We start from the raw sequence: 57,671 nt of genomic DNA on the forward strand, positions 1-57,671 counted from the left end.
ACCAGAGCCGATGGTACTGCGGTAACACGTGGGAGAGTAGGTCGGTGCCAGATCTTAAAGAGAAGCCCTTCAGCAGTAATGTTGAAGGGCTTTCTTGTTTTAAGAGCAGAGGGCATAGGGCACAGCGGTTTCCCGGCACTAAGGGGTTAAGCAGCTAAGCTTTGTTTCCCGCAGATTACACCGATCTCCGCAGATAGCATTCCGCCATCCATTTTAGATTCTTCCGTCTTTTACAATTTAAACGGCCTGTGAACTTTTCCGGACCATTAAAGGGTTAAGCAGCTAAGCTTCGTTTCCCGCAGATTACACCGATCTCCGCAGAGACCATTCCATCATCCATTTTACATCTTCCATTATATCGCAGGTTAATTAGCCCTGATGGGAGCGGCATCCCTTTTGGCTAAGAAAAATTGTTAAAAAAATAAGTTTTCCAAAAGGATAGAGCGCACAGCAGGACGGGACCCAACCTACAAGCACAGGAAACTGCGCTCCAAAAAAATCAGATGCTCTTCCCTAATCAGGAATCAGGAAAAGTTAAGTTTTGTTCCCGCAGATTGCACGGATTTCGCAGAAAGCATTCCATCATCCATTTTACATCTTCCATATTTCACGTTATGTTCCTGATTAAACAGCCCCGATGGGTGCGGCATACCTTTTGGGCTGGAGATTAAAATTATTTCTCTTAAGGTTGCCAATTGTGGTTAAATTTAAAACTGATTAATACTAAATATGTTTAATATCACAAGGTTTGCCGCAATATTTGGTTATCTTTGTTTTTATTAAAAATATAATCATAAATAATGAGTTTTTTTGCAGATAAAAGAAGGGAAGTAATGGTGCATATCGAAACGTATATGCTCGAGATGATGGATACCTATCTTAAACCAATTGATACGAACTGGCAACCGTCTGATTTCCTTCCTGACTCTACGAGCGAAACATTTTATCAAGATATCAGAATTTTACGGGATAATGCAAAGGACCTTTCTTACGATCTTGTAGCGGTATTGATTGGCGATACGATTACTGAAGAAGCTTTGCCTACTTACGAATCGTGGTTATCAATGGTGCAGGGGCCGAGTATGAAAGAAGATGGTGGCTGGATGAAATGGAACAGACACTGGACTGCTGAAGAGAACCGCCATGGTGATTTATTGAATAAATATTTATACTTGTCTGGTCGCGTAGATATGCGCCAGATGGAAATCTCTACACAATACCTGATTGCCGATGGTTTCGATATTGGTACTGGTCATGACCCTTATCGCAACTTTATTTATACCTCTTTTCAGGAGATGGCAACCAATATTTCTCACCGAAGGGTAGCTTCTTTAGCCAAAAAAGATGGTGATACTTTATTATCGAGAATGTGTGGCGTAATCGCTTCTGATGAGGCGAGGCACGCCAAAGCTTATAAGGATTTTATGAACCGTATTTTCGAGGTTGATCCTAATGAAGCCATGCTGGCTTTTGAAGACATGATGCGTAAAAAAATTGTCATGCCTGCACATTTCTTACGTGAGGTAGGTTTAAAAATAGGTCAAACATTTGGCCACTTTACAGATGCTGCGCAACGTTTAGGTGTTTACACGGCGATTGATTATGTTGAAATCATGCAGCAGTTAATCGAGGATTGGAAAATTGAAGGCATGCGTGATTTAAATGAAGCAGGTGAAAAAGCACGTGATTACATTATGGCATTGCCTTCGCGTTTATTACGTGTTGCAGAACGTATGAAAAATCCAACGATTGATTATAAATTTAGCTGGATTGCCGGATAGTCGGTTGAAAAAAATATGTGGAGTCCCCCGATGCAAATCGAGGGATTTTTTTTGGCTTATTCCCTTACATATTTCTTCTGTATTGGCCACCCACTTCGTAAAGGGCATTGCTAATCTGGCCTAATGAGCATATTTTACACACTTCCATAAGTTGCTCAAAAATATTATCACCTGCTATGGATGATTTTTGAAGCTGTTTTAACAAATCCGCTGAACGGCCTTCATTACGGTTGTGAAATTGTTGTAATGCAGCAATCTGGTATTGTTTTTCATCCTCCGTTGCACGAATTACCTCTCCCGGAACAATGGTAGGCGAACCATTTTTATTGAGAAAGGTATTTACACCCACTATCGGGTATTCACCTGTATGTTTGAGCGTTTCGTAATACAAACTTTCTTCCTGGATTTTTCCACGTTGATACATTGTCTCCATTGCGCCCAAAACACCACCACGATCATTGATTCGTTTAAATTCGGATAGAACAGCTTCTTCAACCAGATCAGTCAATTCTTCAATAATGAAAGCGCCTTGTAGTGGATTTTCATTTTTAGCCAGACCCAATTCTCTGTTAATGATCAACTGGATGGCCATGGCTCTCCTTACCGATTCTTCCGTTGGGGTGGTGATGGCTTCGTCGTAGGCATTAGTATGAAGGGAATTGCAATTGTCGTAGATGGCGTAAAGTGCCTGTAGCGTAGTTCTGATGTCGTTAAAATCGATTTCCTGAGCATGTAATGAACGGCCGGAAGTTTGAATGTGGTATTTAAGCTTTTGCGAACGGTCGTTTCCTTTGTATTTGTTTTTGATGGCTTTAGCCCAGATTCTTCTGGCTACGCGGCCTATAACGGCGTACTCAGGATCGATACCATTGGAGAAGAAGAAAGACAGGTTAGGCGCAAAGTCATCAATATGCATGCCCCTGCTTAAATAATATTCAACAAAAGTAAATCCATTACTTAAGGTAAATGCCAGCTGAGAAATCGGATTGGCACCCGCTTCTGCAATGTGATAGCCGGAAATAGATACCGAGTAGAAATTTCTCACTTTCTCATCGATAAAGTATTTCTGAATGTCGCCCATCATCCTTAAAGCAAACTCTGTAGAAAAGATACAGGTATTTTGCGCCTGATCTTCTTTTAAAATATCGGCCTGAACCGTTCCCCGTACCGAACTGATGGCTTTAGCTTTAATAGTGGCATAAACATCGGCAGGAAGAACCTGATCGCCAGTAACACCCAAAAGCATTAAACCTAAGCCGTTATTTCCTTCAGGTAATGCGCCATTGTAAGATGGTCTTTCTATATTTTTGGCTTTATATATTGAAACAATTTTAGCCTCTACTTCTTCTGTCAGACCATTTTCAATAATGTATTTTTCGCATTGCTGATCAATCGCCGCATTCATGAAAAAACCTAATAACATTGGTGCCGGGCCATTAATAGTCATTGAAACTGATGTGGAAGGTGCACATAGGTCAAAACCGGAATATAGTTTTTTGGCATCATCCAAAGTAGCAATGCTTACACCGGAATTACCGATTTTACCGTAAATATCGGGGCGGATATGCGGATCTTCTCCATAGAGTGTAACGGAATCAAAAGCGGTAGATAAGCGATGTGCCGGTTGACCTAACGATACATAATGAAAACGTTTATTTGTTCGTTCAGGGCCGCCTTCTCCGGCAAACATTCTGGTAGGGTCTTCACCGTCTCTTTTTAAAGGAAAAACGCCTGCCGCATAGGGGAATTCACCCGGAAGGTTTTCGGTTAACAACCATCTTAAAATATCGCCCCAGTCTTCATATCTTGGCAGAGATACCTTTGGGATATTTAGTTTTGAAAGTGATTCGTAAAATAAAGGCTGTTTAATTTCTTTATCGCGGACTTTATAAATGAAAAACTCCTTTTTGTATGCTTTTTTGGTTTCTGGCCATTGGCGCAATAGGCGTTTGCATTCGCCATCTAATTGCTCTTCGAAGAATTCATAGCTTGCCTTTAGGTTTTTTGATATCTCATTCTGAGAATCTTTTTCTAAAGATAGTGGATTAGTCTCTCCCAATAAGTCTATTACCCCTTTAAGCTGGTACATTTTACGTGCGATGGTAACCTGTTTCTCTACCCAATCATTGTATGTTTGGCTTGCCTCTGCAATTTCTGCTAAATACCTGATCCGATCTGGAGGAATAATGTAAATTTTCTCTGACTGATCGGAGGTTAATTCCATTTTGGCCTTAAAATCAGTTCCGGTTTTTAATTTAATCTGATCCATCAAAGCGACGAACAGGTTATTCATTCCCGGATCATTAAATTGGGAAGCCATGGTACCATACACTGGAATTTCATTGTCTTTAGCATCGAAAATGTTATGGTTGCGCTTATATTGTTTACGCACATCCCTTAGTGCATCCAAAGCCCCTCGTTTATCAAATTTGTTAATCGCTACCAGATCAGCAAAATCTAGCATATCGATTTTTTCGAGTTGTGTAGCTGCCCCAAATTCAGGCGTCATCACATACAATGAAACATCACAGTGTTCGGTAATTTCGGTGTCCGACTGGCCAATGCCAGAGGTTTCTACAATAATCAGATCATAACCTGCAGCCTTACAGATGTCGATACTTTCCTGTACGTTTTTTGATAAAGCCAGGTTGGCCTGTCGGGTTGCCAATGAGCGCATGTAAACTCTTGAATTATTAATCGCATTCATACGGATGCGGTCGCCAAGTAAGGCACCTCCTGTTTTTCTCTTTGAAGGATCGACCGAAATGATAGCCAGGGTTTTATCTTTTACTTCAACCAGGAATCGACGGACCAATTCATCAACCAAGGATGATTTTCCTGCACCACCGGTTCCGGTAATACCTACAACAGGAGCATTGTTATTCTGGGATAAACGCTTTAATTCGTCAACAAATTTTTGAGCAGCTTCAGGATCATTTTCTGCAACAGTAATGGCACCAGCTATAGCTTTGATATCTTCCGTGGAGATGCTTTTGAGATCATTGCCAATGTCTGTTTTGGTTACAAAATCAGTTTGTATCAGCATATCATTAATCATGCCTTGCAGACCCATTTTACGTCCATCATCAGGAGAGTAGATTCTGGTAATTCCGTAGGCTTGTAATTCTTCAATCTCTGAAGGTAGAATCACGCCGCCGCCACCTGCAAATATCTTAATATGACCCGATCCTCTTTCCTGTAAAAGATCATACATATATTTAAAATATTCAATATGTCCGCCCTGATAGGAGGTCATCGCAATACCCTGTACATCTTCCTGAATGGCACAGTTCACCACCTCATCAACCGAACGGTTGTGGCCAAGATGGATAACCTCAGCTCCTGATGACTGCAGGATACGGCGCATGATGTTAATGGTGGCATCGTGTCCGTCGAAAAGGGACGCAGCGGTTACAAAACGGATTTTATTTTTAGGTTTATAGATTTCTACTGGTTGCATACTATGGGATTTAAAGGACTGGCATGCTCGGGTAACCAATCCTTGTTTCCAAATATATTTGGTATGCAAATGTACTAAATTATGCTGCTTAAAGCACGAATACCCTATACCGTTATGGCTTTTGGTTCAGCTATAAATTTTGTCCAAACTGAAGTAAATAACCATTATTGTCATAAATAGCAAACTCTCTCATACCGTAGTCGAAATCTTCCGGCGGATAACAGATTTCACAATGATCTTTTAAACTTTCCCAAAGAACAGTTACTTCATTTGTTTTGATGTAAAGCGAACCGCTCATGATGGATTTATGAATATTGCGATGTTTGTTAGGGGTGCAAAACATGACTTCTATTTCATCTTTTTTCAGGCTTAACCAGCTCAGATCATCAAGTTTTGCTGTACAGTTAAACTTTAAAATTTCTGTATAGAATTTTAATGTCGCAGGCATATCATGCGATTCGAGCATAGGTGTTAGTTTGATAGCGGTGTACGTTGCCATAATCAAAAATAATAAAAAATGCAATTTTTACCATATGAGACCATATAAGCTTTAGTTCGATTGATAGTTATTTATAATGATCAATTTTTGCTTCTTGCCCAAAGCTATCGTCATGCTGAATTTATTTCAGCATCTTTCCTTAATGAGACCCTGAAATGAATTCAGGGTGACGACGCTAGTTTAAATAAATACCGTTAGAACAAAAAAACTATGCTGGTGGGCATAGTTTTTAAGTATTATTTATTGGTGATTTCATTGATCGGTTCACCTACTGTTCCATTCGGGGTTTGGATATGCAGTAGAGCCGCTAATGTTGGTGCAATATCTGTCATGTAATGCATTTGGTTTGTTGCGCCCGGCTTAATTCCCCATCCCATAAATACCAAAGGAATGTGCGAGTCGTAAGGATTCCAGTTACCATGTGTGGTTCCCGTGCTGCCACCATTAAACCAGTTTGGTTGTAAAACATAATAAATATCGCCACTTCTACGGGCATTGTATCCGTTGGTAATCATTTTCTTCTGGATCTCCTGAAGTGTTGCCTGCGATACTTTCGCAATATCTACCGCATTCTGAAAACCATCCTGTCTTTTTAAGAATTCAACCGAGGCGGATTTAATCACATCGAAGCTGATATCTGCTTTGTCTGTCTTGTCATGATCGAAGATGATCTGGTTATTCATCGATTTTAATACGACATTGTCTAACTTAAATTTATCGTTTAAATAGGTATTTAATTTACTTGCAATTTCTCTGTCGCTCGCCACACCGGCAGGTAGCTTATTCTCTTGCATAAAGCCAGGTACATGTGCAGCGCCATGGTCGGCCGTTAGAAATACAGTATAATTTCCTTTACCTACCTTTTTATCCAGATAGTTGAAAAACTCTTCGAAATCTTTATCCAAACGTAAGTAAGTATCTTCAGCTTCAATAGAGTTTGGTCCGTAAGCATGACCAATATAGTCGGTAGAAGAACAGCTTACTGCTAAAAAGTCGGTGATGTTGTCTTGCCCCAGGTCTTCGGAAAGAATAGCGAGTTTGGCTAAATCTAAAGTGATGGTATTGCCATAAGGTGTACTTCTGATGGCATCGAAATTTTTATCAATGTTTTGTGTTAGCTGGTGTGGAAATGTACTTGATTTACCTTCATATGCATTCTCATCTTTTGTGCTGTTTACATAGGTATTGATCGGATATAGCGTTTCCCAGTTTTTTGCATAAAACTTGTTCGCGAGTTTCAGTTTGTTATAATCGGCAATCCAGCCCGGAACCTCTTTCATATAATAGGTACTGGTAATCCAGTTTCCGGTACTACCCTGGTACCAATACGCTGCATTTGCGGCGTGACCAGCCGGAAGGATGGAACCTCTGTCTTTCAAAGAAATACCGATTACTTTCCCTTTAAAGTTTGTAGCCAGTCTCAACTCATCAGTAATGGTTGTGGTGAGCATATTTTTTGGCGACATATTGCCTTCTGATGAAGGTGTACTGCCCACTGTAGAAACCGAAGAATCTTCTGTGCAGTAAACATTTTTTCTGGTTTCAGGATCGTACCAATCATTACCGATAATACCATTAACAGCTGGAACTGAACCCGTGTAGATGCAAGTGTGACCACATGCAGTATATGTCGGTGTATAGGGAATAAAGGTGTTTTCAACAGAAAAACCTTCGTTGATCAGCCTTTTAAAACCACCATTAGTGTAGCGGTTATAATAGCGGTATAAATAATCCCAGCGCATTTGGTCGACCACCAGACCTACCACCAATTTTGGACGTGCAACCTCCGCAGGAAATGCTTTGGCAGATGTTGTGCTTGTTTTTTTGGTTTGGGCGGATGAAAATGAGATCGAAAAAATAGAAACGGTAAAGATTAAACGGAATATTTTATTCATTATGCTTTAGTTAAAGGGCTAAAGTAATGAATTTAGATAAAGCTACTTTGAAGTTAATGTAAAGATTTTATATCGCTTCGGCCACTACAAACGTGCTTCCACCAATAAAAACCAGATCTTTAGGGCTTGCCGATTGAATAGCAGTTGCTTTTGCTTCAAGAACTGATGTAAAACTTTTTCCTGTTAAGCCAAATGCAGCAGCCTGTTCTTTTAAGCGATCTGCATCTAAACCGCGTTCTAAAGCGGGTTTGCAGAAATAATAAGTTGCATTTTTTGGCATTAACAACAATACTTTCGAAATGTCTTTATCGTTAACCATGCCGAAAACAATGTGCAGGTTCTGGTAGGGCGTTTGGGCAATATTTTTAACCACCTCAGTAATGCCAGCTTCGTTGTGCCCCGTATCGCAGATTACCAAAGGGGTTCTGCTTAAAGTTTGCCAACGTCCCTGTAAACCAGTTTGCTTTTTAACCTGGCTGATGCCGCTGTAAACACTTTGCTGATCGGTTTTAATTTCGGTTTTCTCGTTCAGCACAGTCAAGGTTTGGAGAACGGATAATATATTTTTATGCTGATAAATTCCGGTAAGATCACTTTGAAGATCTTTATATTTGATTTCTCTTCCCTGATAAACGGATACGGAAAGTTTATTGTTTTTGACTTTAAGATCCTGTGTGGTTAGTACCTGGTCGGCAAAAACAATCGGCGCGTGTTCAGTGTTGGCTTTTTTAATGAAAACTGGCGCAGATTCTTCTTGCGTTTCGCCAATCACCACTGGGATACTCTTTTTGATGATGCCTGCTTTTTCTTGTGCAATTTCTGCAAGGGTATTCCCGAGCATATTCATATGATCGAGGCTGATATTGGTGATGACTGAAATTTCCGGGGTGATGATATTAGTAGAATCCAGCCTCCCGCCCAAACCCACTTCAATTACCGCTACATCTACCTGATGTTTTGCAAAATGATCGAACGCCATAGCAACAGTTACTTCAAAAAAGGAAGGTTCGGTTTTTTCGATGAGTTTTTGCTGTTCTTTTACGAATGATACCACTTCAGTTTTGCTGATCATTTTTCCGTTGATGCGAATGCGCTCACGGAAATCTTTCAGATGGGGTGAAGTATACAATCCCGTTTTATATCCCTGGGCCTGTAATACGGAGGCGAGCATGTGGGATGTTGAACCCTTCCCGTTTGTTCCGGCCACATGGATGCTTTTAAATTTATATTGAGGATTATCCAGCGCTTCGCAAAGGATGATGGTATTCGTTAAATCTTTTTTAAATGCTGCTGCGCCAACGCGGGTAAACATCGGAAGTTTACTGTATAAAAAATTAAGCGTTTGTTGGTAGTTCATAATATACGTCAAATATAGGTTGACTGGCGTAATTATGAAATGAAATGAGAAAGATTTTATTGAAGCAATTTCAAACGTTTAAGAGGATTGTGTATTGGATAAACTTAGGGTTCAGCTCTTATATACCGACAATAAACAATACTTTATTTTATAATCTCTTATATTCGCCTATTATTTTAATGGTCTCAATAGTGATTAATAAATTTAGTCTATTTCTTTTAGTGCTCTTAGCCTGTAGTTTCAATCTTGCTGCACAAACATTTTATGTTAGTTCTTATAACTATAATAAAGGTGGAAGCGATATTTATAAAGTAGATATTACTGCCGAAGGGGTAAAATCCACGAAAATGATAGATTGTTCACCTCGCGATCAGTATTTTTCGATCGCCATGAATAAAAACAAATTATTTTGGTTAAATGGTTCTCAAATCTATGTTGCCGACGTGAAAGAAAATAGTATTGAAAATTGCAAGCTCCTATTTTCAGGTATGTCTGGTTCAAATTCGCTGACACTCGGGGCTGATAATAAGTTATATTATTGCTCTAGTTACTTGTTCAGTACCGACATTAATACAGGGAAATCAGAAGCTTTGGTTTACTCAATTACTTTGCCAGCGGAGATGTCTGTTTTTATAAAAAAGACCTTTACATGGCCGCGTACCAGGGCATAGTAAAAATTGATATTAAAGAGCCGAATAAAAGTGTGCTCCATATTCCGCTACCTCCAAATATATCTCTTTACGGAATCGTTAGTGTTTCAACTGGTGTTCGAAAAAATACGGTTTATGGATTAACAAATGTGGGTGCAGAAACTAATATTATCGAATTCGATATGGAAAACCGAAAAATGGTTGGCGTTGTAGGAACCCTTCCTTATAACATTCTCGATGCTGCCAGTATGGTTGAAGATGGTAGTATTATAGGGATAGAATTAGATCGGCTAGATATCAATCAAGATTGTGCTTCGGGAAATACTGCAAATGTGGATGTAATAACAGCTCCGCATCTAGAGGATTTTACCTATACCTTAAATGGAGTTACCAATTCAACAGGCAAATTTGTTGGCTTATCTAAAGGTCAATATACACTTTCCATCAGTTCCGCATCTGATTCATATACCACAACTGTTGATGTCCCGGAGGTTAATCTGATAAAACCTATTTACAATTGGCAGATCAAGAATCAGCTTTGTGAAACGCCGGGTGAGATCACTTTTAGTTCCTCTGAACAAAACAGCAACTATCAGATCAAATACGATGGAAAGTTATATCCGATAAATAGTACCATCACCAATTTATCAGGTGGGAGACCATATCACTTTGAAATCGTAAACAAGTATGGTTGTAAAGTTGATGAACAGGATATTGTTGTTGGACGGGATAAATGTAAAATCAAATTTGATAAGGTTAATATAGTGCAACAGTGTGACGCTTTTCATCAGGGTATTATCAGCGTTTCAACAAAACCACATAGCGCGGCTTATACCTATACATTAAACAATACAACTAGTAATTCGACCGGTATATTTAAGAGTTTAGCTACTGGTTCTTACATGGTCAAAATTACTTCTGATGAAGATGTGTTTGAAACTACTGTAAATGTACCAGATTATAAACAGTTGCAACCAGACTTTTCTTTTACAAAGATTAATCCTGCCTGTACCAATAAGGGAGCTATTCAATTTAACGATTTCTCTGGCAGTGATAATTATAAGATCAAATTCAAAAATGATATTTTTCCCTATGATTATAATTTTCCTAATCTGGAAGTAGGAAATTACAATTTTACTGTGCTAAGTAAAGAGGGCTGTCTAATTGAAGAGTATGATGTAGAATTGGTTTATGAACCTTGCCCAATCATCATCAGTAATGTTGAAATTACTCCAGAATGTAACGTTTTGGGTAAAGGTTTTATCAGGATTGATTGTCCGCCGATCCCAGAGACCTATACTTTTACGCTCAATGGTTCGGTTTCTAATAGCACAGGTGTTTTTAATCTGCTTAATCCAGGTAGTTATAACATTGAGGTTAAAGCATCAGGTGGGGCACCTGCAGTATATAGAACTGTAATAGTTCCAGATTACTCTTTAACAAAGCCTGGTATTGTTGTTAATGCAAAAAATCCTGTTTGTGATTTAACCGGTGAAATTTCCTTTTTGATTGGTAATCATTCGGCTGACTATAACATCAGGTACAATGGTGTCATTTATCCGGGTAATTATACTTTTTCTGGATTATATGAAGGCAATCATACCTTTTCGATCTTGAAACTTAATGGTTGTATAGTAGATGAGCTAAGTGTTGCTTTAGAAACAGAGGCTTGTAATGATATTTCATTTCCAACAGCATTTAGTCCTAACTCCGACAATGTAAATGATAGCTTTAAAGCGAGAGAAGGAAGCAGGGCTTATAATTTCCAGCTGCAGATTTTCGACAGGAGAGGAGTGATTATATTTTCTTCGAATAAACTCTACGATGCATGGAATGGCGATTACAAGGGAGCGCCTCTTCCGGTTGGTGTTTATTTCTGGATGGCATCATTTACGACACAAGAAAACAAGAAAATAACTAAAAAAGGCTCGGTTACATTGGTGCGATAGTACTTGAAATCTATTTTCTGTGAGACTAAGAATATGGAGGCTGATGGGTAAGGAAGTTGCCATCTGACTTATAGTTTAGATGATACTCATGCATCATTAATCGTTAAGAAATCCTATCAAGCTTTTGAACAAATATAGTCTGTCAGATAGTGATATCTGACAGCACAATAAAAATTATTTAACTTTAAAATTAAACATCACAATTCCGGTTTGTACATCTGGAGCGGATTCCAGTTTGTTTAAACTTGCACCCAATACAGCCTGCTCGCATTTTCTCCAGAGGGCTAAATCAGATAAGGTTGTACCTTTAGCTCCGGCGCGTGCCTGTACAACTTTGCCATTTTTGTCTACGCGGATCTGGACGGCAATTTTTCCTGCGCTCTGTCCATCATCTTGTATTCTGGGGATATCGATAAATTTTCTGCTGGCTAAAGATAGCTGTACGTTCCCATTTCCCGAGCCACCTTCACCATAATTTGATGCTAACGGATCGCCATCTTTATCACCCTGGTTGCCTGGCGTTTTTCCGGTGCCGTCTCCTTGTCCCTGACCGGTATTTTTCTTGCCTTTGTAAAGTGCATTCTGGTTAATTACCGGCTTAGCAGGTTTATCTTCTGTAACAGGCGTAGGTGCAGTTGTTGTAGCTTTTGTGGGTTTGGTATTTACGGCAATGGCATCTTCGGTATTCTGTGTCTGTACCTCTTTATCACTGCTTTCGGTAGCGGTATTTGGTGTAACCTTCTCTTCAGGTGTTACCTTTTCAGGCGCTTTACCATTCGCATTTGGATCCGCAGATGGTTCTTCAATGCTGGTATAATCATCGCCCATACCTTCTGCCGAAGTTCCGTAATTTACCACCATGCCGCCCATACCTACTTCTTCAGGTGGTTGGAATGAACCAATCACAATAAAAAAGCTGATCAATAACAAAAATCCCATAATACCACTTGCTATAGCAATGGCCTTTGGATAATTGTTTTCCTCCTGAGGTACGTTGTGTGCTTTGTAGTTCATTATTTTTTAGGTTCAACGGCTACAACAAGTTTCAATTTCAGTTTATTGGCAATATCGTTCACCACAAATCCATCCTGATAAGTTACATTGCGCGATACATATAAAAGTATGGTCATATCTGGTGCCAGCTTTTGATATGATGCCAGGGTAGGCTCTAATTCCTCAATGCTCACCGGTTTCTTTTCAACGAAATATTTTAAATTTTCGTCTATTGTAACGGTAACTGCTTTTTTGGCGGTAGATTGCTGTCCGCTTGATGATTGTGGCAACAATAATTTTACTACTGTAGGATTGACTACTGCAGAGGCCAATAAGAAAAACAGCATCAGGAAGAACATAATATCGTTCAACGCTGAAGTATGTACTTCTACCGATCCTTTTGTTCTTTTGCGTAAATTCATTATTTGCCCGGTTCTTCTAGTAAATCAATAAAATCAATTGCATCGGTCTCCATTTTAAGAATGATTTTTTCAACCATAATATTTAAGATATGATAGAGTACATAAGCAATAATCCCGATAATTAATCCGGTTGCAGAGGTAATCATTTTGGTATATAAACCACCGGAAATTGTTCCGATTTCAATTGCTCCCTTAATCGATACCTGGTGGAAAATGGTAATTACCCCCACAATTGTACCTACGAAACCGAGCATTGGCGCAATACCTGCAACAATACCCAGGATACTGATGTTTTTCTCTAATTTAGAAACTTCTAATTTACCCACATTTTCAATTGCGCCTTCAATATCCTTAATCGGGCGGCCAATGCGTTTTAAACCTTTTTGCAACATGCGCGAAAGAGGGGAGTTGTTATTTCTTAAAAGCGACATGGCGCCATCTAAATTTCCGGATTGGATATAAGACCGGGTTTGCGCCATAAGGTTAGCCTCATCTTTTGTGGCTTTTTTAATGGTTAAATAACGTTCAACAAAAATAATCAAAGCCAAAAAAGCCAAAAAAGCCAACGGAATCATTACCCATCCGCCTTTAAAAAGCAGATCGATAAAATGGAGTTCTTGCTGTGGTTGTGTTAATGTTTGGTTAATTGCATTTGCTGTGTCTTGCAATGCTTGTGTGGTGTCCTGAATTAATAAAGTTATCATTATGGTTGTGTGTTGTGTTTTTGTTGTACGAAATACCCTTTGCCTTTAAGTTTTTTCTCTAAAATATCTTTTTGCTCTTTAGCTTCTTTTTCTGTGCTGAAGCTTGCTATACTCACCTTTTTTAAACGGCCCGGAACAGATGCTATTTCAGCCTTTAAACCAATTTTTTCCATTTGTTTGATAAAAACAAGCGCCTTTTTTTCTGATTGGAAAGATGCTGCGATAACATAGAACGTAGAAGGACCAGTGTTTGGTACAACTTTGTTTCCTTTAGGCGTTTCGATAGCTGGCTTAGCCACAGGTTTAACCACTTCTTTTTTAACGGTATCTGTTTTTTGCTGAACCTGATTAGCCTTTAATATACTATCGGTTTTGGCTATTGAATCCTGTTTCGCTTTCAAAGTATCCACTGAAACCTTAGGCGAATCAATAATTACTTGTGCAGGTTTCTCAGTACCGGTTGTTTCTCCTGTAAATAACTCGGGCTTAATCAAAAAGGTTATTGCCGCAACCACAAGCAAAGCCACAATTGCAATTGTAATCATTAACCAGGCAGACATACCTTGCCTAGCTTCATTGCTGTGTTCGAGCGGGTCATGGCCAAAACGGTTTGGATGCTCAGCATGCTGTTCTTTTATAAAGGCTGGTGCCTCAATTACGGGCTCTTCTTTTTTAATTTCCTCTTCTAAATTAATATATGTTTTTGGCTCATCCGTTTCTGGCCTCAATGAAAAACGGCCCGAATAATCTTGTGGGGGTAGAATCGGTTCAGGGCCTGCTGCTTCTGCATTTTTTTCTGCTTCTGGGGTATGCCCAAAACGGTCAGGATTTTCCTCATGCTGTTCTGCTATCGATGCAGGAACACCAACCTGGTTAACGTCTTCAACCGGGCGGGGTACGCCGGTATCTTTTACCTGTTGGGTTTTATTCGTTTGACTATCTTCAACGGCACGGTGCTCAGCAGCAATATTTTCTAGCTCTGATTCTGGTGCATGGCCGAAACGGTTGGGATGTTCCTCGTGTTGCGCTATAACTGATTCAGGGACCTCTACTTCCCTGATAAACTTTATCGTTTCTTCGGTTTCAGCAGGTTCTTGCGTTTCACTGGTCTGCCGATCAGCAGCAATACTTTCTACTTCCGGTTCTGGTGTATGGCCAAAACGGTTTGGATGTTCTTCATGCTGTTCTTTAATAAATTCAGGTGCTTCAGTAATTGCTGATGTATCGGTTCTTGTATGTTTTAAAGTGTTTTTAAGATCGTCTTTTACTTCATCCAGTTCTACATTTTCGATTACAGGAGCCTGGTATGACTTATTCTCAAAAGGAGATGGTGCAACTGGCGCCTCCGCAATTTCGTCATAAACCTCTTCCTCTTCGTTCTTTGGTAAATCTGTTTTTACCTCTTCAACGATCGTTTCTTCCAGCGGTGGAAGTCCGTAAAATTCCGAACCATAATTCATGTCTTTAACTGGTTCAAAAGCTAAACCTTGTTCAGTAAAAAATAAGCGTCCGGTATTTTTAAGTTCGGCCTCGTGGTCTACTTCAAGTTTTTCATTTACTACTTCAACAAACTTTGCAATGCGATTAAGGGCATCTTCATTTGTAATATTGAGTTTAGTTGAAATAAAGTTAGCCAAAGCTTCCTGTTCGGTTACTTCTTCGGAAAACCGGAGCGTATAGCCTGGAGGCAAAAACGTTTGCTTTTCCTTATCGTATCTTCCAGGGTATTTTTTCTTATAAAAGGTGCCCAAGCCGGTAATACCAACTTCTTTGCGTTGCTGCAAGAGTGCCAACAGGTATGATAAGATATCCATTCGGGTAAAATTAAGCGTTTTAAATTAAAAATTATATTTTACCTTCAAATAGTGTCTGTGGATGCTATTATACATCCTATTTTAAAAGGGGACAAAAACCGGTACAGATTGTTGTTTCAACTATGAAGAAACTACAGTCCTTTAAACGTATAGCTGTATCCGTGCAAAGATAACGGTTGCAAAGATAGAAATGGTATGCGAGTAAGCAAATGACAAGATCAATATAATCGGGTTAATGCCTAATGTTGTGATGTAATGATAATAAAAAAAGCAGGAGAACCGAGGCTATCCTGCTCAAATGTTGTTTGTAGCGGTAAAAATTATCAGGTTAAACATCACAGCGCATACAAATATTAATCATGTAAATCGCATCCTTGCTCAAAAGTATCTCACATGTTTTTTTTCTTTTCGATGATTAATTGCTTTAATAGCCAGGTATATACCCAGGAATAGAAGTAATGCTGAAACAAGCAATCCGGTTGCTACGGGAAGAAACAGGCTGGCGGCAGCAAAAAAATCGCTCCAGTTTATAAGCGGATAATAAAAGTAAGTGAGCATTAAAAAAGCTGCTAAAGTTAAAAAGGAGCAGATGTAAAGGGTTATTACGGTTGTTTTGGTTCTCATATTTTGGTAATGGTTGGAAGATCTAAATAAGGGTTTTGTGGAATTTGAACGAGATGGTATCCATTTTTCTTGAGGAGCGCTATTGTACACTCATCCGGCAACTGTTTAAAAATAACGGTGGCTAATACCTGCGAGGGCATGGTTTTTATCCTGACAAGAACATCAAGGATAAACTTCTTTAATCTGATAAAGAAAAACTTTTTACTATAGCGCTCGGTTGATACCAGATCTGCTCCTTTAAACCAGTAATTTGGATTAATCTTTTTAAAGCCGATTAGAGGCAGGCCTAAACCAGCTGCTAACTTTTCAAATTCTCTTTCTGAAACCTTATAAACAAAATTTCCGACCGGCTCAAATGAAAAGCGGTTATTCCATAATTTATTTAAAAAATGCGCATTCCGGTTCAGAAGATTGCTTAACATCAATAGCAGTGGCATCTTGATTACCGGATCTTGTGGCTCTATAACGATTACGCCATGTTTGGCTACCCTGATCATTTCGTACATGGAAGCATAGGGCCTTGGAAAGTGGTGATAGGATTCTTTACAAAGTACAAAATCAAAACTATTGTCTTCTTGTGTAAGTTTTTCTGCATTCTCCGCAGCACAGGCATCAATAATCCCTCTTTTTAGTGCAATATTTAGAAAATCTGTATTGAGATCGGTTGCCAATACACTATTGTCTGAGCTAAGGATGTATTGCGCATCAAATCCATAAGCATCACCTATGGTAAGCCAACGTTGTTTCTTTTTTGCTAAAAGCGGATCAATACAGTTAAAGAATAGTTTTTGAAGCCAATAAGCTATATTATTTTTGCCGGTGGCCATGGCTCGTTCATAAAAAACGGTTTTAGCACTTTCAGATGGGAAATGTGTGTTATACCATTCATCATGTCTATTGTAGCTTTCGGTATGGCGCATATAACAGGTTTTATAAACTTATACGAAGGCATTGTTATAAACGCTTGGTCGAAAATAAAATAGCGTAGCAAAAAATAAATTAATTTTAACCCAGCGTTTTTCATATTCACCTCGTAATCCTCTTACAACACGATGAAGAAAAACCGCTTACCGAACCAAATGGATGAACCTTTTTTCTAAGCAAGATACTAAACTGATCAAAGGCTGTAAAGCTAATGAGCGGCAAGCACAGGAGGGGCTCTATAAACTTTACTATGCCGATATGCTGCGTATATGTTTCCGTTATTTAAAATCTGATGATTTGGCACAAGATGCACTAAACACCGGCTTTTTGAAGATTTTTCAGCACATCCAAACCTTCGATGCAAAAAAAGGAGAATTTGGAGCCTGGATCAGAACGGTAATGGTGAGATCATGCATCGATATTGGCAGAAGAGAAGCCAAGTTTAATGAAACCGTTAGTCCGGATGAAATAGAAGAAATCTTTATTCAACCCTCAGTATTAGATAAACTTTTTGTTGAAGATCTCCTCAAATTGATACGCTTATTGCCAGCCGCTACGCAGCTGGTTTTTAACCTTTCGGTTATAGATGGCTATTCGCATAAGGAGATAGGGGAACATTTGAATATTACCGAGAGCACCTCAAGGTGGCATCTCTCTGAAGCGAAGAAACAGTTGAGGGAAATGTTAGCGTCCTCAGCCATTGATAAACCAACTGAAAAAACGAAAAAGAAATGAAAAATTCAGCATGGTATCATAAACTCTGGCGCGATAAATTTGATGGTTTGCCTGTCAAGGATGATGCTGATGCCTCATGGACAGGTATGCAGAAACTGCTCAATGAAAAAATGCCGATCGGTACGGGTGGTAGCCACGGACCACATTTATCAACAGGCACCAAACTATTAAAAGTAGTTAAAATAATAGGATATACCTTCTCTGTAGCTGCTGCAGCCTCCACTGTGGGCTACTTCGCACTTAAAAAATCGGACAATAAGCAGAATGAAATAGAAAAGAAGGTTAAATCGGTCTTTTCGGATTCGATGCTTGTGGATAGCAATAAGGTATTAAATTATAATGAAATAGCTGACAGTACGATAATCAGAGATAGCCTCAATGGTGCAGAGGACTCATTAAATGCAGGTGTGGAGCAAAATAAATTTGTTGGCGATGATGCTTCGGAGCTGCAAAAACCGGCCGGGCAAATGGAAAACAGCGCTTCAATAACCATGAAAGCAAATGAAGTTACTCCTTTAAACAACAAATATTTCGTTGCAAAAGAGTCTAATCGGGTCGAATCAATTGAAGATTTAAATAAGATAAGCCTGAAATCCAGTTCAAAAGTGGAAGTCATCAGCAATACTGATCAAAAGGAGGACAGCTTATTTGGGAAAAGCGGCAAATTATTATCGTGGCCAAAGCGATATCAACAAGGAGTTACATCCTATATTGATCTTCCCCTAAAAATTCAGCATATAGCAATACCGGTAGTTAAAGCTCATGATTTTCAACATTCATCAGGGAATCAAGATGACAGAACACGGCATTACGGTAAAAAAGTTGAACGTATTGCTAATGGTAAAAATCAAAAGGAAACAAATATCAGCTTGCCTAAAATCAGAACGAATAAAACCAAACAAAACGGTTCTATTGATCCAAAGTATAGTTATGGTTTAACGTCCGGGATGAATGTGCAAAAAGGAAATAATAGTTTTTATATAGGTGTATTTGGTTCCTATGCATTCAATAAAAACTGGCAACTTACAGTTGGTTTAAATGCCAACAGTAACCAAAAAATTGCAGGGGAATTTACACGTCCGAGTTATTACCGACCAGACTCGGTACCACCGCTTATCATTGCTACAACTCGAAAATTGATTACAATGGATATTCCATTAGTTGCTGCGTATAAGTTATCAAAGCATATCGATTTGAAAGCTGGTCCGATAGTTAGTTTTGTAGGCAAGCAATCTATAGGAATCACCAAATTAAATCCAATAGTCAATCCGCGCGATACGTTATACCATAGCAAGCAAATCGACTCTATCTTAGTTAATACCAATACCGTAAACAATAGGGTAAACATCGGAATTACAGGGGGCATCAGCATCCATATTAAACGATTTGATGTTAATGGCAGCTACCAATGGTTAACCCCATACAAGCTAAGTAATAGTTTGGGTTCTTTTAAACAGCGTAATCATTTTTTTAGGATTGGAGTAGGGTACACGTTTCGGTAAACACGTTAAAAATAGGCTTGGTGTGTGGTTTTACAAGGGGAGAAGTAGCTGCCAGTCAGATTTTTATACATTGAAATATTGAGCTGCAGTAAAAAAATCAAATAATTCAAAATATCTGCCTTAACTTGCTTGTCTCTAGCTTCGTCCTAATAGTTCCTTTTGTTTTACATAACGAATAATCGTCTACTAAAAATAAACAAATACACTTGATATATTATATTTTGATGAATTTTTAGTGAGGCATGTTAAGGATTATAAGTAATTTTTATATTTGGTTTTAACTTATACTAACTAGATGGTACGCTCAAATGAAAAAAATATACAGTAAAACCCAATCCTCAATTTCCAGAATGCATCCGGATAAACTCATTAAAGAAGGATGAAGTTTACGCACGAACAGATTTTAAAGTTTGCTCCCGATGATGCATCTGTAAAAGCAGGGAAAGCATTAGCTACGCCATCGAAATGGGTAGTTACGGCTGCTCACGAAAAAGCACTTTGGGGTGATTGTCAGGGGAGTGGTAAAACACCGTATAAAACCATTATCGATTTAGTTAATCTTGCTTTTAAGTGTTCTTGTCCCAGCAGGAAATTTCCTTGTAAACACGGCTTGGGGCTACTTTTTCTATATGTTTCTCATTCATCTGTTTTTTCCTGTGAAGAGAATATGGCGCCACATGTAGAAGAGTGGATCAATAAACGTTCTGCGAAACAGGAAGAAAAAAAACCTAAAGAAGATGCAGTAGTAGATGAGAAAGCCCAGCAAAAGAGAATAGAGGCGAGGACTAAAAAAGTTGATTCAGGTATCGAGGAACTTAGGTTGTGGATTAAAGATTTAGTGCGTAGCGGTATCATGCATATTCCACAGAATGCCTATGATTTTAACAAGAATATAGTTGCAAGGATGGTAGATGCACAGGCTGGTGGTTTAGCTAATAACCTTAAAAGATTGAATAATATTAATTTTTACAAAGAGGGTTGGCAAAAAGTACTGGTCAAATCGCTAAGCAAAACTTACCTGCTTACAGAGGCCTATAAAAATCAGCAACTGCTTCCGGAAGATCTTAAACAGGAAGTAAGGTCGCTGGTTGGGTGGAATATATCAAAAGAGGAAATACTGGCGAACACAGGTATAACTGACGATTGGTGTGTACTATCGATTGACACTACCGAAGATAATAATCTGAAAACGGAGAAAATCTGGCTTTACGGTGAAAAAACCAAGTGTTATGCACTTATTATTAATTTCTATACTACGATTCAGGCTAATGCCAATAATTTAATACCGGGAGATGTTGTTCATGCAGCGCTTGCATTTTATCCTTCGCCCACACCTTTAAGAGCCTTATTTAAAGGTGAAGTTAAAAAAGAAAATGTTCTGTTCTTTCCAGAAACGCAAAGTAATATTGCGGATCTTTTCAGGCACGTTTCGGATTTATTAGCCATCAATCCGTTTGCAGAAGAAATTCCTTTTTTACTATCCTCTGTAAAGCTCGTTTTTGAAAACGAAACATGGTTTTTAGTTGATTCGGATCAGAAACTCATTTTATTGAGTAATTCTGAAGATGAATGTTGGCTAATCCTTTCCATCACCAAGGGTAATTCTTTCTTATGCTTTGGTATTTATCACAATGAGCAGTTCAACTTAGCTTCAGTTTTTATAAATTATAAACATTACCCGATAAAATGAGCGATCAGAAAATTATAAAAACAGCCCTTTTAGGCACTGATAAAGTGACGTTTGATCCAATTCCCGATTTAGTCGGAATAGGTAACCGAATTATAGCCGGGCAGGTAGATAAGGAAGATGCTTTTTTGAAAAATGCTGCGGTAAATTTCCTGTATCACGAATCAGGTAGGATTCCTGATGTTTATAGCGGTGCTCAGCAAGGTTGTCCGGATGAAGAAAAAACCGAAGTAGATGCATTTACTGGTTTTCAGATCAAATCAGCACTCCAGTTAAAAGACGATGTGTTATTTTATTACTTGGTTTACCGAACCAATCAGGCCAATAAAATATTTAGTGCAGATCTGGTTACCATTGCTTTAAATAAAGCTTTATTACAGAAAAGGAAAGCTGAAGCAGTCTTAAAAGCCTGTGGTGAGACGGGAAAGTGGCTGGCAGGCATCAATAAAAACTGGGCGGAACTTTTTGATTCCGTTTCGTCAGGGCAGGATTGGGAAACAGGTAACCTGGAATGGCGCCTAAACTATTTTGCGGGTTTAAGAGCAGAGGCGCCATCAGACGCTTTGGCGTTATTAGCTGATCTGCAACAGGAAAACGCAAATGTAAGAGCCGAATTTATCGCTTTATTGGAAATCAATCTTTCCATCAACGATGAAACTTTTTTAATGTCAGTTTTAAACGATAAGAGCAAAAAAGTAAGAGATATTGCTGTTTACCTGCTTAAATTAGTGCCAGGTACCGCAGTAAATCAGCTATTTTTAAACTATCTTATCAATAGCCTTTCCGTTAAAGAAGAACGGGTAATGCTTATTGCAAAGAAAAAGGTTTTGACTATTGATCCTGGGGTTACACCGGGTGATGAATTGTTTAAATATGGTTTGGAGAAAATCAGTTCACAAAAAGGTATTGATGACGCTGTTTTTTGGGTGGCCCAGATTTTTGAGTTTATCGATATCGGGACGCTGGCTTCAAAATTTAACCTTTCGGTAGAAGATTGGCTGAAACTGGTATTAGGCGATCAAAATGCTGAGGTTTTTAAACCTTTTCTGAAAAATACAGCAATTCATTTTAAAGATGGGTTATTAAGTAAAAAACTGCTTGAATCAGGCATTGAGAATGGAATCGAACTGCTAAAGTATGTTAATCCTAAAGAGCGGACGACTTTTATTAAAGAACTACTCGAAACTGATTTCAACAGGGTATTGGATTTGCTTTTGGAAAGTTATGATATTATAGAAAAGGTTATTGCAGAACGGATTTTTAAAAAACTATCTGATAATCCTTATGCAATCCACACCAACGTTTACCAAAAGCTGGCTTTATCAATGCCTGATAGCCTGTTACCACTCATGAAAAAATTCGAAACACCGGCTTCAGACCATTATCAGGCAAAATATTTCAGTAACCAGGTAGTAGCGATGGTTCGCTATATCGAGTTGAGGCAAACACTAAAATTTTAAAATCTAATTAGCGTGGAGAATAACGTATTAAGACAAGCTGCCGAACAACAGTTTAAGCAGGAAATTGAAGAATTAAAAAAGCAAGATAAACATGTAAAACCCGTAAACTGGCAGTTATCGCCACATGCCGTGATCGATTATTTAATGGGCAAAAAACTGGGGAATGGTTTTGAGGTAACCCCAAAATATATTGGTAACAGAAGGCTGATGGAAATCGCTGTAGCGACGTTAACTACCGATAGGGCTTTATTGTTATATGGTTTACCAGGTACGGCCAAATCATGGGTTTCAGAACACATTACTGCTGCGATTACCGGCGATTCTAATCTGGTGATACAAGGTACGGCAGGTACCAGTGAGGAAGCGGTACGTTATGGCTGGAATTATGCCATGTTATTATCAGCAGGTCCGGTTAAAGAAGCCATTGTAGAAACACCTGTAATGCGTGCAATGAAAGAAGGCAAGATTGTACGTATTGAGGAGCTTACCAGAATTGCAGCCGATGTTCAGGATTCACTGATTACCATTCTGTCCGAAAAAATGTTACCCATACCCGAACTAAATACGCGGGTGCAGGCGGTGCAGGGTTTTAACGTAATTGCAACCGCAAATAACCGGGATAAAGGAGTAAATGAACTCTCAAGCGCACTAAAAAGACGTTTTAATACGGTTATTTTACCTGTACCTACTTCAATTGAGGAAGAAGTTAATATTGTTGAACAAAGGGTGGCCAGTTTTAGCACGTCAATTAACCTGCCTGTTCAAAAATCGATAACCGAAGAGATCAGGAGGATCGTAACCATTTTTAGGGAACTCCGTAACGGTGTTTCGCTTGATGGTAAAACCAAACTGAAATCGCCGTCAGGCACGCTAAGTACGGCAGAAGCCATTTCCGTAATGAATAATGGATTGGCATTGGCCTATCATTTCGGCGACGGATCTTTAAAAGCTGATGATATTGCCAGCGGCATTATCGGTTCGGTAATCAAAGATCCTGTACAAGATAAAATTGTGATGCAGGAATACATGGAAACCGTTCTGAAACAAAAAGACGGATGGAAAGACATTTATAGGGCTTGTAGAGATATCGTTTAATATGTCTGTTCATCTTTTAGGAATCAGGCACCATGGCCCCGGATCTGCCCGCCATGTTCTGGAAGCACTGCAAAACCTCAGGCCCGATGTGATATTGGTTGAAGGTCCACCAGAGGGAGAGGCTATTTTAAAGTGGGTGGGCGATCAGGAAATGAAACCGCCGGTTGCCTTATTGGCTTATGTGCCTGATAATCCGAAACAATCCGTGTTTTATCCTTTTGCAGAATTTTCGCCAGAGTGGCAGGCCATTGTTTATGGTTTGAAAAATAAAATTCCGGTAAGGTTTATCGATATGCCCCTTACCCATAAACTGGTAGAAGTGCCTGCAGAGGAATCGCCCGAAAATGCTACACCTGATATAGGTATGGCAGATGAAGTAGCGGACTTTATTCCTGTTACTAAAAATCCGTTATCCCATCTGGCTGAGATTGCTGGTTTCGATGATCAGGAAGAGTGGTGGGAACATCATTTCGAGATTGCAAAGCAACCCGAGGATGTTTTTGCATCAATAGGAGAGGCTATAGGCGCATTAAGGGAGGGGCTAACAGAGAATAACAAGGTTGAAAAAATCCGTGAGGCATTTATGCGTAGAGGCATCAGGCAGGCAGAACGTGAAATGTATAGTTCAATTACGGTAATATGTGGAGCCTGGCATGTACCTGCCTTGCAGAATATGCCCAAACAAAAGGATGATGATGCACTGTTAAAAAATTTGCCTAAAACTAAAATCGAAACTACATGGATTCCCTGGACGAATGACCGCCTTGCTTTCGAAAGTGGGTATGGTGCTGGTTTGGATTCGCCTGGCTGGTACAAGCATATCTGGAACAACCAAAATGATGATGGCACAAGGTGGTTAACTTATAGTGCCAATGTTTTCAGGAGTAACAAAATCGACATCTCTTCCGCACACATTATTGAGGCTGTAAGGCTGGCTAATACCCTGGCAGCATTAAGAAATCTAAGCAAAGCTGGCTTAAAAGAACTCAATGAAGCCACCCAAACAGTAATGTGTATGGGCGATGATATTCAGATGCAACTAATCAGATCGGAACTGATTATCGGTAACGATATGGGATCTGTACCAGCGGGAATTCCACAGGTACCCCTGCAGAAAGATTTTGAACAACAGGTTAAAAGCCTGCGCCTAAAAGTAATCAACGAAGAAAAAATACTTAATTTAGATTTAAGGGAAACAAATGGTCTGCAAAAAAGTATCCTGTTCCATCGCTTGCTGATATTGGATATTAAATGGGCAAAGCAAAGATATATTTCGGGTAAAGGTACTTTTAAGGAAGAGTGGCTATTGCTCTGGTATCCCGAGCTGTCCATAGCACTACTCGAAAAAGCGCCTTGGGGCAATACGGTTGAATCGGCCTGTAACCATTACCTGAAACATATTTCATCTAACTGTGGACACCTTGCCCAGATCACTGAACTGGTAAGCAAAGTACTACCTGCTGATCTTCACGAAGGTGTACAAATATTGTTGACGAGGATGGATGAACTGGCTGCGATGACATCAGATATCGCCATGCTAATGGATGCATTTATCCCATTAACGGAAGTAAGCCGCTATGGCAACGTTCGTAAAACTGATCAGGAAACCATAGGTGCTATTCTACAATCGATCTTTTTTCGTTTAAATGCAGGTTTGCCATCGAGCTGTTTCGGAATTGATGAAGAGCAGTCTGTTCTTGTTGCAGATAAGATCAAAGCTGTAAACAAAGCGATTTTGTTTTTGGACGATGAGATGATGAAAAACGCTTGGCTCGAAACCCTTGCCACAGTATTAAAACAAAAAAATGTGGTACCGCTGGTTCATGGGACCTGCTGTAAACTATTGTACGATTCAAAAGTAATTGGTAAAGAGGAAACTGCCCTGGAATTTAGCAGGGCACTTTCTGGGGGTAATGATCCATCATATTCTGCCTTGTGGATAGAAGGCTTTTTAAAAGATGCAGCAACGGTTTTAGTCTTTGACCACGAAATTTGGGAAATTCTGAATAACTGGTTATCGGAAGTAAGTGCTGAAGTATTTTTAGAGGTTGTTCCACTGTTGAGAAGAACCTTTGCCACTTATACCCCATCCGAAAAAAATAGTATTGCACAAAAGGTTAAGCAGGCACCGACGTTAGGCAGAAGCTTTACTCAGAAGGATGAAGTTGATGTAGCGCGGGCGGAAATGGTTTTGCCTGTACTCGAAAAAATACTTGGTTTTTAAACTTAAGCTATGCAAGAAGAACTAGAAAAAAGATGGAGATTGATATTGGGCGGGCAAACCCGGCAGGAGCTGGATGTACTGCTCACAAAGCAGGAAACCGGCATCGACAATACTTTGGAGGCTTTATATAACTCAGATCGGAAAGGTGGCTTAGGACCTTCATCGCCAAATGTTTCGAGATGGCTGGGTGATATCCGTGAATACTTTCCACAAACTGTAGTAAAAGTAATGCAGCAAGATGCTATTAAACGGATTAATCTTACTTCTATGCTCAACGAGCCAGAGATACTCGGAACACTTATGCCTGACGTTCATTTGGTGGCAAACTTAATGACTTTAGGCCGGGCTATTCCTCAAAAAACAAAGGCAACGGCACGTTTAGTGGTTCAAAAAGTAGTTGATGAGCTGATGCAGAAATTAATGACGCCAACCCAACAGGCCATCATTGGGAGTCTTAACCGTTCAGCGAGGAACAGAAGGCCCAAACATAACGAGATCAACTGGGCCGAAACCATTAAACGGAACCTTAAACATTACCAACCTGAATATAAAACCATTATTCCTGAAATCCGAATCGGTTATGGACGGAAACGGAAATCGATGAAAGACATTGTGCTCTGTTTGGATCAAAGTGGATCGATGGGAACCTCTGTAGTTTATTCAGGGATTTTTGGCGCCGTAATGGCTTCAATTCCGGCAATTAATACCAAAATGGTGGTTTTTGATACCGAAGTTGCTGATTTAACCGAGGAGCTACATGATCCGGTTGATCTGCTTTTTGGTGTTCAGCTCGGAGGAGGTACCGATATCAATAAGGCATTAACCTATTGTGCTCAGATAATAACAAAGCCGTTGGATACGGTATTGATACTGATTACCGATTTATACGAAGGCGGGAATTTGGAAGCAATGAAAAATATGGCTGCACAGCTGGTTAACAATGGGGTACAACTGATTACACTTTTGGCGCTTAATGATGATGGCTCAACAGCTTTTGATCACCACAATGCCGAATTTCTATCGTCGCTGGGCGTACCTGTTTTTGCCTGTACGCCTGATCTGTTTCCCGAATTAATGGCAGCGGCGTTGAATAAACAAGACATTAATCAATGGGCTGGCGATCATGATATTAAAGTACATGCCAAATAAAACCCTAAAAAAAAATGCCTTCCCGATTTGGAAAGGCATTTTTTGTACGCTTAAATAGCTGCTTAAAAAGAATAAGTCAATCCGCCGAAAATATTAAATCCGTTTGCCTGGTAATATAAATACCTGCTGTAGTTGTTGTTTAAAATATTGTTTGCTTTAGCAAAAACAGAGAATTTTTTATTGATCCTGTAATCTGCACCAAGGCCTAAATCTACATATCCTTTAACGGTCTCAATAAGTTCTATGCCCGGGTTCGGAATTACATATTGTGAAGCAGGAACCGGCGCACCTGTATATACTTTAGCTTTTACATCATCCTGAATGACTACACCAGCATTAAAGCTTAGTTTTTTGTTGAAAGTATACATAAAGTTCGAACTCACTTTTAAGCCCGGCTTAAACCAGGAGTAGGTTTCAGAAGCCGGCTTCCAATCGTCCAGGTTTAATTTTCCGGTCCATTTTAAAGCATCGCTTACCTGAACTGAAATTTCGCCTTCCAGACCAGTTAATTTTGTTTTTCCGAAATCGTAAATGACATCGAACTTATTAAAGTCGGTGAAGTTGTTTACAAACAAAGGCATATCATCAAACTGTTTTACATAGATACGGGCTTTGTAACCAAAGCCAGGTCCGCCTGTACCTTTAACACCCGCGCTGAAACTTAATTTTTCTACAGTATTTTTAACCAGGATATTACTGTTTAGCCATGGGTTTTCATCGGTAAAGTTTTTTAATGAGTTTCTGTTTACATCTCCTTTAACTTCGCCAAAAACCTGTAAATAATCAGGAATCAGCGTAAAGTCGGCCGTAACCGCGGGGAATACCTTCGTGCTGCTATAGGCACCAAATTCCTGAACGAAGTTAACGCCTGCGGTAATTTTAGCCCCCTTAACCTGTAAGCGGATATAAGGGTTTAAACGCAGCAAATTGTTGCCAACACTCGTTAAAGCATCTTTCGTGTTTCCAAATTCAGTTGACGCAGCTAAGCCAAGGTTTAAAGAATTAATACGCTTGTTAACATAACCGTTTAAACTCAGGTAATTTTCTTTAGCGCTAAATTTATCGTTCCAGATATAGCCATTGGCTTTTAAGGCGTAGCTAAAAGCATCTTCGTCCTCGGTGAAGTTTTTCACCAATTCGCCTTCTAATTCGATGGTCGTTAATGCCTGTTTATCCGGATTGGGATTTAGCGTAGGCCTGCTGTTGTCGATCCCATAAAAATAAGTGCCGTTACGCTCAAAATTAATGCGCCCACTTACTGTATTCTCATCCAAAATACTGCGACCAAAAACGCTTAACTGTTGGTTGCTACTGTTCTGTTTATTTAACTTTCCTTCCTGACTGAAGTGTTTAAAATAGCCACCAACCTGTAACCCTTCATCTTTGCCAGTGTTGAAATATGCTTCTCCTAAAAGAGTAGCCAAAGAACCAAATCCACCTTTAACATAATTGTTCACTAAAATGCTTTCTTTTTCTTCGGCAAGTGCCTGGGCCTGCAATTTTTGGATATCACTGTTTAGCGCCAGCTTTTTATCCATAATGCTGTAGTTTAATTTAGCCTTATATGTTTTAACGTCATCCAAATTTGGGCTTCGTCTCAACTTTACCGCTTCGGCCAAAATGGGTTTGTATGGGCGCACTACCTCAATCTCTTCATTTACTACGCCTTTTTCCTCTGCTTTTTTATCCTGGGCCTGTGCGGTCATTAAGCCGGCAGCTACAAAAAACAGCGAACTATATATATATTTAATCGATTTCATAATTGCTACTTCTTCTTGTTTAGTTTTTCTAGTTTTTCTTTGGCTGTCGGAATGATATCGTCCTTGCCTTCGTAATTATCAATAATACTGAGAAGTGTACTTTTTGCCTGTAAATTGTCTTTAAGGGCTACATAATTATCGGATAAAAGGATAAAAGCTTTCGCTACCCAATAATCGTAAGCGGCCATATTGTTAATCAGGTCAAAACAGGTTTTAGATGAAGTTTTGAAATCACCTTTGTTGTATTCCAATAAAGCTAAATTGTACTTGGCTTCAGCAGCAGCAACAGTTTTGGTTTTGGCCACTACATTCTTAAACTCTTTTATGGCAGTTGTAGTGTCGCCTTTTAGTAAGTAAGCTTTACCGGAGTATAAGCCGGAACTGTTTTTTTCTTCTTCCGATGCTTTTTCTGATTCTTTAGTCAGCTGCGCATACTTAAGCATGTCATCAGGCATGTTTAAGGCAGTATAAGCCTTTAACAAGTTATTGATGGCAAAACTATAATGCGATTTATAATCGGTAGTTGTTTCCAGTCTTTTAAGGTAAACAATGGCTTCATTGTATTTTTTCTGGTTTAAAAACAGTTGCGAGATACTAACCAATGAACGCTCCGTATAATCGCTCGTCCAGTCGTTTAAGATAAATTCGTAATCAGAAATGGCTTCATCCGGGCGACCTAATTTAACCAATGATTCAGCTCTGATAAATTTGGCTTCCTTTTCATGTATCGCTTTAGGGAATTTATCAAAATAAGCATTTATCGCTTGGAAAGCGCCATTCGCATCTCCCTTTAGGTAGGTATTGTTAGCTGCAGCAAATACAATGTTATCCTGCTCTGCGCCAGAGTAATTTCCAAGTGGAGTAGTGGCGGCATACGCAATAAAGCCATCCGCATCGCCACGGTCTACATAAATATTTTTAATTGATTCCATTGCCTGTTTAGCTTCATCGGCAGTTGGATAATCACGGATTACTTTTTTAAACGATTCTAAAGCAGCATCATCCTGATCCTGATTATATTGAACCAGGCCAATGGTAACCAGTGCTTTAGCTACGTAGCTGCTTCGTGGATATTTGGCAACCAAAGCTACAAGGTCAGATTTGGATTTATCAAAATCACCTTTATTGAAATAGGTATAGGCTGTTTCGAAACCGGCATCATCCGCGTAGTTTGAGTTTGGAAAAGCCTTCAATAAGTTTTGCATGGTTGCAATTTTCGCATCATACTGATTTTCCAATCCCTGGATCATTCCTTTCTGGAAAGTAGCATAATCCTCGGAAGTGGTATGTCTGTTGATGATCTTATTGTAATTCGCCATCGCGTCACCATAATTCTTATTAACGAAATACGAATCGGCTAACCGGATAGTGGCATCATCAATGGTTTTTTGATCTTTATCGTTTCCTGCAAGGAATTTTTCGAAATAATTGGCCGCCTTGCTGTATTTTTCATCTTCAAAAGCTGCATAAGCTAAAGCATAGTTGGCAAAATTGTATACACCTGTCTTATCGGCATCCGGCATTTTCAGGAATTTCTCGAAAGTGCTAACTGCTTCTCCATACTTACGCAGTTCGTACATCGATTCTGCTTTCCAATACGTGTTTAAAGCATAAATTTCATTGTCTTCCGGAAATTTGTCGGAACGTAAAAACATGGATAAGGCATTTGGGAAAGCCCTTTCGTTGTAAAACTCCAATCCTCTGAAGTAAGTAACCTTTTGATAGGCTTCTTTAGCCTCCAGGTTTTTATCAGGAATAGGTTCTAAAATGTCTACAGCGGCCTGATAATTTTTAGTGGTTAATAAAACCTCGCCCAATAAAGTTTTCGCTTCGTTTATTTTACGCGATTTTGGAAACGTTTTTAAGAAACCCTGTGTAGCTTCCAGGGCCTGCTGGTGAAATTCTAACTCATAGCTTAATTTAGCGTAGTTTAACCAGGCTTCTTCCTGTATACTTTTATCGAAACTCAAGCGTGAAGCCCTGAAAAAGGCACTTTGTGCTTTCTGTTTATTTCCCAGCTGGATAAAAGCCTTACCTAACGTATGCATACCGTTTTGCAGGTAAATATCATCGTTATTCAGTTTTTCTAAAACGGTAACCGCTTCTTTGTACTTTTTATTCTGGAACAAACTGTATCCATATTGATAAATAAAAAGGTTGTTTTTGGTTTCGCTTTTATCTTTTGCATAATATTCTGCAAAATATTTTTCCGCATTTCTGAATTCAGATTTTGCAAAATAAGATGCCGCAACCAGGCTCAGCATCTCTGGTTCAAATTGTTGTTTTGTTTTTTGAATGGCTTCCAGCGCATAGCTGATCACATCATCGTAACGCTCATCCAGGTAGTACATCGATGTGATATAATATGGATAACTTGCCTCATAAGTAGGTGAGCCCTTCAGCTTTTCGAAGTTGGCCAATGCCGTTTTATACTCTTTATTTAAGTAATTGATGTACGCGAAGTAGTAGGTGGCACTTTCCTGAAAATCACCTTCCTCTTTTTTTACTTTTTCGAATAAAGGCTCTGCCTTATCATAGTCTTTAAGTTCAAAATAGGCATAACCCTGCTTAAATTGGTATTCATTTCTTTGTTTGCCCGAAAGAGTAGAAGGATCGGTTTTTTCAAACCACTCTAACGCTTTTTTGTAGTTTTTTTGATTGAAATAAGTTTTTCCAACGTAGAAATAAGCCAGTTTGGTATTCGGATTTAACGGATAATCGCGGATGAATGCCTGAAACAGACTCTCAGCATCGGCATTGGTCAGTTCCAATGCACAAACAGCTGCATAAAACTTTGCGTTTTCCTTAAGTAACGACAGTTCGGCATTGCTTTCTGTCTGGGTAGAAGGTTTATAACGTTGCAGCTCAACGAGTTTAAATTGTTGCGCAGCTGCCGTATATTTTTCTTTGTCTAATAATTCTAAGCCCGTTTGATAGTTTTTGTTGAGGTTTTGCACCGCACTAACTTGCGCATAAGTGCTAAAACTTCCTGCTAAAATTAGCGGAATTAGTAAGTATTTTTTCTGCATCGGTTTCAAATATGGTTGGTACTAAATTAGAAATAGTATCAGAGCTTATCAACAGAAGTAATTAACATCTGTTAATAACACAAATTAACGACGGGATTCTTGGTTTGGTATTAAAGGGCGATCGAATGTGGAAAAGTTAGGTTCAATCGTCATTAGTTCATTCGTGATTGATATCGCCGCATCCGGCAGCGGTTCAGTGGCCGATTGGCATTGGTTTATTATTCCCTCCATCAAATCTGTGTGGAAATCGCGTAGAAGGTTAATTGGTTAGTTGTTTAAATCGGTTAATTGCAGGAAAAAATAGACTCCCGACTCAGGACTCCAAACTAACAACTCCAAACTAATTATCCCTGACTGGCTAGCAGATACAAAACGGCCATTCGGACGGCCACCCCATTCTCTACCTGTTCCAAAATGATCGATTGTTTACTGTCGGCCACATCGCTGGTGATTTCCACACCTCTGTTTATCGGACCAGGGTGCATTACGATGATTTCTTTATCAAGGTTATCTAAGATCTGTTTATTTAAGCCATACATCATGGCATACTCTCTTAAAGATGGAAAATATTTTATATCCTGGCGCTCCAGCTGGATACGCAACATGTTGGCCACATCACACCAGTTCAGTGCTTTAATCAGATTATGTTCAACTTTTACGCCAAGTTGATGGATATGTTTGGGGATTAAGGTTGTAGGGCCACAAACCATCACCTCTGCACCTAAGCGCTGCAGGCAAAGAATGTTGGATATCGCAACACGAGAGTGCAGAATATCCCCTACGATAACCACTTTTTTGCCCGCAACATCGCCCAATTTCTGACGGATAGAGAAGGCGTCGAGTAAGGCCTGGGTCGGGTGTTCATGCGCGCCATCTCCTGCATTTACAATCTGGGCCTTTACATGTTTACTTAAAAACTGACCTGCCCCGGCATAAGGATGACGCATCACTACCATATCAACTTTCATGGATAAGATATTATTTACCGTATCGATGAGGGTTTCTCCTTTACTTACCGATGATGAGGAGGCTGCAAAATTAATCACATCGGCCGAAAGTCTTTTTTCAGCAAGTTCGAAAGAAAGTTTGGTGCGGGTAGAGTTTTCGAAAAAGATATTGGCAATCGTAATATCACGAAGTGAAGGAACCTTTTTGATCGGGCGGTTAATCACTTCCTTGAAATTATCTGCAGTTTCGAAAATCAATTCGATATCATTCCGGTTAATATCTTTAATGCCTAAAAGATGTCGGGTTGATAATTTTTCTGCTGCCATTTTTTATTTATTGTTTTTCTCTGTTTTATTATTTGGTTTTAATTGTCAGATAGCGCTTCCATGCCAAATATTCCTATTGTAAGGTATTTAGGCTCATTTTGGCAGGGGCGGTTCTGATATTAAAATCACTTTATCTTCACTTCCTTCGCTGGCCCAGGTTACTTTTACCTGTTGTGAGTTTAAGCTATCTACCTGATGGCCAATGTAATCAGGTTCTATAGGTAAGTGTCTGCTAAACCTCCGGTCTATTAAAACCAAGAGCTCCACTTTCTCGGGGCGGCCATAAGCAAGCAGGGCGTCGAGCGCTGCCCTAATGGTTCTGCCTGTCCAAAGTACATCATCAATCAGGATTACTTTTTTGCCTTCAATAATGAAATCCATCGAGTTGCTGCTCGCGGTAACCAATCCGTCTTTTCGTCGGAAATCATCTCTAAAGAAAGTAATGTCAAGGTTTCCCTTTAAAATTTTCTTGTTTTTTAAGATCTGTTGAAGATCCTGATGAATGCGGTCAGCCAAAAAGATACCTCTTGGCTGGATGCCAATTAAAACGGTATTTGCGAAATCGTCGTGGTTTTCAATTAATTGATGGCAGAGCCTCTTAATTGTAATCTGAATTTTTTGTCCGTCAAGAAGTGTTTTCTTTTGCATTGAAGAAGGATTGGGCAAATATATAAAAATGTTTTAAGCTAAGAAAGTTGAACATTGATTGTTTTAACGATTCTGCGGCTAAAATGTTCGTTATCAAAAAGTAAAAGGAAAAAATAAATTTATGTGGATAGAAATGGTAAATTACAAAAAGGATGAAGTTAGTGCGACAGGAGTAATTCGATTTAAGTTTTAAACTTTCTGCTTTTCGCTTAAATTTTGATCGGAGTTATGGCTGTTTTTGCATTTAAAACATTATTTTTATAGTCTATGATCCGGCAACCTGTAATCTTTTTTGATGGCGTTTGTAACTTGTGCAATTCATCTGTACAGTTTGTTATTGCGCATGATCAAAAGAACCAATTTAAATTTTCGGCGTTACAGGGTGATTATGCCAAAGAAATGCTGCCAAAATTTAATGCAGATCCAGAAACGTTGAATAGCATTCTATTGCTGGAGGATGAAAAGCTCTATACCAAATCATCAGCGGCACTGCGCGTGGCCCGCAAAATGAATGGATTAATTCCGTTGCTCTATACATTTATCATCGTTCCCAAATTCATTCGTGATTGGGTTTACGACAGGATAGCTAAAAACCGTTACAAGTGGTGGGGAAAGCAGGAGAGTTGTTGGGTGCCAACGCCCGAATTGAAAGGTAAGTTTATTGCTTAATTTGATTGATTGTTTTTCTTTCCGCGCGGCGACCACAGCCACACCGATAACACAATTAGTGGGATACAGATGCTTAACGAAATGATAATAAGGATCGGGCGCTGTTTAACCATATCTGCTTCCTGAGAAAGGAAAACATATATTGCTTCTTTAATGGCAAATAGGGTAATGATGGTACAAAGGACAGCAAATAGTTTACGCATAATTTTGTTTTGAATGCAAAGATTGCATAAATTTTTAAAAACAGGAAAGATGCTGGCCTAAATCAGCATGAATGAACAGTCAACAAAAAAAGTCAGCCGGATTACTCCAGGCTGACCTGTGTTTACCAAATATACAAAACTTACTCGGCTGTTTTAACCGGAGTTAAATTTTCTAATTCTTCTTCAGAGAATAACCTGTAATGTATTTTGAAGGTTTTCTGCATTGGAGTTTCTAAAGAAAAACCACCTACGCCGAAACCATCGAGCACATCTAACGTAAAGTGCGAAAATTTCCAGTATTCAAAAAGATCCCTGTCTACCCAAAATTCGCAGCCTTCTACTTCACCCAAACAAACATCGCGCATCCGCAGGTAATAACCACCTTTTTCAAAACATTGCGGCTGTGTGCCTTCGCAACATCCGCCGGCCTGGTAAAACATGAGTTCACCATGCTTTTCTTTAAGTGCGGCAATCAATTCTTTGGCTTTTTCTGTACTGTCTATTCGGGCTACCATGATGTTAATTTTAATAATGGATTTTTAGAAGCAAAGATTTTTTAAGGTTGGCGGTTCATGGTCAGGTAGCTAATAGCCGTGGTGCTTATCGCATGTCTTTTAATTTGCAAGCCATTGTAATAAACGGATAGGCTATGAACTAACAAACCATCAACTATGATCTTTTACATAATTCAATGAACCACCAACTATGATCCAATTAAAAGAAACCCAGTTTGTTTTTATCGTAAGAAATCAACATGTTTTTAGTCTGGCGATAATGACCCAACATCATTTTATGATTTTCCCTGCCTACACCTGATTGCTTGTAGCCGCCAAAAGGAGCGCCTGCAGGATAAGCATGATATTGGTTCACCCAAACACGTCCGGCCTGAATGGCACGGGGAACCTGGTAAAGTTCATGGGCATCGCGTGTCCATACCCCTGCGCCTAAACCATATAAAGTATCGTTTGCAATCTCAATGGCTTCTTCAACGGTTTTAAAGGTCGTTACCGCCAACACCGGACCAAAGATCTCTTCCTGGAAAATCCGCATTTTATTATGACCCTTAAAAATCGTTGGTTTTATATAATAACCGCCACCCAGTTCGCCGGGTAGTTCATTTACCCCTCCACCAGTTAATACTTCTGCACCTTCTTCTTTACCTAATTTGATGTACTGCGCAATTTTTTCATATTGGATTTTCGAAGCCTGCGCCCCCATCATCACCGTTCTATCCAGCGGATTACCAATTTTTATTGCTTCGGTTCTTTCGATTACTCTTGCAATAAATTTTTCGTAAATATCTTCCTGAATTAATAAACGCGAGGGACAGGTGCAAATTTCGCCCTGATTTAAGGCAAACATCACCGCACCTTCCACTGCCTTATCTAGAAAAGCATCATCTTCTGCCATTATCGAGCTAAAAAAGATATTTGGCGATTTTCCACCAAGTTCAAGGGTAACGGGGATGATATTTTCAGTAGCATATTGCATCACTAATCTTCCGGTAGGGGTAGAACCTGTAAATGCTGCTTTTGAAATTTTAGGATTAGTTACCAATGCCCGGCCAAGTTCTGATCCGAAGCCGTTTACCACGTTAACCACACCCGGAGGTAGTAGATCACCGATTAACTCCATTAAAACCATAATCGAAACAGGTGTGCTTTCTGCAGGTTTTAATACCACACAGTTACCTGCCGCCAGCGCAGGGGCCAGTTTCCAGATACCCATTAACAAAGGGAAGTTCCAGGGAATAATTTGTGCCACTACACCAATCGGCTCATGTACGATTAAGGAAACTGTATTTTGATCAAGTTCTGACAACGAACCCTCTTCTGCACGGATCACACCGGCAAAATACCTGAAATGGTCTATGCCAAGTGGTAAATCAGCAGCTAAAGTTTCCCTAACCGCTTTTCCATTGTCGATGGTTTCGACAGTGGCCAGGTATTCGAGGTTATCCTCCATCCTTTGGGCAATCTTATTTAAGATAATGCTTCTTTCGGTAGAAGAGGTTTTGCTCCAGGTTTTAAAAGCCTCATGTGCAGCATCAACGGCTAATTCTAAATCTTCTTTTGTAGAATGGGCCGCCTTGGTAAAAACCTGACCGTCAATCGGCGATATATTATCAAAATACGCACCTTTAACCGGTGCTACAAATTTTCCCCCTATATAGTTATCGTAGTGGGATTTGAATGAAGGTTTCTCAATTAAATTTTCCATAATTATTATTGATAATTAAATTTTAAAAACCATTCTGAGCGGGTTTGATATAGGGTTTTTAATGGTATGGCTCATCATGATTTTACGGTAATAAGATTTGGCTGATACAAACCTAATGGCAAATTGAGTGGTACAGATAGGATAATCGAATCAATTGATAGCATTATTGTTTCAGGTTTTGTAACCATTTTATAACCCGACCTGCTTTACGGGTTAGCCAGTGGAAATGATGGTATATTGCCGGATAACAGGGCTTTCATATGACCGTTTGAAAAGTTGGAAATCATTATATTTGATTATAGTAATAGTCTAACCAAATTATTTCGGTTTATGCAACATACATTAGATCAGGTAAAACTCAGTACTACAGAAACCTTGCAGACACTGGTAGAGAACAGAACCTCTTATACCTTAGAGCGCTGTGAATTAAATGTTTTCGAAACTTATACCCAATCTTATAAGGTTCCCCTCACTTTTAACGATTTTGTTATTACGAGTATGCTGAGGGGTAAAAAAGTGATGCATTTGTTTGATAAAGAGGGATTTGATTATTTTCCGGGTCAGACCGTTATTGTTCCTCCATCGGTTACGATGGAGATTGATTTTCCGGAAGCCACTAATCAAAATCCTACGCAATGTATTGCCCTGGCTATTGACCAGGAACAGATCCAAAAAACGATTGCTTATTTAAACGAGTTTTTCCCAAAGGAGGGAAGTAACGAAAAATGGTTGTTGAACTATGATGAATACCATTTTTACAACAATGAAGAAATTGCCTGCCTCATTAATAAAGTCATCCGGATTTGCGCCGAACGTAGCAAGGAAAAAGATGTGCTGGCCGACTTAACCTTAAAAGAATTGCTGGTGCGCATTATGCAGACTCAAAATCTTAAAACCGTCAGCGATGAAGGTTATAACATCAATCAAAATCCATTGGCCTTTGTACTGAACTATATTAAAACTAACCTGAACGAGAAGATCAGCATCAATAGCTTGAGCGATAAGGCCTGTATGAGCAAGGCCACGTTTTACCGCTTGTTTAAACGCGAGCTGGGCATTAGTCCCAACGATTTTATCCTGGCAGAGAAAATTAACAAAGCCAAAATCTTGCTTACTCGGCCTGGTGCAAAAGTGGCTTCGATAAGCTATGAACTCGGTTTTAACGACGCCAATTATTTTATCAGGACATTTAAAAAGATTGTAGGCATCACACCGGGCACTTATCAGGTACAGGTAGCAAAACAGATCATCCACTAATTTTCAAGATACCTTTTAGAATAGGTAATTCCCATTAAATCGTATCGTTTAAACTGCGTTTTTAATCTTTCCTGAAAATCCGGATAATTACGTTTATCTTTTGGACTCCACAAAATTTCGCTCAGGGCATCTAACCTTGGGAAAAGCTGATATTGTACTTTAGCAGGTGTGGTGATGTATTCGGTCCATAAACAGCCCTGCGCACCCCAAATGTATTTTGCCTGTTCGGCATTTAATTCAGTAGGTATGGGTTCATAATTGTAAACATCAATCAGGGGCGAAAACTTATTTGCAGCCAGGCTATCTTCTTTTACGAACTGCCTGTGGTTAAAATACACGGTATTTTCTGGCGTCATGATGGCTTTATGGTTTTGCCTGGCCGCCTCAATGCCTCCTTTCTCTCCCTGCCAGCTCATCACCACCGCATTTGGTGCCAGGCCTCCCTGTAAAATCTCGTTCCAGCCAATAATGGTTTTACCTTTGCTGTTTACAAATTTCCCCATCCTGCGGATAAAATAACTTTGCAGTTCACTCTCGGTTTTTAAGCCGTTGGCTTTCATGATCTGTTGAGAAACAGCTGATTGTTTCCACCATACTTTAGCGGCTTCATCGCCGCCAATGTGGATATAAGGAGAGGGGAATAAATCCATCACCTCTGTTAAAACATTTTCTAAAAACTTAAAGGTAGTGTCAGAAGCCTGCAGTACATTGTTGTATTTGTTCATCATGCCCCAGGTTTCGGCTACGGTGTACTTTTTGTTGGGTTCGGTGCCTAATTCCGGATAGGCTGCCAGTAAAGCCATGCTGTGCGCCGGCATCTCAATTTCCGGGATAATGGTGATGTAACGTTTAGCCGCATAATCTACCACTTCTTTAATCTGTTCCTGGGTATAAAAACCACCATGTCGTATGCCGTCAGTTTTAATTACAGCATCTTTTGGTGTGATTTTAATTTCGTTGGGCAGTACCTGATATTTAATATTTTCGTTGCCTTTTCCTGGCCATAAGCCAATAATACTACCATTGCGCCAGGCACCGATTTCGGTTAGTTTAGGATATTTTTTGATTTCAATCCGCCAGCCATGGTCATCGGTTAAATGCCAGTGGAAATAATTCATTTTATGCAGTGCTAAATAATCAATGTACTGTTTTACAAAGGCAACATCAAAAAAATGACGGCTTACATCAAGGTGCATGCCGCGGTAGGCGAAGCGGGGATAATCAACAATTGAAACCGATTTTATACTTAATTTTTCTACTTTTGAGGTAGGTAAAAGTTGTATTAATGATTGTATACCGTAAAATACCCCGGGTTTTGAGGCGCCGATAATAGAAACTCCATCATCTAAAGTGTTTAGAAAATAAGCATCATCAAATTCACTGACACGTGTATTTAAAATTAAGCTAATGAAATTTTTAGTTGGGGTAACACTTGTTGTGTTTAGCTTCAGATTATAATACTGTTGAATATAATTAATTAGAAAATTAGCTGAACTCAATAATGATGAATCAACTACAACAATTTGCGTTTTTGAATCTATTGTAAATGATTTTTTATTTGCTTCAACTTTAATATAAACTGGTTGCGGAATAATATTCACTTCCTGAGCAATAAGTTTGGAGGAAATAATCGTCAGAAACAAAAAGATAATTTTTTTCATGCTGAAAAGGCTGGGTTAAGCTTTTCAAAAGTAGTGATAATAGGAGGGATGTACAGAATAAGTAGAGGAGAATGGATTATTTTGTTACATAACAGTAATGACGTCATTTCGACTGAAGTGCAACGCAGTCGAGAAATCTGTCTCTATAGATCTCTCCGTTTCGCTGGGCTTCAGTCGAGATGACGTTTCGAGGTAACTTCGTCACTACTAAACGATTTATTAAGAAAATCCCCGAACTCCGTGTTTCCGTCGCTACTATAGGTTGTAGGGTAAAAAATAATCCTTTAAGGTTTTTAAAACCTTGCAGGATGGGGCAAAAAAAAATCCCGATAACCTTTCGCTATCGGGATTAATATATTCAGTTAAAAAGAACTAGCCTTTTTTAGCTTTGCTTTCTTCGCCTTCTAATTGCGATTTCAATTGAGCCAATACGTCTAAGTCTCCTAAAGTAGATTTCTCTACAGAATCTTTAACTTTTTTAACCGCAGTTACAGCAGCTTTAGCTTCTTTTTTCTTAGCATTTCTTTCTTCTGCTACAGCTTCAGCTTTAACCTCTTCCCAGATACGGGCGTGAGATACTACGATACGTTTTGCTTCTTTGTTGAATTCAATGATTTTGAAGTCATTGGTTTCTTCAGCTTTAACTGAAGTACCGTCTTCTTTAACCATGTGTTTAGTTGGTACGAAACCTTCTACACCATAAGGTAAAGCAATAACAGCACCTTTATCAGTCACTTTAACAACAGTACCCTGGTGAACCGAATCTAAAGTGAAGATCGTTTCGAAAGTATCCCAAGGGTTTTCTTCTAATTGTTTGTGACCTAAGCTTAATTTACGGTTATCAACGTCTAATTCTAAAACAACAACGTCTAATACATCACCAACTTTAGTGAATTCGTTAGGGTGGTTTACTTTTTTAGACCATGATAAGTCAGAGATGTGGATTAAACCATCAATACCTTCTTCGATTTCAACAAATACACCGAAGTTAGTCATGTTTTTAACAGTTGCTTTGTGCTTGCTTCCAACAGGGAATTTGGCAGCAACTTCTTGCCATGGATCGTTAGATAATTGTTTAATACCTAAGCTCATTTTGCGCTCGTCTCTGTCTAAAGTTAAAACTTCAGCTTCGATCTCATCACCAACTTTTAAGAACTCTTGTGGGTTTCTTAAGTTTTGTGACCAGCTCATTTCAGAAACGTGGATTAAACCTTCAACACCAGGGATGATTTCTAAGAAAGCACCGTAATCTGCAACAGTTACGATTTTTCCTTTTACTTTAGAACCAACCTGAATGTCAGTGCTTAAATTCTCCCAAGGATGTGGAGTTAATTGTTTTAAGCCTAAAGCGATACGTTTTTTCTCATCATCGAAATCTAAAACAACCACGTTGATTTTTTCATCTAATGATAATACTTCTTTTGGATGCTCTATGCGGCCCCAAGAAATATCGGTAATGTGAAGTAAACCGTCAACGCCACCTAAATCGATGAACACACCGAAATCTGTAATGTTTTTAACAGTACCTTCCAATACCTGACCTTTTTCTAATTTAGAAACGATCTCTACTTTTTGGCTTTCTAAATCGTCTTCAATTAACACTTTATGAGAAACAACTACGTTTTTAAACTCATGGTTAATTTTAACAACTTTAAATTCCATTGTTTTACCCACGTATACATCGTAATCGCGGATAGGTTTAATATCAATTTGAGATCCTGGTAAGAAAGCCTCAACGCCCATGATATCAACAATCAAACCACCTTTAGTACGGCTCTTAACGAAACCGTTGATGATTCTGTCGTTCTCAAGCGCCTCATTGATAGCTTCCCATGATCTTTGGGTTTTTGCTCTTTTGCGGGAAAGGATCAATTGACCGTTAGCATCTTCTGGTGCTTCAACGAAAACGTCAACTGAATCGCCGATTTTTAGATCTGGTGTATCACGGAATTCTGAAGTAGAAACCAAACCGTCTGATTTGAAACCTACGTTTAATACTACATCTTTGTTGTTGATTGAAACAACAATACCGCTGATGATTTCACCTTTAGTGATCTGGTTGAATGTTCCGGCATACATATCTTCAAACTTTTTACGGTCTGCTTCATTGTAATTACCAAAAACTTTTTCATCTGCATCCCAGTCGAAATCTTCGCTTGGTGTTGCTAATGATGATTTGATCGATTCGATCGAAACTGAATCAGCTTCTGATTCAATTGTTTCTTTTTCAGTCAGGCGTCCGCCTTCTCCCTGAAGTTCAGCTGTTTTAGCCGCTAATTCTTTTTCTGCTACTTGTTTTTTAGCCATTAATTAATTGTCTCCTTTTTTCCCTATTTAGGGATTGCAAAGGTAAAAATATTTTAATTAATAGAAAAGATTTTTTTAATAAATCTTGCTGATTTTTAGCTGATTATAATATATCGGTCCGTCATCCTGAATTTATTTCAGGATCTGGGCGAAGAGGCCTATCGCTTTATAGATTGATTTTTTATAATGATTTGAAAATGAGCGTGCCGTATTTTATCGGGGGCAGCAGTCCCGCTATCGCTTATAGTCCTCTCCCGATGAAATCGGGCTCCGGGCTATTCCGCTTTATCGGGTTTATAAACAAGGGACTGTGTACAAATATCTACCAAACATTTCCACGGAAAGCTTATTAAAGTAAAAATAAAAAAAATGTCATTCTGAGTAATAATTATTGTTCAAAAATCAATAATGAATAGACAGATTGATAAAGAATGTTAATGGAATCGAAGTCTCGTCATTTCGACCGCAGTGGATAAATCTTTTAACATAGTTTAAAGATTTATTGTAATTCTAGTTCAAAGATTTCTCCATTTCGCTGCGCTACAGTCGAAATGACGGAGATTTTTTAAATCGGTCATTGATAGCCTTTCGAAGGACATCTATACCTTTAAAAAGATTCTGACCACGAAGTAGCTACAAGGCCATTGAAAATATTATTTCTACTTGTAAAACAAGTTCAGAATGACGATTTGCTGCTATCTTTTCGTAAAAGTTCCCCTGGTAAAACCTTCTCCAATTAATGTTCTTTCATCCCTGATTAAAAGCATAATCGTATTTTGCTGATCGTATAATTTAATCATATCGCCATCAATTACATATTTAGAGGTAAACACAGAATCGGTATAGGCATCGGTAACGGTTACTGAATCTTTTGACTTAAAATTGAAAGTTTTATACTGTATATCTTCATTGCTGGCAAAGGTACCTGTTACCACTTTTGCCTGTATAAAAGTGATATAACAGAAATACCCGATTACCAAAATTACAATTACCGAAAAACCGATCAGAAACTTATTGCCACTGGCATATTTAACCGAAAAGTATAATATGGTAATCAGTATTAGGGCAACCACAGCAAAAAAGATAATGTTCGTATAATCCTTTTTTTCCAGAGGTACAGATGCCGTGATGCCTGTTTTTTCAACTTTTGCCTTTACAGGCGAAATCCTGATCAAAAATTCTTTGCTTACCCATCCTTCGCCATTGGTTACTTTAATTTTATAAAAACTGGTATTAGAAGAATCGATTACGGCAACATTTTCATTTTTAGGCAGGTAACCAATAATTCTACTTTTCGGATCAGCTTGTTGCCTAACCCTCAAATCGTCAACAGTTACACGATACATGTCGGTGTTTGTTGTTTGCGGAGCGGCATCAGGCTGCGCAGCAGTTGTTTGTGGTGTTGTAGGTTTAGCAGCAGGGGCAATTTTTTCAACGAAATCTTTGCTCACCCAACCTTCGCGGTTTTTAAACTTTACTTTGTAAAATTTGGCATCACTGGCATCTAAAACCGTAATTTTTTCATTCTGAGCTATATTTCCAATAATCTTACTTTTAGGATTGCTGCTTTCCCTAACACGCAATTGGTCGGCCTTTACACGATACAAATCTTGTGCGCTTAAACGATTAGCAAAAAAAGAAAGAGCAATGAGGAGGAAGAAAATTCTAGTCATAAGTATAAGTTTCTGCGAACAGTTTAATAAAGTAATCGCAAACACGCTATAAGCAAACACCGTGCTAAGTGTTTCAAAATTAGAAAATACTTTTAATAGCTAGGGATAAGTTTGAAAAAATGATCTTTCTTCAGAAAGCTTCTTTTATGCAGTCTGATGTTTTCTTGGCAATCACATAAGCTAAATTACCAGCTTCCACCAGTGCCACCACCGCTGCTACTGCCACCGCCCCAGCTACTGCTAGAGGAAGATGATGAACTGCTGCCAGATGAAGACGAACCGGATGACGAACCCGATTCAACCAGCATAGCTAGCGTAATCCATTTAATAAACTCTGTTTTTTTACAGAAGCTGCACTCGTTTACGATTTTGGCTTGTCCCTCATGGCTGTAAGTAGCCTTTTTAGTGGTTACCTGTTTGTTGAGCTGGTAGGTCCGGAAATAACAATCAGGGCATTCAGTATAACTATTATAAGCTTCCGCAGGCCATGGCTTGATAAGATGTTCCTGATGATCAACACTTTCCCATATATCATAATCATAGGCTTTTACTATTTCCTCCTGACGCTGGCCTTTTGTTAAAAAAGGCTTACCTTCAATATTAATATCCCTGTCCAAACGCACCATTTCCCGTCCCTTACTATCCAGTACAGCTTTAAACCGATTAATATTCTTTACCCTTTTAAATAAATACAGCAGGATACTGATTAAAATAAAGGGAGAAAAGATGATCAACCAAAAGTTTTTTTTATGGAAGCTACTTATCGAATTAAAAAAGTTTTTATCGTCATTATGGATACTTCGTAACGCTGAAATGTGGAAAAGGTACCTGCCGAAAAGTACAAGTGCCAAAATAACATACAAAATAACCGGAATATTTTCTGGCCTTATTTTTTCAACTAATCTGAAGCCATTAAAAAAGATGAATATAAAAACAGCTACAAAAATAACCATAATAGCAACCGCGCAGCCTTTTCCTATCTTTTCATATTGCTTCCCATCTGATTGAGGTTTATCTTTTAATACCTTTTTTGCCTGCCGGTTCACAATTTTAAATGCACCCCAAAAAAGCAGCAGGATGATCCCGGTAGGTAGTAAGAAGTTTTCAAAATCACTGTTGCTTTTTTTTGGGGTGAACAATTGATTAAGCTCCGATTTGTTTTCAGGATTTAAAATGATTGCTCCAATGGCATTAATGGTATTGGTAATTCCTGTGGCGAAATCATTTTCCCTAAAAGCAGGCAAAAGTCGCTGTTCGGCAATATGTTTGAGCTTTACATCAGGCAGCACACCTTCAGCGCCTGTGCCCGTAATAAACCTGTACTTTCGCCGCGTTTTCGAAATAAATAACAATAAACCATTGTTGCTGGTTTTTGAGCCGATTCCCCAAGTATTGAACAGTTCGTAGGCAAAGTCGAAATCTTCCTGATTATGGTCAAAATCGTTAACCACCACAACCGCCACCTGCACATTAGTTTCACGCTCAAAATCGGCAATGGTATTGTTGAGCTGCGCTACTGCTCCGGCACCCAAAATGTTATCGGGGTCGCTAACATAGCCACTTCCATTTTTTTTCGGATCGGGAATATCTCTTACCTGATAGGCCGTTTGCGCAAAAACAAAATTGCCTAAAAAAAGGAAAATGAAGAGGGCGAGAGGTTTGATTAAATGTTTAGTGAGCATCGTATAAATTTATGGCCTCATCATTTAACAAACAGTTGGCGGTATGGTTTACTCTTTTAAAATTTTTGCCAATACTTTATCCAGTTTTGCTTTATCTTTCATATAAGCCTCCAAATTGTAAAGCTGCACTGTTTTGAATTCTATCGGGTGACTTTCGCTCTGTAATGAAATATAACCTGATGTTAAGGCTTTACCATCTGTTTTAACTTTTGGGTCGAAATTTGAAACATTACCACCACCAATTTGAGGTTTGGTATATTCTAAAACCACTTCGCCATCAATAATGTGCTTGATCACAGAATCGCCTAAAACTAAAAATTCTGCGGTCACCCATTGGTCGCCAGCATAAGTTTTGGATTTAGAATCCAAACAGTGTGGTGTAAATAATTTACCATTATAATTAATCAGCGTTCCGGGGGTACAAACATTGCTGGTGTGGCGTTCATGTTCACCATCTCCACCCAAAATCTGTCCTTCGATAGAGATCGGGAAATCCTGGTCTTTCAACATGGTTGCAGGGTCCTGGCAATGCAACATAGCGCCGCTGTTACGGGTAGCCCAACCTTCGCCACCTTTAGCCTGCTCGCCTACAAAACGATAGGTTACTTTTAAAAGATAGGCTGAAAAAGGCTTTTTATAGAAAATGTGTCCGTATTGCTGGTCAAACTCATTGTAGCCATCATAACTTACTTTCATCACACCGTTCTCTACACGGAAAGTATTCGCATAATTTTCATTGTAGTCGTGTTTGGCAATTTTAATGTTCCAGTCTTTTAAATCTTTTCCGTTAAAGAGGTTGATCCAGCCTTTTTGGGCATTTGCATTTAAAATAAAGAAGGATAGAAATAATGCAGTAAGGTAAATTGATTTTAATTTCATAGCAACATTTGGTTTTGGTGCTAAAAATATAAATTTTTTCCCGAAGTCAATGTTCAATAGCCGGATAGTTCATAATCGATAGCCTGGATTGCACACCGACAAACACCGCTTTATAACACTTCGCAACAGTCGAGATGATCAATATCTGTCAGAATCTGTTAATCGTAATGACTAATTAACCAATGACCATAGTACGAATGACTAATTAACAAATGACCAATGAACCAATGTACCAATAAACTAATGTACCAAAAAAGGATTTACTCTCTCCAGCGCAAAATCCAATTGTTCCTGCTGTGTAAGATCGGTATTATCTAAAATAATGGCATCATCGGCCCTAACCAACGGACTTTCTTTTCGGGTAGTATCGGCATAATCCCTGTGGGCAAGGTTTTCAAAAACTTCTTCTAAAGTCGTTGCGTTATTACCTTTGCTCTCCAGTTCTTTAAACCTGCGTTCGGCCCTGATTTTCGGGTCGGCGGTCATAAAGAATTTTACGGGGGCATTTGGAAAAACGGTGGTGCCGATGTCGCGGCCATCCATTACAATGTTTTTAGATTTCCCCATACGCTGTTGTTGTTTCACCATTTCATGGCGGACAATTTTATGCGCAGAAACCTCACTTACATTTTCTGAAACCGGCATCAAACGGATCTCGTCTGAAACTTCTTCACCGTTAAGGGTGATGTGCGATTCATAATCGCGCGAATGGAAATTGAGTTCGATGTGTTGCAAGGCATCTTCAACCTGGGTATCATTGCTCACATTTATGCTGTTGCGTAAAAAATATAGGGTAACCGCACGATACATGGCCCCGCTGTCTACATAAATGAAACCTAATTTTTTAGCCAGTGCTTTCGCTAATGTACTTTTTCCGCAAGATGAATAGCCGTCAATAGCTATAACCAAGTTTTTCTTCATTCTGCTACAAAGGTAAAAAAAGCCGATGGGTTTGCTAACTTTTTTTAGATCGATATTCTTTGTATTTTTGCCTGATGTTACCTAACAGAGAAGAAATTTTACGATCAGCCATTTTTAAAACATCGCGTAGCGGGGGGAAAGGCGGACAGAACGTAAACAAGGTTTCGAGTAAGGTAGAACTGGTTTTTAATGTAGAAACATTTGCATATTTTACTGATGAGGAAAAAGCACAGCTTAAAATAAAGCTGCAGAACCGCATGGATAGTGAAGGTTTGCTGCATGTTGTTTCGCAAGAGGATAGGAGCCAGTTGCTCAATAAAGAAAAAACCATCATCAAGCTGATCGATCTGCTTAAAAAAGCATTGATGGTTCAAAAAAAAAGAAAACCAACCAAAATCCCAAAAGGTGTTATCGAAAAAAGGTTAAAAAATAAAGCCTCAACAGCGGAGAAAAAGAGAAACAGGAAAGTGATTGATTTGTAATGATTTATGGTTGTGCTGCCACTATCTTTTTAGTTGTTATTTGATTTTACCCATTAAACATCAAAATTTGTTGTATAAGTGGCACCAAAATTGACACTGGTGAGCACACACACAAATAATTAAACCAAATGAAAAGAACTATTTTAGCGCTGGCCTTTATGGCTACACTTGCTGCCTGCAAGAAAAATCCAGAAGAAATTCCAAATCCTGTTCCTGAAGAAAAATTATCACCTGATATTGCCTATACGGTTAAGGGAGCAACCCAAGATGCTCGGCCTTTATATCCACCATCTGCAACCTTCAACTTTTTAGGGTTTGGATATGATGTTACAGATAAGTTTAATGATCTGGCTTCTGTAAGAGGCAATGTAGTCGATATTTCTGCTTATGATGCTGACAGATCATATAACGTTGTTTCTATAAGAGGTACACAATCTTCATGGAGGATTACTCAGGCTCAAAGTGCCGTTGATTTATCAACACAATTTTCTAATTCATATAATGCAACCAAGAGCTTAAAACTCTTTGGAAATACCATTAATCAGGGATTTCCAGGAACGGATGCGACTAATAAAAAATATGTTTACGGGCACTATTCGTATTATATAATCTTGAAGTTATATAAGTTTTATTATGACCAGGGAGTAAATAAATTTTTAACAGCAGATTTTAAGAAAGATATTACTTTGTTACCTGCTAAGGAACTTGTTAGTAAATATGGAACTCATGTTTTAACAAACATAAAAATAGGTTCTAAATTTGACGTTGTTTACCAGGCAGAAGCACCTCAGAACGAGAGAAGGGGGGCGATTGTGATGGAAGGATTACGTTATACATTAAAAAGGACATTTGGCTTGCCTACGGGCTACCTGGATGAGCCTATCCTACGCAATCTAAATGATAATACTTCTGCCCAGATCTACTATAGTTCAACAGGCGGTGACATTAGCAAATTAAAGCCCGAAACCATAAACAACAGAGTTATTGTGAACCTTACCAACTGGGTTGGTTCTACGACAGAGGATAAAGCAACTTTTATAGGTGCTGCTGAAGACGGTTTGACCCCACTATATAACTTTATTGATGATGCAGCTAAAAAAGCTGAAGTAAAAGCTTACCTTGATCAGTACTATGCCGATAAGGTTGTAAAACTGACAAATTAAATAGATACAATAAAGGGACAGTTTAACTGTCCCTTTATTGTATCTAAAGTTATTATTGATCAGGTTCTAATATCAGTTTTCAGTTAGACAATTAACCTAACTCTTCCCAAATCGATAATATAAGCTTAAACCACCATAATTCTGAGCTTTCGCTACACTTTTAACTTCTTTTGTTTTAAAAATTACGTTAAAATCGGCTGTAAATCTTTTTGAACTATAATTTACACCAAACTGTTGTTCAAAAACGAATGGTTTTACACCAAAAGTTACCGGGCTGTTGTTGTTGAAAAGGCCTCCTTGAATGGTTGCATCATAAGCTACGAAATTGAGCTGCGGTTTTACATAAAAGAAAAATTCAGAATTATTTAAGCTTTTGGTTTTAGAATTTCCAATTACTGCATTATGATAAGCACTATTGAACAATTGATTGATTTTGCCGGCTCTGAAAAGTACTGATGTGCCCAAACCCGAAAAAGTGGTGCCTAAATTGGCATAACATTGGGCACTGATATCTGCGATTGGGTCTTCAGGTCTAAAGAGCAATTTACTGTAATTGGCAGCCAGGTTTACGGCCAGTTCATTTTTGATCTGGTAATCCCAACCTGCTGGCGTGTAAAAACCAACCGTTTTATGAAGAAAACGTTGTGCATCCTGTGCAAGTGAGTTGGGGCCAACCGTTCCCAATTCTACACTGGTTTTTAAAACACTTTCGTTTTTGTAGAAAACCGAATAGGCACCACCGGCATACAGGTAACCTGCAAAAGGTCTGTCCTGATCTTCTTTTTTCGGTACCTGACCCCAATATGGGGTATACATTTTTTGACCCGCAGAAATTTCGTAGGTCTTCTTTTCGATCTTATCTGATAACTTTTCGGTGTTAAGTGCTCTTCTAAAATAAATAAATAAGCCGTTGGTATAATAACGATCATTTAAAGTAGCCAGGTAAGCATCATTTTCGGTTTTAAAACCAAATTCGTTTTTAAAAGATTGGGCAAAACCAGTTGATACAGCCAAACAAAAAAATAGTGCAAATAAAAGTGATTTCATAAAAAAGTCCCGATAATTACCGGGACTATAAAAGTATTTATTGTAATTGGATTTTTGATTGTTCTCTGTTAAAAGATTATAAATTAGTTTACAATCGGTGCAATTTTAATACTTAAATCCAAAGGTTTTTTTACCTTGTTTTTAGTCAATGCCAAATCAATTACTTCGCTCATTTCAGTTACATAATGGAATTTTAAATCCTTGATATAACTTTCTTTGATTTCTAAAATATCTTTACGATTGCTCTTGCAAAGAATAATTTCTTTAATGTCGGCTCTTTTGGCGGCCAGGATTTTTTCTTTTATACCACCTACCGGAAGCACTTTTCCGCGAAGAGTAATCTCACCGGTCATGGCTAGATGCTGTTTTACCTTACGTTGGGTAAAGGCCGAGGTTAATGCCGTTAACATGGTTATTCCGGCCGATGGACCATCTTTAGGCGTAGCGCCTGCCGGAACGTGTACATGTACATCCCAATTATCAAATAAAGTATAATCAATGCCAAATTCTGCAGCATGTGCACGTAAATAAGCCAGTGCAATCACCGCCGATTCTTTCATTACATCGCCCAGGTTACCTGTTAAGGTTAATTTTCCTTTCCCCGGACTTAAACTCGATTCGATGAATAAGATATCTCCACCAACACTTGTCCAGGCTAAACCTGTTACAACTCCGGCTACTTCATTGCCTTCGTACAAATCTTTGTCGTAAATAGGAGCACCTAAAATACGCTCCACATCATCATTGTCTAAATTTACGTTGTAGGTTTCTTCCATGGCAATTTTTGTGGCCACGCCACGTACCAGAGAGCCTATTTTTTTCTCTAAACCGCGCACTCCTGATTCTCTGGTGTAATCTTCAATTACTTTTTCGATCAGCGCAGGTTTAATGGAAATATCTTTGGTCTGCAAACCATGATTTTCTTTCTGTTTTGGCAACAGGTATTTTTTGGCAATCTCTATTTTTTCTTCAATGGTATATCCGTTTACTTCAATAATCTCCATACGATCTAACAACGCAGGCTGAATGGTGCTTAAAGAGTTAGCTGTAGCAATAAACAGGATGTTTGATAAGTCATAATCCACTTCTACATAGTGATCGTAAAAGGCATTGTTCTGCTCAGGATCCAAAACTTCCAGCAAAGCTGATGATGGGTCTCCACGGTGATCAGTACCAACCTTATCAATCTCATCCAGCACAAAAACCGGATTATCTGCGCCGGCTTTTTTAATAGAAGAAATGATACGTCCCGGCATGGCACCGATATAAGTTTTGCGGTGGCCGCGGATTTCTGCTTCATCGCGGATACCGCCTAAAGCCATTCGCACATATTTACGGCCTAATGCTTTTGCAATCGATTTTCCGAGTGATGTTTTGCCGACTCCCGGAGGGCCGACCAAACATAAAATAGGCGCTTTCATATTGCGTTTTAGTTTTAGTACAGCCAGGTATTCAATAATACGTTGTTTTACTTTTTCTAAACCGAAATGATCTTTATCTAAAATGCGCTGTGCTCTTTTTAGGTCGAAATTATCTTTTGTAAACTCGTTCCACGGTAAATCCAACAGTAATTCCAGGTAGTTTAACTGTACCGAATAATCTGGCGCAGCAGGATTCATTCTACCTAACTTGTCTATCTCTTTATCAAAATGATCGGCAACGGCCTGGGTCCATTTTTTCTTTTTAGCCCTTTCCTGTAAAGCGTCAAATTCTAAATCGGCAGCATTACCGCCAAGTTCTTCCTGAATGGTTTTTAGCTGTTGATTTAAAAAATAATCACGTTGCTGTTTGTCTAAATCGGTACGTACTTTTGACTGGATCTGATTTCTCAGTTCCAGCATCTGCAATTCCACCATCAAAAGTTCCATTACCTTTTGCGCTCTTTCCTGCAATTTATCCATTTCAAGGATTTTTTGCTTATCGGCCATTTCGGCATTCATGTTTGATGAAATGAAATTGATCAAAAATGAATTGCTCTCAATATTCTTCAGTGCGATGCTGGCTTCACTCGGGATATTTGGCGAAAGCTGGATGATCTGTGCAGACATCTCCCGTATAGAGGCAATTAAGGCTTTAAACTCTTTATCTGCCTTGTGCTTTTGTTCTACAAACTTTTTAACAACCGCTTTAATGTAGGGTTCGTTCTGCACTTCTTCAATCAAACTGAAGCGTTGTTTACCCTGGATAATTACAGTTGTATTTCCATCAGGCATCTGCAATAGCTTAATGATGTTGGCAACGGTACCAACGGTGTTAAGCTGCTCAAAAGTAGGGTCTTCAATAGAAACATCTTTTTGAGAAACCACCCCAATAATCTTATTTCCTTTATAGGCTTCTTTAATCAACTTAATCGATTTGTCCCTTCCTACTGTAATAGGAATAACTACCCCAGGAAATAAAACGGTATTTCGCAAAGGCAATATCGCCAGGGTTTCCGGCGTTTCTTCATTGTTCATTTCATCTTCGTCCTGTTGAGACATTAATGGAAAAAACTCTGTATCCTCATTTATGATTGGCATTGCTGTTTGGAAATCAAATATATCTTGTTTACTCATTATCACATTTTCCGCTAACGACAAACTGGCAGTTTAGTCGTATTTAATTTGTTTAATTTTTGTATTCCCTTCATAAATTCAACTCTTGTGCCAAAATAAAAATAATATTAATGATATGTTAAAAAGGCAGAGTAATATAAATATTTTTGCCCATATCATATAAAGCACTTTTTAGCGTTTAAGCTAATGTTCAGGGCAAGCGGTTTTTAATGAAAGAAAAATTAAAAACTTTTAAATTATCAGAATAGGATTATATTGCAAAAAAATTTCTCCTATAAATTTGATTAGGGGTTAGATTTGTTACATTTATTATTCATACATGGACTATTTTAAAAAAGCGATTTTAGGATTAATGATTTTTTTTACATCAACCGCTAGTTTCGCGCAGAGCAATTACGAGAGGAGCATGCAGGCGATGATGAAGGGTGATTACAAAACCGCTGCTATGCAATTAGAAAAAGCTGAAGCTAAAACTCCTGATAATGCTCGTGTACTCCAGATGCTTGGTTATTCTTACTTCCAAAATCACGAATACGAGAAATGTATCGCCACTTACAGCCGATTGCTGAACATCAAGCCTACTGAAGTTTCGGCATATTATTATCGTGGTATAGCGAGGTTAAAAATTGCTAATGATCCTAAAGAATCGTTAAACACGATGCGTGAAAATTTTTATCAGGCATCTTTAAAAGATTTTACAAAAGCAATTGAGATTAACGGAGATGAAGATGCGCAGATGTTTCAGAACCGTGGCTTAGCTTATAAAGATTATGCAATTTTCAGGTCTTTCAAAGCAAAGAAAAAGGAAGAAAAAGCAGCTTGTATTGCTTTATTCAATAACTCTATTGCTGATTTTCAAAAGGTATTAACGCTACAGCCGTTAAGAAAGGATATTATCGATTGGGTAACTTATGACAAGGCGCAGATTGCCAGCCTTAAATAAAAAACAATCATTGAAATGAAAAAGGGATTTGATTATTATTCAGATCCCTTTTTTTTATTTCAGTTTTCCGATCACGGAGTATCTTTTATCCTTTAATAGCCTGATTTTCTGGTGCTTTTTGATGCTGTATAAGCTATCAGGACAATAAGTTAGCGTATCCTGAGATTGATAGAGGATATTTTTATTATCGATAATGATCTCTATTTTACCTGCTTTCTGACCTTTCCAGGCAATGGAAACCTTCTTTATGGGAATTTTTTTATGGTCAGAAGTATAAATATCTACTCCGTTTTCCTGGTTTGTTTCAAAACTTCCTTTCCATGATGTTTTGTTAATATCTGCATTAACAAAAATGGCAAGTTCCTTTGTCCAGTCAGCAATTTTAACGCTTTTGTTTTCAACCGTCCCATCTACGCTTACGGTTTTATTTACAACGGGGTTTAGCTTTTGTAAACGTGAAATTTCTTTCTCAAAATATCCTTTTATATCAAAATATGCCAAATTGGTATTTGCTTCAGCTGCTTTTCGCTGGTTACAGGAAAATAAAGCCAAAGCAAATACGGGGATAAAAAGTTTTTTGATCATTATACTAAAACGTTTCCTGTCATTTCTGCCGGAATAGCCACGCCTAATATTTTTAGAATAGTAGGGGCAATATCACCTAATTTGCCATCTGCAATGGTTTTGTAGTCTTTATCAATTAAAATGCAAGGAACCAGGTTGGTTGTATGCGCAGTGTTGACAGATCCGTCGGCATTCACCATAAATTCAGAGTTTCCGTGATCAGCCAAAAGAATGAACGAATAGCCGTTTTCCAAACCTTTGTTTACTACAGTTTCGGCACATTTATCTGCCGTTTCTACTGCTTTTACCACGGCCTCAAAAACACCTGTATGACCTACCATATCTGGATTGGCAAAGTTTAAGCAGATAAAATCAGCCCATCCTGTTTCCATTTCTTTAGTAATGGCATCCGTAATGCCTGCAGCACTCATTTCCGGTTGAAGGTCATAAGTTGCAACTTTTGGCGAAGGGATTAAGATGCGTTTCTCATTGGCAAATTCGGCCTCTCTACCGCCAGAGAAGAAGAAAGTAACGTGCGGATATTTTTCGGTTTCGGCAATACGAATCTGGTTTTTATTATTGTTAGCCAGTACTTCCCCGATAGTTTGGGTTAAATCATCTTTGGTGAAGATTACATTTACCTTTTCAAAGCTCTCATCGTAAGTTGTCATAGTAACGTAATACAATGGCAGTTTATGCATCTGCTGCTCCGGGAAATCTTTCTGGGTCAAGGCTGTTGTAATCTCACGCCCCCTGTCAGTACGGAAATTGAAACAGATGACCACATCATCATTCTGAATAGTGGCTACCGGGGCAGCATTATCCTGCGTTAATACAATGGGTTTTAAAAACTCATCTGTAATACCATCCGCATACGATTTTTTGATTGCAGCTAAAGCATCCTGGGTTTTTTCACCTATTCCATTAACCATTACATCATAAGCTTGCTTTACACGTTCCCAACGGTTATCACGGTCCATGGCATAATACCGGCCAACCATAGTTGCCAGTTTAGTATTGGAGTTTTGCAAGTGGTTTTCCAGGTCGGTAATAAAACCCAAACCAGAGTTTGGATCCGTATCACGGCCATCCAAAAAAGCGTGGACAAAAGAATTTGGAACATTTGCTTCATTTGCCGCATCGCATAAAGCTTTTAAATGTTCGATGTGTGCATGTACTCCACCATTTGAAACCAGACCGATAAAATGAACTGCTTTATTATGCTGTTTGGCATAATCAAAGGCACTTACTAAAACCGGGTTATTGTGCAATTCCCTGTCGGTTATAGCTTTATTAATTCTTCCAAGCTCCTGATAAACTACCCTTCCTGCACCCAGGTTCATGTGTCCGACTTCTGAGTTGCCCATTTGGCCGGCAGGTAAGCCTACTGCTTCGCCAGATGCCTCAAGCCTAGAATTTGGGTACTTCTGTAATAACGAATCGAAAAAAGGGGTGTTGGCAGCGTATGCGGCGTCAGAATTATCTTGTTTTCCATAGCCCCAGCCATCTAGAATTATAAGTGCGAGTTTTTTATCGTTTACCATTTTTATCGTAAAATTTATTGATCTTTGTCAAAACATTTTCATGTATAACATGTTTAGTGTTTTGTTTACATGGCAAATATAACTTTATTGAGGCGTATCCAAATGAAGAAATCCTTTTTTTGATATGCTAATGGCATAATTTTAGCTATAGGGTTTTGTATAAAATGCAGAAATGATCCGGAGCTTATTTTTATTCATAATTAGTTTATCGTCGTTATATCACCCAAATGCCTTTCAGGCCGATATAATCGATGATTTATCGTCGTATTTTAAGGCTGGCAACTCAAAGGAAATTGCTAAAGATTTTGCCTCAACTATCGAACTGATCATTATTGACGAAGAAGATGTATACTCTAAAGCACAGGGTGAACAGATTTTGAGAGATTTTTTTATCAAACATCCACCAATAAAAACAAGTATTTTTCATAAAATCAATACCAACCCAAATTATCGTTTTGGTGTAATCATGTTGAGCACTGCAAAAGAAACTTTCAGGGTTTCGATCACCATGAAAAAATTCAACACTAGTTTTTCTATTACCGAGTTACGGATAGAGCCTGCGAAGGATTAACGAAATAGCAATTTGTTTAATTGAGCTTCTCTAATCAGAAACCAAATTAGGCTTAACGATTCAGATTAACCCTTGGGAATTGTCTGCTAATAAATAATTATTATTTTTGCGGCATTAAAATCTATATTTTGGATAATCAACTGATACAGCAATTCATCAAAAATGCCCTTACTGAAGATGTGGGTGACGGAGATCATACTTCACTTTCTACAATCCCGAAAGGAACACAGGGAAAAGCCAGACTCATCATCAAAGAAGATGGGATTTTAGCTGGAATTGAATTGGCCATTGAAATATTTAAGGAAGTTGATCCCGATTTAGAAGTTGATGTATTACTACAAGATGGTGCTGCGGTTAAATTCGGAGATATAGCCCTAACCGTTGCCGGAAGTACACATTCTATTCTAATTGCCGAACGACTGGTGTTAAACTGCATGCAACGCATGAGCGGCATTGCTACTAAAACACATCGCATTGTCTCACTGTTGAAAACAACCAAAGCCAGGATTTTAGATACCCGTAAAACCACCCCTGGTTTGCGCTATTTAGAGAAATGGGCGGTAAGGATTGGTGGAGGGGTAAATCACCGCATAGGTTTATATGATATGATCCTGATTAAGGACAACCATGTAGATTATGCAGGAGGGATTTCAAATGCCATTACAGCTGCTCAGAAATATATTGCAGATCAAAATAAATCACTTCAGATCGAAATCGAGGTGCGGGACCTGGAAGAGTTAAGGCAGGTTCTTGCTGTAGGTGGTGTGGACCGGATTATGCTTGATAATTTCAGTTTTGAAGACTTAAAAGCCGCAGTGGAACTAATTGACGGGAAATTTATTACCGAGGCTTCCGGAGGGATTACTGAGGAAAACGTTGCAGCATATGCAGCTTGTGGAGTAGATTTTATTTCAATGGGTGCGCTTACACATTCTGTGAAAAGCCTGGATATGAGTTTAAAAGCATACTAAATTGATTTGCTCTAAAATTAAAAGCTTATTTTTTGTAACATTGTAGGCTATGGTTACGGTTTATTCTCTCAGCGCGTTAATAATTGCTTACCTTTTCGGATCTATCCCAACGGCTGTATGGCTAGGTCAGGCCTTTTATGGTGTTGACGTTAGGGAATATGGAAGTGGTAATGCTGGCGCAACCAATACCTTTAGGGTGTTGGGCAAAAAAGCCGGAATTGCCGTAATGATCATTGATATTGCAAAGGGCTATACTGCAACCAATTTAGCCTATCTCATTGGCATGTCGGTAACCGGCCCCCAAAATTCAGTTGTTTTTGTTAACTACCAGCTCGCCTTGGGGGTAACCGCAGTAATGGGGCATTTGTTCCCTGTTTTCGCTGGCTTTAGGGGAGGAAAAGGAGTGGCTACACTTTTTGGAATGGTTTTAGCAGTTAATTTCGAAGCATCTATGCTTTGCGTTCTGGTTTTTGTGGTGGTACTGCTGTTAACTAAATACGTTTCATTAAGTTCCATTTGTGCGGGATTTACCTTTCCGTTAAGTGTGGTTTTCCTGTTTCAGGTTTCCATTAAATCTGAAGTGCTTTATGGTATGGTGGTTTGTATTTTAATTTTGGTTACGCACCAGAAAAATCTCGAAAGATTGCTGAAAGGCAAAGAATCAAAAGTGTATTTGTTTAGAAAGAAAACGAATTAACCAACAAAACACATTTCTGTAAAACTT

44 protein-coding genes are annotated in these 57,671 nt (G+C 38.8%); 18 read left to right on the top strand and 26 right to left on the bottom strand.

The genetic code is table 11. The features are described 5' to 3' along the window. Window positions 1-800 precede the first annotated feature (800 nt). On the top strand, window positions 801-1,781 hold the full coding sequence (locus ACFE6N_RS03280; RefSeq protein ID WP_090985332.1) for an acyl-ACP desaturase: 981 nt from the start codon (window positions 801-803) through the stop codon (window positions 1,779-1,781). Window positions 1,782-1,845: 64 nt separating this feature from the next. Here the strand turns inward: ACFE6N_RS03280 and ACFE6N_RS03285 are convergent, their stop codons facing one another. From ACFE6N_RS03285 to ACFE6N_RS03300, 4 genes are all read right to left on the bottom strand, one after another. Beyond that, window positions 1,846-5,241 (bottom strand): methylmalonyl-CoA mutase family protein, encoded by a 3,396-nt coding sequence (locus ACFE6N_RS03285; protein ID WP_378933834.1) that lies wholly within the window; start codon window positions 5,239-5,241, stop codon window positions 1,846-1,848. 130 nt (window positions 5,242-5,371) lie between these two features. Continuing rightward, window positions 5,372-5,740 carry a VOC family protein gene (locus ACFE6N_RS03290; protein ID WP_378933836.1) on the bottom strand — a complete coding sequence of 123 codons (369 nt, stop codon included), beginning with the start codon at window positions 5,738-5,740 and terminating at the stop codon, window positions 5,372-5,374. 236 nt (window positions 5,741-5,976) lie between these two features. Next, entirely contained in the window at window positions 5,977-7,635 is a 1,659-nt protein-coding gene (pafA, locus tag ACFE6N_RS03295; protein WP_378933838.1) for an alkaline phosphatase PafA, read from the bottom strand. A 67-nt stretch (window positions 7,636-7,702) separates the two neighbouring features. Then, window positions 7,703-8,992: a bifunctional folylpolyglutamate synthase/dihydrofolate synthase gene (locus tag ACFE6N_RS03300; RefSeq protein WP_378933840.1), complete on the bottom strand. Its 1,290-nt coding sequence runs from the start codon at window positions 8,990-8,992 to the stop codon at window positions 7,703-7,705. Between the two features lie 191 nt (window positions 8,993-9,183). Between ACFE6N_RS03300 and ACFE6N_RS03305 the strand changes: the two genes are divergently transcribed. Both ACFE6N_RS03305 and ACFE6N_RS03310 read left to right on the top strand, forming a co-directional pair. Then, window positions 9,184-9,663, top strand: a complete 480-nt coding sequence (locus ACFE6N_RS03305; protein WP_378933842.1) for a hypothetical protein — start codon at window positions 9,184-9,186, stop codon at window positions 9,661-9,663. Beyond that, window positions 9,642-11,591, top strand: coding sequence for a gliding motility-associated C-terminal domain-containing protein (locus ACFE6N_RS03310; RefSeq protein WP_378933844.1), 1,950 nt, complete (start codon window positions 9,642-9,644; stop codon window positions 11,589-11,591). The genes ACFE6N_RS03305 and ACFE6N_RS03310 overlap by 22 nt, the downstream gene beginning before the upstream one ends. Before the next feature lie 174 nt (window positions 11,592-11,765). Here the strand turns inward: ACFE6N_RS03310 and ACFE6N_RS03315 are convergent, their stop codons facing one another. The 5 genes from ACFE6N_RS03315 to ACFE6N_RS03335 all read right to left on the bottom strand — a co-directional run bounded on the left by ACFE6N_RS03315 (window position 11,766) and on the right by ACFE6N_RS03335 (window position 17,068). Continuing rightward, window positions 11,766-12,605 carry an energy transducer TonB gene (locus ACFE6N_RS03315; RefSeq protein WP_378933846.1) on the bottom strand — a complete coding sequence of 280 codons (840 nt, stop codon included), beginning with the start codon at window positions 12,603-12,605 and terminating at the stop codon, window positions 11,766-11,768. Further along, the gene (locus tag ACFE6N_RS03320) at window positions 12,605-13,006 is read right to left on the bottom strand and encodes a biopolymer transporter ExbD (RefSeq protein ID WP_025144642.1); all 402 of its coding nucleotides are present in this window, start codon (window positions 13,004-13,006) and stop codon (window positions 12,605-12,607) included. Before ACFE6N_RS03320 ends, ACFE6N_RS03315 begins: the two co-directional genes overlap by 1 nt. Then, window positions 13,006-13,710, bottom strand: coding sequence for a MotA/TolQ/ExbB proton channel family protein (locus tag ACFE6N_RS03325; RefSeq protein WP_090985321.1), 705 nt, complete (start codon window positions 13,708-13,710; stop codon window positions 13,006-13,008). Before ACFE6N_RS03325 ends, ACFE6N_RS03320 begins: the two co-directional genes overlap by 1 nt. Then, complete coding sequence (locus ACFE6N_RS03330; RefSeq protein WP_378933849.1) at window positions 13,710-15,524, bottom strand: SPOR domain-containing protein; 1,815 nt, start codon at window positions 15,522-15,524, stop codon at window positions 13,710-13,712. Before ACFE6N_RS03330 ends, ACFE6N_RS03325 begins: the two co-directional genes overlap by 1 nt. Window positions 15,525-16,144: 620 nt before the next feature. Next, window positions 16,145-17,068: a class I SAM-dependent methyltransferase gene (locus ACFE6N_RS03335; protein WP_378933851.1), complete on the bottom strand. Its 924-nt coding sequence runs from the start codon at window positions 17,066-17,068 to the stop codon at window positions 16,145-16,147. 163 nt (window positions 17,069-17,231) lie between these two features. On the opposite strand from ACFE6N_RS03335, the gene ACFE6N_RS03340 reads away from it, so the two are divergent. The 7 genes from ACFE6N_RS03340 to ACFE6N_RS03370 all read left to right on the top strand — a co-directional run bounded on the left by ACFE6N_RS03340 (window position 17,232) and on the right by ACFE6N_RS03370 (window position 26,924). Next, a complete protein-coding gene (locus ACFE6N_RS03340) occupies window positions 17,232-17,807 on the top strand; it encodes an RNA polymerase sigma factor (RefSeq protein WP_378933853.1) in 576 nt (191 codons plus the stop codon). Next, window positions 17,804-19,309, top strand: a complete 1,506-nt coding sequence (locus tag ACFE6N_RS03345; RefSeq protein WP_378933855.1) for a hypothetical protein — start codon at window positions 17,804-17,806, stop codon at window positions 19,307-19,309. The genes ACFE6N_RS03340 and ACFE6N_RS03345 overlap by 4 nt, the downstream gene beginning before the upstream one ends. Window positions 19,310-19,688: 379 nt before the next feature. Continuing rightward, on the top strand, window positions 19,689-20,999 hold the full coding sequence (locus ACFE6N_RS03350; RefSeq protein WP_378933857.1) for an SWIM zinc finger domain-containing protein: 1,311 nt from the start codon (window positions 19,689-19,691) through the stop codon (window positions 20,997-20,999). After that, the gene (locus ACFE6N_RS03355; RefSeq protein ID WP_378933859.1) at window positions 20,996-22,456 is read left to right on the top strand and encodes a DUF5691 domain-containing protein; all 1,461 of its coding nucleotides are present in this window, start codon (window positions 20,996-20,998) and stop codon (window positions 22,454-22,456) included. Before ACFE6N_RS03350 ends, ACFE6N_RS03355 begins: the two co-directional genes overlap by 4 nt. Before the next feature lie 12 nt (window positions 22,457-22,468). Further along, window positions 22,469-23,551 carry an AAA family ATPase gene (locus tag ACFE6N_RS03360; RefSeq protein WP_378933861.1) on the top strand — a complete coding sequence of 361 codons (1,083 nt, stop codon included), beginning with the start codon at window positions 22,469-22,471 and terminating at the stop codon, window positions 23,549-23,551. A gap of 1 nt (window position 23,552) precedes the next feature. Continuing rightward, a complete protein-coding gene (locus tag ACFE6N_RS03365; protein WP_378933863.1) occupies window positions 23,553-25,775 on the top strand; it encodes a DUF5682 family protein in 2,223 nt (740 codons plus the stop codon). 9 nt (window positions 25,776-25,784) lie between these two features. After that, a complete protein-coding gene (locus ACFE6N_RS03370) occupies window positions 25,785-26,924 on the top strand; it encodes a VWA domain-containing protein (protein WP_378933865.1) in 1,140 nt (379 codons plus the stop codon). Window positions 26,925-26,986: 62 nt separating this feature from the next. Here ACFE6N_RS03370 and ACFE6N_RS03375 read toward each other — a convergent pair whose 3' ends face one another. The 4 genes from ACFE6N_RS03375 to pyrR form a co-directional block, all read right to left on the bottom strand. Continuing rightward, window positions 26,987-28,684 (bottom strand): hypothetical protein, encoded by a 1,698-nt coding sequence (locus ACFE6N_RS03375; protein WP_378933867.1) that lies wholly within the window; start codon window positions 28,682-28,684, stop codon window positions 26,987-26,989. Window positions 28,685-28,689: 5 nt separating this feature from the next. Next, on the bottom strand, window positions 28,690-31,713 hold the full coding sequence (locus ACFE6N_RS03380) for a tetratricopeptide repeat protein (protein ID WP_378933869.1): 3,024 nt from the start codon (window positions 31,711-31,713) through the stop codon (window positions 28,690-28,692). Window positions 31,714-32,057: 344 nt separating this feature from the next. Further along, the gene (locus tag ACFE6N_RS03385; protein ID WP_293741388.1) at window positions 32,058-32,987 is read right to left on the bottom strand and encodes an aspartate carbamoyltransferase catalytic subunit; all 930 of its coding nucleotides are present in this window, start codon (window positions 32,985-32,987) and stop codon (window positions 32,058-32,060) included. 93 nt (window positions 32,988-33,080) lie between these two features. Continuing rightward, the gene (pyrR, locus tag ACFE6N_RS03390) at window positions 33,081-33,635 is read right to left on the bottom strand and encodes a bifunctional pyr operon transcriptional regulator/uracil phosphoribosyltransferase PyrR (RefSeq protein ID WP_090985290.1); all 555 of its coding nucleotides are present in this window, start codon (window positions 33,633-33,635) and stop codon (window positions 33,081-33,083) included. A gap of 267 nt (window positions 33,636-33,902) precedes the next feature. Here pyrR and ACFE6N_RS03395 point away from each other — a divergent pair, with 267 nt between their 5' ends. Beyond that, window positions 33,903-34,304 (top strand): thiol-disulfide oxidoreductase DCC family protein, encoded by a 402-nt coding sequence (locus ACFE6N_RS03395; protein ID WP_378933872.1) that lies wholly within the window; start codon window positions 33,903-33,905, stop codon window positions 34,302-34,304. Here the strand turns inward: ACFE6N_RS03395 and ACFE6N_RS03400 are convergent. The 3 genes from ACFE6N_RS03400 to ACFE6N_RS03410 all read right to left on the bottom strand — a co-directional run bounded on the left by ACFE6N_RS03400 (window position 34,301) and on the right by ACFE6N_RS03410 (window position 36,727). Next, window positions 34,301-34,507, bottom strand: coding sequence for a hypothetical protein (locus tag ACFE6N_RS03400; protein WP_378933874.1), 207 nt, complete (start codon window positions 34,505-34,507; stop codon window positions 34,301-34,303). The two genes, ACFE6N_RS03395 and ACFE6N_RS03400, sit on opposite strands and share 4 nt — an antisense overlap. Window positions 34,508-34,647: 140 nt before the next feature. Then, entirely contained in the window at window positions 34,648-35,022 is a 375-nt protein-coding gene (locus tag ACFE6N_RS03405; RefSeq protein WP_378933876.1) for a DUF779 domain-containing protein, read from the bottom strand. A gap of 199 nt (window positions 35,023-35,221) precedes the next feature. Continuing rightward, window positions 35,222-36,727, bottom strand: a complete 1,506-nt coding sequence (locus ACFE6N_RS03410) for an aldehyde dehydrogenase family protein (protein WP_378933878.1) — start codon at window positions 36,725-36,727, stop codon at window positions 35,222-35,224. Between the two features lie 330 nt (window positions 36,728-37,057). Between ACFE6N_RS03410 and ACFE6N_RS03415 the strand changes: the two genes are divergently transcribed. Then, window positions 37,058-37,984: an AraC family transcriptional regulator N-terminal domain-containing protein gene (locus ACFE6N_RS03415; RefSeq protein ID WP_378933880.1), complete on the top strand. Its 927-nt coding sequence runs from the start codon at window positions 37,058-37,060 to the stop codon at window positions 37,982-37,984. Here the strand turns inward: ACFE6N_RS03415 and ACFE6N_RS03420 are convergent. From ACFE6N_RS03420 to cmk, 6 genes are all read right to left on the bottom strand, one after another. Continuing rightward, complete coding sequence (locus ACFE6N_RS03420; protein WP_378933882.1) at window positions 37,981-39,645, bottom strand: beta-N-acetylhexosaminidase; 1,665 nt, start codon at window positions 39,643-39,645, stop codon at window positions 37,981-37,983. The two genes, ACFE6N_RS03415 and ACFE6N_RS03420, sit on opposite strands and share 4 nt — an antisense overlap. A gap of 372 nt (window positions 39,646-40,017) precedes the next feature. Next, on the bottom strand, window positions 40,018-41,952 hold the full coding sequence (gene rpsA / locus ACFE6N_RS03425; RefSeq protein ID WP_134204825.1) for a 30S ribosomal protein S1: 1,935 nt from the start codon (window positions 41,950-41,952) through the stop codon (window positions 40,018-40,020). 695 nt (window positions 41,953-42,647) lie between these two features. After that, window positions 42,648-43,625, bottom strand: a complete 978-nt coding sequence (locus ACFE6N_RS03430) for an SH3 domain-containing protein (RefSeq protein WP_378933884.1) — start codon at window positions 43,623-43,625, stop codon at window positions 42,648-42,650. A gap of 185 nt (window positions 43,626-43,810) precedes the next feature. Continuing rightward, the gene (locus tag ACFE6N_RS03435) at window positions 43,811-45,307 is read right to left on the bottom strand and encodes a TPM domain-containing protein (RefSeq protein WP_378933886.1); all 1,497 of its coding nucleotides are present in this window, start codon (window positions 45,305-45,307) and stop codon (window positions 43,811-43,813) included. A 48-nt stretch (window positions 45,308-45,355) separates the two neighbouring features. Further along, the gene (locus ACFE6N_RS03440; RefSeq protein ID WP_090985269.1) at window positions 45,356-46,186 is read right to left on the bottom strand and encodes a DUF1080 domain-containing protein; all 831 of its coding nucleotides are present in this window, start codon (window positions 46,184-46,186) and stop codon (window positions 45,356-45,358) included. A gap of 240 nt (window positions 46,187-46,426) precedes the next feature. Then, a complete protein-coding gene (gene cmk / locus ACFE6N_RS03445; RefSeq protein WP_378933888.1) occupies window positions 46,427-47,107 on the bottom strand; it encodes a (d)CMP kinase in 681 nt (226 codons plus the stop codon). A gap of 74 nt (window positions 47,108-47,181) precedes the next feature. Between cmk and arfB the strand changes: the two genes are divergently transcribed. Both arfB and ACFE6N_RS03455 read left to right on the top strand, forming a co-directional pair. Further along, window positions 47,182-47,589, top strand: a complete 408-nt coding sequence (arfB, locus tag ACFE6N_RS03450; protein WP_378933890.1) for an alternative ribosome rescue aminoacyl-tRNA hydrolase ArfB — start codon at window positions 47,182-47,184, stop codon at window positions 47,587-47,589. A gap of 128 nt (window positions 47,590-47,717) precedes the next feature. Beyond that, entirely contained in the window at window positions 47,718-48,752 is a 1,035-nt protein-coding gene (locus ACFE6N_RS03455; RefSeq protein ID WP_378933892.1) for an MAC/perforin domain-containing protein, read from the top strand. Window positions 48,753-48,848: 96 nt separating this feature from the next. Here ACFE6N_RS03455 and ACFE6N_RS03460 read toward each other — a convergent pair whose 3' ends face one another. Continuing rightward, a complete protein-coding gene (locus ACFE6N_RS03460) occupies window positions 48,849-49,799 on the bottom strand; it encodes a lipid A deacylase LpxR family protein (RefSeq protein ID WP_378933894.1) in 951 nt (316 codons plus the stop codon). Window positions 49,800-49,882: 83 nt separating this feature from the next. Continuing rightward, a complete protein-coding gene (gene lon / locus ACFE6N_RS03465) occupies window positions 49,883-52,354 on the bottom strand; it encodes an endopeptidase La (RefSeq protein ID WP_090985260.1) in 2,472 nt (823 codons plus the stop codon). Between the two features lie 319 nt (window positions 52,355-52,673). Here lon and ACFE6N_RS03470 point away from each other — a divergent pair, with 319 nt between their 5' ends. Continuing rightward, complete coding sequence (locus tag ACFE6N_RS03470; RefSeq protein ID WP_378933896.1) at window positions 52,674-53,297, top strand: tetratricopeptide repeat protein; 624 nt, start codon at window positions 52,674-52,676, stop codon at window positions 53,295-53,297. Between the two features lie 54 nt (window positions 53,298-53,351). Here the strand turns inward: ACFE6N_RS03470 and ACFE6N_RS03475 are convergent, their stop codons facing one another. Together ACFE6N_RS03475 and gpmI are read right to left on the bottom strand one after the other, a co-directional pair. Continuing rightward, entirely contained in the window at window positions 53,352-53,882 is a 531-nt protein-coding gene (locus ACFE6N_RS03475) for a hypothetical protein (RefSeq protein ID WP_378933898.1), read from the bottom strand. Then, window positions 53,882-55,405: a 2,3-bisphosphoglycerate-independent phosphoglycerate mutase gene (gene gpmI, locus ACFE6N_RS03480; protein WP_378933900.1), complete on the bottom strand. Its 1,524-nt coding sequence runs from the start codon at window positions 55,403-55,405 to the stop codon at window positions 53,882-53,884. Before gpmI ends, ACFE6N_RS03475 begins: the two co-directional genes overlap by 1 nt. A gap of 172 nt (window positions 55,406-55,577) precedes the next feature. Between gpmI and ACFE6N_RS03485 the strand changes: the two genes are divergently transcribed. From ACFE6N_RS03485 to plsY, 3 genes are all read left to right on the top strand, one after another. Next, a complete protein-coding gene (locus ACFE6N_RS03485) occupies window positions 55,578-55,976 on the top strand; it encodes a DUF4783 domain-containing protein (protein ID WP_090985254.1) in 399 nt (132 codons plus the stop codon). A 128-nt stretch (window positions 55,977-56,104) separates the two neighbouring features. After that, entirely contained in the window at window positions 56,105-56,947 is an 843-nt protein-coding gene (nadC, locus tag ACFE6N_RS03490; RefSeq protein ID WP_378933902.1) for a carboxylating nicotinate-nucleotide diphosphorylase, read from the top strand. 49 nt (window positions 56,948-56,996) lie between these two features. Continuing rightward, window positions 56,997-57,644 carry a glycerol-3-phosphate 1-O-acyltransferase PlsY gene (plsY, locus tag ACFE6N_RS03495; protein WP_090985250.1) on the top strand — a complete coding sequence of 216 codons (648 nt, stop codon included), beginning with the start codon at window positions 56,997-56,999 and terminating at the stop codon, window positions 57,642-57,644. Window positions 57,645-57,671: the final 27 nt, after the last annotated feature.

Source organism: Pedobacter sp. BG31, from assembly GCF_042464845.1.
GTDB lineage: Bacteria > Bacteroidota > Bacteroidia > Sphingobacteriales > Sphingobacteriaceae > Pedobacter > Pedobacter suwonensis.

Bases quoted from the DNA above. Each gene is read 5' to 3' on its own strand.
- ACFE6N_RS03280 (WP_090985332.1), top strand. From the start codon at position 801: ATGAGTTTTTTTGCAGATAAAAGAAGGGAAGTAATGGTGCATATCGAA.
- ACFE6N_RS03285 (WP_378933834.1), bottom strand. From the start codon at position 5,241: ATGCAACCAGTAGAAATCTATAAACCTAAAAATAAAATCCGTTTTGTA.
- ACFE6N_RS03290 (WP_378933836.1), bottom strand. From the start codon at position 5,740: ATGGCAACGTACACCGCTATCAAACTAACACCTATGCTCGAATCGCAT.
- pafA (WP_378933838.1), bottom strand. From the start codon at position 7,635: ATGAATAAAATATTCCGTTTAATCTTTACCGTTTCTATTTTTTCGATC.
- ACFE6N_RS03300 (WP_378933840.1), bottom strand. From the start codon at position 8,992: ATGAACTACCAACAAACGCTTAATTTTTTATACAGTAAACTTCCGATG.
- ACFE6N_RS03310 (WP_378933844.1), top strand. From the start codon at position 9,642: ATGGCCGCGTACCAGGGCATAGTAAAAATTGATATTAAAGAGCCGAAT.
- ACFE6N_RS03315 (WP_378933846.1), bottom strand. From the start codon at position 12,605: ATGAACTACAAAGCACACAACGTACCTCAGGAGGAAAACAATTATCCA.
- ACFE6N_RS03320 (WP_025144642.1), bottom strand. From the start codon at position 13,006: ATGAATTTACGCAAAAGAACAAAAGGATCGGTAGAAGTACATACTTCA.
- ACFE6N_RS03325 (WP_090985321.1), bottom strand. From the start codon at position 13,710: ATGATAACTTTATTAATTCAGGACACCACACAAGCATTGCAAGACACA.
- ACFE6N_RS03330 (WP_378933849.1), bottom strand. From the start codon at position 15,524: ATGGATATCTTATCATACCTGTTGGCACTCTTGCAGCAACGCAAAGAA.
- ACFE6N_RS03335 (WP_378933851.1), bottom strand. From the start codon at position 17,068: ATGCGCCATACCGAAAGCTACAATAGACATGATGAATGGTATAACACA.
- ACFE6N_RS03340 (WP_378933853.1), top strand. From the start codon at position 17,232: ATGAACCTTTTTTCTAAGCAAGATACTAAACTGATCAAAGGCTGTAAA.
- ACFE6N_RS03345 (WP_378933855.1), top strand. From the start codon at position 17,804: ATGAAAAATTCAGCATGGTATCATAAACTCTGGCGCGATAAATTTGAT.
- ACFE6N_RS03350 (WP_378933857.1), top strand. From the start codon at position 19,689: ATGAAGTTTACGCACGAACAGATTTTAAAGTTTGCTCCCGATGATGCA.
- ACFE6N_RS03355 (WP_378933859.1), top strand. From the start codon at position 20,996: ATGAGCGATCAGAAAATTATAAAAACAGCCCTTTTAGGCACTGATAAA.
- ACFE6N_RS03365 (WP_378933863.1), top strand. From the start codon at position 23,553: ATGTCTGTTCATCTTTTAGGAATCAGGCACCATGGCCCCGGATCTGCC.
- ACFE6N_RS03370 (WP_378933865.1), top strand. From the start codon at position 25,785: ATGCAAGAAGAACTAGAAAAAAGATGGAGATTGATATTGGGCGGGCAA.
- ACFE6N_RS03375 (WP_378933867.1), bottom strand. From the start codon at position 28,684: ATGAAATCGATTAAATATATATATAGTTCGCTGTTTTTTGTAGCTGCC.
- ACFE6N_RS03380 (WP_378933869.1), bottom strand. From the start codon at position 31,713: ATGCAGAAAAAATACTTACTAATTCCGCTAATTTTAGCAGGAAGTTTT.
- ACFE6N_RS03385 (WP_293741388.1), bottom strand. From the start codon at position 32,987: ATGGCAGCAGAAAAATTATCAACCCGACATCTTTTAGGCATTAAAGAT.
- pyrR (WP_090985290.1), bottom strand. From the start codon at position 33,635: ATGCAAAAGAAAACACTTCTTGACGGACAAAAAATTCAGATTACAATT.
- ACFE6N_RS03395 (WP_378933872.1), top strand. From the start codon at position 33,903: ATGATCCGGCAACCTGTAATCTTTTTTGATGGCGTTTGTAACTTGTGC.
- ACFE6N_RS03400 (WP_378933874.1), bottom strand. From the start codon at position 34,507: ATGCGTAAACTATTTGCTGTCCTTTGTACCATCATTACCCTATTTGCC.
- ACFE6N_RS03405 (WP_378933876.1), bottom strand. From the start codon at position 35,022: ATGGTAGCCCGAATAGACAGTACAGAAAAAGCCAAAGAATTGATTGCC.
- ACFE6N_RS03410 (WP_378933878.1), bottom strand. From the start codon at position 36,727: ATGGAAAATTTAATTGAGAAACCTTCATTCAAATCCCACTACGATAAC.
- ACFE6N_RS03415 (WP_378933880.1), top strand. From the start codon at position 37,058: ATGCAACATACATTAGATCAGGTAAAACTCAGTACTACAGAAACCTTG.
- ACFE6N_RS03420 (WP_378933882.1), bottom strand. From the start codon at position 39,645: ATGAAAAAAATTATCTTTTTGTTTCTGACGATTATTTCCTCCAAACTT.
- rpsA (WP_134204825.1), bottom strand. From the start codon at position 41,952: ATGGCTAAAAAACAAGTAGCAGAAAAAGAATTAGCGGCTAAAACAGCT.
- ACFE6N_RS03430 (WP_378933884.1), bottom strand. From the start codon at position 43,625: ATGACTAGAATTTTCTTCCTCCTCATTGCTCTTTCTTTTTTTGCTAAT.
- ACFE6N_RS03435 (WP_378933886.1), bottom strand. From the start codon at position 45,307: ATGCTCACTAAACATTTAATCAAACCTCTCGCCCTCTTCATTTTCCTT.
- ACFE6N_RS03440 (WP_090985269.1), bottom strand. From the start codon at position 46,186: ATGAAATTAAAATCAATTTACCTTACTGCATTATTTCTATCCTTCTTT.
- cmk (WP_378933888.1), bottom strand. From the start codon at position 47,107: ATGAAGAAAAACTTGGTTATAGCTATTGACGGCTATTCATCTTGCGGA.
- arfB (WP_378933890.1), top strand. From the start codon at position 47,182: ATGTTACCTAACAGAGAAGAAATTTTACGATCAGCCATTTTTAAAACA.
- ACFE6N_RS03455 (WP_378933892.1), top strand. From the start codon at position 47,718: ATGAAAAGAACTATTTTAGCGCTGGCCTTTATGGCTACACTTGCTGCC.
- ACFE6N_RS03460 (WP_378933894.1), bottom strand. From the start codon at position 49,799: ATGAAATCACTTTTATTTGCACTATTTTTTTGTTTGGCTGTATCAACT.
- lon (WP_090985260.1), bottom strand. From the start codon at position 52,354: ATGAGTAAACAAGATATATTTGATTTCCAAACAGCAATGCCAATCATA.
- ACFE6N_RS03470 (WP_378933896.1), top strand. From the start codon at position 52,674: ATGGACTATTTTAAAAAAGCGATTTTAGGATTAATGATTTTTTTTACA.
- ACFE6N_RS03475 (WP_378933898.1), bottom strand. From the start codon at position 53,882: ATGATCAAAAAACTTTTTATCCCCGTATTTGCTTTGGCTTTATTTTCC.
- gpmI (WP_378933900.1), bottom strand. From the start codon at position 55,405: ATGGTAAACGATAAAAAACTCGCACTTATAATTCTAGATGGCTGGGGC.
- ACFE6N_RS03485 (WP_090985254.1), top strand. From the start codon at position 55,578: ATGATCCGGAGCTTATTTTTATTCATAATTAGTTTATCGTCGTTATAT.
- plsY (WP_090985250.1), top strand. From the start codon at position 56,997: ATGGTTACGGTTTATTCTCTCAGCGCGTTAATAATTGCTTACCTTTTC.